Origin of the sequence: Sphingopyxis sp. (genome assembly GCF_035998965.1) — a bacterium.
Taxonomy (GTDB): Bacteria; Pseudomonadota; Alphaproteobacteria; order Sphingomonadales; family Sphingomonadaceae; genus Sphingopyxis.
On record NZ_DASYHE010000054.1, the window covers coordinates 1 to 55,699 of the forward strand.

Sequence of the window (55,699 nt, forward strand, 5' to 3'; positions counted from 1 at the left end):
ACTCGGGTGCAAACGCCGCGCTTTTGCGGGTTTGCGTCCATCGCCGGGACCTTGGACTTCACCTTCTGGGGAGTCCGGCCCTTGCGGACCAGCTGGTTGATCGTGGGCATGAATGCTTCACCTTTAAATGTCCGCCCATCAAAGCGAACGGTTACTGTACCGCGGTGGATGAAGCATCGATCCGAACTCCGCAGAAATCCGCAGAAAACGGGCAACCTTGTAACAGCAAAAGACCCCGGCTGATCGTCTCGATCTTCCGGAGGCTTCATCCGCGCCAGCAATGTTCAGCGCTGTTGTAACCGAAAAAGGCGGTTAAGCGCCGCTTTCGATCGACGCGGCCCCTAGCGGTGATTCCCTTGAGGGTCAAGGGGCGAGCAAGATTGTTGCGCCACGCCCGCCAGGCTATCGGTGGCCGATGCCCGCGATCCGCCACGCCAGCTTTGCACCCCAGGTCGCCCCCGACACCCGGCTGCTGATCCTCGGCAGCCTGCCCGGTGCGCGGTCGCTGGCCGAGCAGCAATATTATGCGCATCCGACGAACCAGTTCTGGCGGCTGGTCGGTGCGGTGATCGTCGAACCGCTCGCTGACCTTGATTATGACGAACGACTGGTCCGGCTGCGCACCGCGAAGATCGGCCTGTGGGACGTGATCCGTACCGCCGAACGGCGATCGAGCAGCGACAGCGAGATTCGCGCGCTTGAAGCGCAGGATCTAGCGTCGCTGGTGGCTACCTTGCCCAAGCTGAGCATGATCGCATTTAACGGTGGGACGGCGGCAGCCATCGGACGGCGGCAATTATCCGCCTTGCACGGCGTCGCACTTGTCGACTTACCGTCGAGCAGTGCGGCGAACACCAGCCGCTTTTCGGCGAAGCAGGAACAATGGCAGCAATTGGGTGAGGCGCTGGTCGACGACTAATCCTTCCTGTCGCGAAGCCATGGGGAGGGGGACCGCCGCCGCAGGCGGTGGTGGAGGGGCGCAACGTCAGCGGCAAAGCCCCTCCGTCAGCGCTTCGTGCTGCCACCTCCCCCTGGCTGCGCCACAGGAAGAATTAAGGCCGGTCAGTCGACCACCTTCCCCCGCGCCATCACGAAATCGACCTTTTTCAGCACCCGCACATCGGCAAGCGGGTCGCTGGCCACGGCAATGATGTCGGCGCTTTTGCCCGGCGCGATGCTGCCGATCTCGTTCGACAGGCCGAGCAGGTCGGCGGCGTTTACTGTCGCCGCTTTCAGCGCCGCGACCGGGGTCATGCCGTGCTGGACCATCAGTTCGAACTCGTCGCCGTTGCGGCCGTGCTTCGATACCCCGGCATCGGTCCCGAAGGCGATCTTGACTCCGCGCGGGACGAGCTGTTCCAGGCTCTTGCCGGTGATTTCGATCCGCCATTTGATCTTGGCCAGCACGTCGGGCTCATAGGCGCCCGGATTGGCGGCGATGCGTTCCTTATAGCCGTTCACCGTCGACAGCGTCGGGACATAATAGGTTTTCGATTTCGCCCACTGGCTGATCGTCGCTTCGTCGAGGATCGTGCCATGTTCGATCGAATCAGCGCCCGCGGTCAGCCCGAGGCGAATGCCGTCGGCGCCATGGGCATGGACCGCGACCTTTTTGCCGAACAGCTGGGCGGTTTCGACGATCGCCTGCGCTTCATCGTCGAACATCTGCTTGCCCAGCCCGGCGCCGATGCGGCTGTTGACCCCGCCGGTCGAGGCAAATTTGATCACATCGGCCCCGCGCCCGACCTGGAGTCGCACTGCGCGGCGGCAATCGTCGGCGCCGTTACAGGTGTTGCCCGCGCCCGCGAAGAAGGGCCGCAGCTCGTCGCGATAGCCAAGCGAGCCGTCCATATGTCCGGCGCTGCCCGAAATGCTGGCCCCCGCATCGACGATGCGCGGCCCCTGTACCTTGCCCGCGAGGATCGCGTCGCGCAGCGCCAGCGTCGCGCCGTCGCCATCGCCGAGGTTGCGCACCGTGGTAAAGCCCGCGCGCAGCGTCTTCATCCCGTTGACCTCGGCATTGAAGGCCTGCGCCGCGGGGCTGAGCGTGACATCCTCCAGCTGCCCCGCGATGCCGCCCGCGTCGCTGGTCAGATGGACGTGGCTGTCGATCAGGCCGGGGAGGACATATTTGTCCTTGAGGTCGATCAGGGTCGCGCCGGGTTCGGCGGGCTGATAGCCGTCGGCGACGCTCACGATCCGGCCGTTCTCGACGATGATCGTCGACGCGCCGCGAACCGGCTTGCCAGGTTCGGCGAGCAATTGTCCGGCGTGAATTGCGGTGCGCGCGGGCGCCTGCGCAGCAAGCGGAGTTACGAGCGCCGCGCCGAGCAGCGCGATCGGAAGGCAATGGATCGGTTTCATGCTGGCATCCCCTGATATGAATATGGGATGCGTTAAAGCCGATCAGAAGCCGAGCGTAAAGCGCAGCGCCGCGCCCTTGTCGTCGGGCATCGCGGCGATATGGCCGGGATCCTGCCGCCACCATGTATTGGCGATCAGATCGCCGCCCAGCAGCGACAGCGCATAGCTCGCCTCGACCACCAGTTCGCGGCCCGTCGGCGCGAGATTATAGGTGCGCTGACCGAAATCAGTGCGGCCGCTGGCATAATCATGCGCGACAGGCAGCAGCAGGTCGATGCCGCCGCGCGCGACGCGGAGTGGCTGGGCGAAACGCAGCGCGGCGCGGTCGCCGGGGCGCAGCAACCCCGCCTTGGCCACGTCGAACGAAAAGGCCGATGCCCACAGCGCCCCGCCCGCAATCAGGCCGCCACGATCGGGGCGGACCCACATCTGGCGCCATGCGCCCGACAGGCGCCATTCGTTCGCCAGATCGACGCCCAGATTGGCATCGCCCACCAGACTGGTCGCACCACCGGCGCCAAAGACGGGACCAAGCCGCGCACCGAGCAGGCTGTCCGATTCGCGCAGCCAGCTGCCGCCCAGCGCAGCGCGGAACGAGCCGAAGCGGGCATCCCACGACGCGCCAAGCCGCTGGTATCGACTGTCGCGGCCCGAGCGATAGCGGAGCAGCGGATCGTCCTGCCAGCGCGAGCCCGCCACCCAGCCATCTTCCATAAGGATGCTGACATAGTGATTGGCCGCGACGTTGTGACGCAGCACCGATCCGATCCCGAGGGTCGCGGCAAAGCCCAGCCCGTCGTGCGCGCCGTCGCCGATCAGCATCGCATGGCCGCTCTCGCCGCGCTCGCCCGCGAGCAGGCCACTGGTTGCGCGGCCAGCGGCAAAGCCGATCCGCGTCCGGGCATCGAGTCGCGTCATCACCGACGCCGCAAGGGTGCGCGCCATGCGTGCATCGTGGAACGACAACCCGGCCAGCGCATCACCCCCGCTTGCCGCCGGCGCGGTGACGAGCGACAGCGCGGTTACATGATTGGCGGCGCTTTGCTGGCGTACGAGGCCGCCGAACGCGCCTGACAATTTGAAGTCGGGACGGCGCGGCGCCAGCGACTGCGCGAAATCGACGCTGAACGCACGGCCAAAACCATCGGTAACCAGCCCGATCGTGGATAAGGCGCGCCCCGCACCTGCGTCGCCCATCGGTCCGCCCAGGACGCCAAGCGCGCTGCCCAGATTGACCGCGGTCGCAGTCCCCGCGAGCGTCGTCGCCCCCATCGGCCGAAACGCACGCGCGATGTCGAGCACGCCCTGCCCGTACACCGCATCGTCGCCGACCGCCCCGGCGTCGCGCGCCGATTGATAGAGCAATTGCACGATCTGCTGACTCGACAGGTTCGGAAATGCCTGGGCCAGCAATGCGACCGCACCGGCGACTTGCGGGGCGGCAAAGCTGGTGCCGCTGATCACGAACACAAAATTGCCGCTGGTTTCGATCACGCCGTCTTTGTACGCGCAGCATACCCCCTCGCCGAGTGCCGCGAGATAGGATCCGGCATAGGTGCCGGCGCGGTTACTGAAATCCGAACGCACGCCGTTTTCGTCCACCGAACCGACAATGATGACGAGCCCGCCCCCGGCATCGCGAAGCCCTTGCGCAAACAAACCGGGGTTGTTCGGGTCGTTGCCCCCCGCCGTCGTGTCGCCTTCGTTGCCTGCCGACAGGATCACGATGATCCCGGCGGCGGTTGCGCGTTGCACTGCGGCCCGCAACGTCGCGCCGGGGCCGTCGTCGCCGCCCAGCGAGATATTGACGACGCGGGCGCCCGCCGTCACCGCGCGGTCGAGCCCCGCGGCAATCGCGCTTTCGGGAAACAGGCACCCGCTTTCATCATTGGTCGGATCCTCGGTCGCGCAGCTCCCCGGCCGGTCGGCGCGTAGCACGAGCAGATTGGCGTTATAGGCGATGCCCATCGTGCCCGCGTCATTCTTTGCTCCGAGCAATATCTGCGCGACATTGGTGCCATGGCTGCCCTCACCGTTGATCCCGCGCGACCCGGCGAGGTCCGTCGAAAGGGGCGAGATACGCCCGGCGAATTCGGGGCTGTCTTCGTCGATGCCGTCGTCGATCACCCCTGCCAAAATTCCGTGCCCCGTCGCGCCCGCCTGATAAGCAGTGATCGCGCCATGGAAATTGACCCCGTCGGATCGCCGCGTTTCGGCGGTGTTGAAATTTCCGGCCGGTGGCGGGGTGGGCGTCGGGGTTGGTGCGGGGGTCGGAGTCGGGGTCGGCGCGGGTGCCGACGGCGGGGCCGGGGTCGGCGCAGGCCGCGCCCCGCCTCCACCACCGCAACCGGCGAGCGACAGCGCGGCGATGCTGAGGAGTATGGGCGAAGGGCGCCCAGCCAACCGGCGGATGCTGTTGCGTCGATTTGGATACGCCATCGCCGTTCCCCTTGCCTTGATCGAAGCTATCCTAGCCGACCGAATAGCGAAGGGGTAGCAAAGAGCGGTTAATTGGGCGTTCCAATCCTCCCCATCGCTGCACAACAAGGGAGGATCCTATTGCCGGCCTTGCCGCCACTTCTCCCGGCCTTTATGCGCCGCCGCACCATGTCCGTTCCCCTCAATCATATCGACTGCTGGATCTTCGATCTCGACAACACGCTCTATCCGCCGTCGGCGAAGCTTTTCGACCTGATCGATGAACGCATGGGCGCCTTCATGATGTGCCTGCTCGACTGCGATGCGGTCGAGGCTCGGCGGGTGCAGAAGCTGTATTTCCACGATCATGGTACGACGATGGCCGGGCTGATGCGCCATCACGGGGTCGACCCCGAAGATTTTCTGGTCGACGTCCATGATATCGCGCTCGACCGGATCGCGCCCGACGCACGGCTACGCGCGGGGCTTGAGCGCCTGCCCGGCCGCAAGCTGGTGTTCACCAACGCCGATGCCGATTATGCCGCGCGCGTGCTCGACGCGCGCGGCATCGCCGACCTGTTTGGCGGCATCTGCGACATTCGCGCCACCGGCTATACGCCCAAGCCCGACCCCGCGGCTTATGCGACGATGATTGCGCATCTGGGCATCGACCCGGCGCGCAGCCTGTTCGTCGAGGATATGGCGCGCAACCTGACCCCGGCCAAGGCGCTGGGGATGACCACCGTCTGGCTGGACAATGGCAGCGAAAGCGGCCATCGCGACCACCTGCCGGACCAGGTCGATTTTCATGTGAGCGACCTTGCCGACTGGCTCGATGGCTTGCCTGCTCCCTGGGGGATTTCATGACGACCGACCTGCAAACGACAATCGACGCCGCATGGGAAGCGCGCGACACTTTGGGGCTGACGACGCAGGGCACGGTGCGCGATGCGGTCGAAACCGCGCTCGCCGGGCTCGACAACGGCAGCTTGCGCGTCGCCGAGCGTGACGCGGGGGGGACATGGCAGGTCAATCAATGGCTGAAAAAGGCCGTTCTCCTGTCGTTCCGCCTCAACGACATGGAACTCATCGATGGCGGCCCCGGTGGCGCGCGCTGGTGGGACAAGGTGCCGTCGAAATTCGTGGGTTGGGGCGAGAACCGTTTCCGCGACGCAGGTTTCCGCGCCGTCCCCGGTGCGATCGTCCGCCGCGGCGCCTTTATCAGCAAGGGCGCGGTGCTGATGCCCAGCTTCGTCAATATCGGCGCCTATGTCGGTGAGGGCTCGATGGTCGACGCTTGGGCGACGGTCGGCAGCTGCGCGCAGATTGGCGCCAACGTCCATCTGTCGGGCGGCGCCGGAATCGGCGGCGTGCTCGAACCGCTGCAGGCCGGACCGGTGGTGATCGAGGACGGCGCTTTCATCGGTGCGCGCGCCGAGGTCGCCGAAGGCGTGATCGTGCGCGAAGGCGCGGTGCTGTCGATGGGGGTGTACCTCGGCGCCTCGACCAAGATTGTCGACCGCGCGACCGGCGAGATTTTCATCGGCGAAGTGCCGCCTTACGCGGTGGTTGTCCCCGGCGCGCTGCCCGGCAAGCCGCTGCCCGACGGCTCGCCCGGCCCGTCGCTCTACTGCGCGGTGATCGTCAAGCGCGTCGATGCCAAGACGCGCGCCAAAACGGGCATCAATGAGTTGCTGCGCGACTGAAGCCCCCTCGCCGCTCGTCGAACGCTGCCTCGGGTTGGTAGAAGTTTGACATCGTTTTACGATCGCCCTGCCCAAAGCGGCGCACGGAACGCCCGACGCCGGCGTGTCCGGTTGGGGGAGGAAACCATGCGTCGCTTTTCAGCTGTTTCGTCGCTGGCCATGGCTATGGCCTGCCCGCCGTCGTTAGCGATGGCGCAGGAAGCAGCGCTTGACCCTGCCCCCGCTGTCGAAACGCCTGCCAACGGCGCGCAACGCTACAGCCCCAGCGATTTCGCCAGCTTTTCGCCGCGCACCGCGCTCGATATGGTCGAGAAGGTCCCGGGCTTCCTGATCGTCACCGGCACCAACGGCGGTGAGCGCGGACTGGGAGCCGCTACGCAGAATGTGCTGATCAACGGCGAGCGTATCGCCAACAAATCGACCGATGCGCGCAGTGCGCTGCAACGCATTGCCGCAACGCAAGTCGCCTATGTCGACATCGTCGATGGCGCGAGCCTGAACGTCCCCGGCCTGACCGGGCAGGTCGCCAATGTCGTGCTGGTCGCGGGCGCGGCGCAGGCTGGCTTTACGACGACGATCCGCTGGCAACCCGAATGGCGCCCGCGGATTGCCGACAATTGGCTGGCGGGCGAGGTTTCGACCACCGGTCGGCTTGGCGGCACCAATGTCACGCTCAGTCTTAAAAATGACGCCAATCGGCAGGGGCATTGGGGACCGGAAGACCGCTTTGACGGCAACGGCGTGCTGCAGTTCACCCGCGACGAGTTTGCCCGTTATTATGGCGACCGGCCACGCCTGGCGCTGGCCTTGGCGCGCACGACGACCGGCGGCAACAAATGGAATTTCAACCTGGGCGGCCAGTTGCAGAAAATCCACGACCGGGTCAGCAGCGTGTCGGCGCGGCCAACGAACGGCATCGTGCGCGAGACGTTCGAATCGATCGAAGATGAGCATAATTTCGACATCGGCGGCGATTATGAGCTGGGACTGGGTAAGGGGCGGCTCAAACTGATCGGGCTCTACCGTTTCGAACATAGTCCCACCGTCGACACCTTCATCGTCGATCAAGCGATCGGCGGGCGCAGCGGAGAGCGGTTCAAGCAGACCGCCGACGAAGGCGAATCGATCCTGCGCGGCGAATATGGCTGGCGCACCGCGGGCGGCACCGACTGGCAGGTTGCGCTGGAAGGCGCCTATAACACGCTCGACGTCGACGCCGAATTTGCCACGTTACAACCCGACGGCAGTTTCCTGCCGATCATCTTCGGCGGCGAGACGACCAAGGTTGAGGAAAAACGCGGCGAAGCGTCACTGACCTGGGGGCGTGCACTCGCGTCAAACCTGACCGCGCAGATCAACCTTGGCGCCGAATATAGCGAGTTGTCGTCATCCGGCCCGGGCGGGCTGACCCGCCGCTTTATTCGTCCCAAGGGCAAGCTCGCGCTGGCGTGGAAGCTGGGCGCCAAGACGACCGTCAACTGGTTCGTGCAGCGCCGCGTCGATCAGCTCAATTTCTTTGATTTCGCCAGTTCGGTCGATGTCGCCAATGGGCAGGGCAATGGCGGCAACGGGTTGCTGGTGCCCCCTGTTCTGAACCGAACCGAGCTGGAGTTCGTTCAGGACATGGGTGCGTGGGGCAATGCCTCGGTCGCCTTCGCTTATGCCTATGCGCAGGATCTGGTCGATCAGATCCCGCTGTCGCCGACCACCGAAGGCCGCGGCAACCTGCCGGGTGCGCATCTTTATCGCATCAGTTCAAAGGCGACGTTGTTGCTCGACCGGCTGGGCTGGAAAGGCGCGCGCATCAACAGCGACCTGACCTGGCGACGCAACCGGGTGCGCGACCCGCTGACCGGCGGATGGCGCGATCAGAGCCAAGGCCAGGAGTATCTGGTGGATGTCAGCCTGCGTCACGACATCCCGGGATCGAAGCTGGCGTGGGGGGCGGGCTATTTCGCTGAGCGATACAGCCCCAATCTGCGGCTCGGCGCGATCGAGAATGACTATACCGACGGCGCGTTCGTCACCGCCTTTGTCGAGCATAAGGATGTCGCGGGGTTTACGGTGAAGCTGTCGTATCGCAATCTGGCCGGGATGATCGACGCATTCGACCGCACCGTGTTCGTCGATCGCCGCGACGGGCCGATCGCACTCAGCGAAAGTCGGCGGCGCAAGTTCGGGCAATATGTCCAGCTGACCGTGACGGGGACGATTTGAGCACCGTCATCCCGGCGACGGCCGGGAGGACGAGGCACGGGCGCCGCGCCGCCTTTTACCGCTCGCTCAGATAATAACGCTCGCGCGCGGTCAGGTCGTTGTTCAATTCGTAAACGATCGGCTGGCCGGTCGGGATTTCGAGGCTGGTGATGTCGGCGTCCGAAATGCCCGACAGATGCTTGACCAGCGCGCGCAGGCTGTTGCCATGGGCAGAGATCAGCACGGTCTTGCTCGCGGCAAGCTCTGGCACGATCGCGCTTTCATAATAGGGCAGGACGCGCTCGATCGTGTCCTTCAAGCTTTCGGCCGCGGGAATATCGATGCCCGCATAGCGTGGGTCGCCGGCGAGATCCCATGGCGAGCCGGCTTCGAGCGGCGGGGGAGGAATATCGAAGCTGCGGCGCCAGATCTTGACCTGATCGTCGCCATGCTTCGCCGCGGTCTCGGCCTTGTCGAGCCCGGTCAGTCCGCCATAATGACGCTCGTTGAGCCGCCAGTCCTTGGTCACCGGCAGCCACAAGCGTCCCATCGCCTCGAGCGCCAGATTCAGCGTCTTGATCGCGCGCGACTGGACCGAAGTGAAGCAGGTATCGGGCGCGATCCCCTTCGCTTTCATCAACTCGCCCGCCGCCCACGCCTCGGCCACGCCCTTTTCGGTGACGTCGACGTCCCACCAGCCGGTGAAGCGGTTTTCGAGATTCCACTGCGACTGACCATGGCGGATGAGGATGAGCTGCGGCATTTCGGATCCTTCGGATGGAGGGTTTTGCTGCCCCTTAGCGTGGCTTTCGCGTGAACGCCAATCGCCCTCTTGAAATGGTTTTCAGCGCACCCAGATTTGCAGCATCCGGTCGCCGAAACGGGGCCGGGTGGCGATCGCGGCGCGCCGCCGCGGTCCCTGACTTCGCTTTTAGGAAAGGAAGAAAGACCATGCGTAACAGTTTTGACTGGACCCCCTATCGCCGTTCGACCGTCGGTTTCGACCGGCTGTTCGATTTCCTTGAAACCAGTGGTTCGGGGGCGGAAAATTATCCGCCGTTCGACATCGAAAAGGTCGCCGACGATCATTTCCGCATCACCGTGGCGGTCGCCGGTTTCAAGAGCGACGAAATCGACATTGTTGCGCAGCAGAATATGCTGACCGTCAGCGGCCGCAAGGCGCCCGCCGCCGAAGGCGAAGAGCGGCAGCTGTTGTATAGCGGCATTGCGACGCGTGCGTTTGAACGCCGCTTCCAGCTCGCCGATTTCGTGCGCGTGAGCGCCGCCGACCTGGCCGACGGGCTGTTGATCATCGACCTGGTGCGCGAAGTGCCCGAGGCGATGAAGCCGCACAAGATCGCGATCGGCGGCCATGTGACCCCGACTCTGGTCGAGGACAAGCAGGCAGCATAAACGCCTGCGAACCCATGCCCCGCAGGGCATCACGAACGGGGTCCGGAGTCCCTTCCGGACCCCGTTTTCGTTCCTAGAGCGCGCGGGTCATGAAGCGGCTGAACGGGTCGGGCTTGTAGTCACCGAACGGTGGGCAATCATCGAAGCCATAGCGGCGATAGAGCGCGATCGCGGGTGCGAACGCCGCCCCTGAACCGGTTTCCAGACTGAGCCGCTTGAGCCCGCGGCCATGCGCCTCGGCGATAATATGGTCGAGCATGCGCGCGGCAACGCCGCGGCGCAGGAAGGCGTCGGCTGTGCGCGTCGACTTGATCTCGCCATGTTCGGCATCGAGCGTCTTGAGCGCGCCGCACCCCGCCAATGCCTCACCATCATGGATCGACCAGAAGGTCACATCGTCGGCATTAAGCCCGTCAAAATCGAGAAAATGACAGCTGCCCGCGGGCGAGTTCGCCAGCATCCCCGCGAAATGCTGTTCCAGCAACGCGCGGATCGCGGCGCCCGACAGATCGTCTTCGACGATCCGCCAGTCGCCCATCACAGCATCTGGTCGAGCGTCGCCAGACACGCGTGCGCCAGCAGCTTCGAGCGTTCGGGCGACCAGCCCGCGACCGGGTCGGGAAGGTCGTCATTGTCCTTGAACGGCATTTCGATCGTCATCGACACCGCGCCAAAGCGTTCGGCAAGCTGGGTCGTCGACATCGACAGATTGGCCTTGCCCGGCGCCGATTCGCTGTAGCCGAGTTCGACCTGGAAATCAGGGGTGTTGGCGGCGAGCGCGGTCTGGAATGCCTTATATTTTTGCAGTTGCTCGGGCTTCAGCGACGGAATGCCTTCGAAGCCCGCGATGAACACCGCCGGGATCGCTTCGTCGCCATGGACGTCCATCGCCCAATCAACCCCGGTCTCGTCCATCGCGTTGCGCACGCACAACACTTCGGGGCTGCGCGCGGCGGTCGGATTGTCCCATTCGCGGTTGAGGTTCACCCCCGCAAAATTGGTGCGCAGATGGCCGCGGCACGACCCGTCGGGATTCATGTTCGGGACGATATGGAAACGGCATTTTTTGAGCAGCGAACGCGCGTGCGGATCGGCGGGGTCGGTGAGCTTTTCGAGCGCGCCTTCGATCCACCATTCGGCCATGCTCTCGCCGGGATGCTGGCGGGCATAGAGCCAGACCTGGGTGTCGCCGTTGCCCATTTCGAGGCAGTCGATCGGCTGCCCTTCGAGGCTGGTGCCGAGGCAGCGATAGGTGACGCCTTCGCACTCGGCGATCGAGGCGACGAGGTCGTGATGGCGCTCCATCGAGAAGGGCGCGAAATAGGCAATATACAACACTGGGCTTTCGGCGGTGTGGCGGATGGTCAGCGTGCCCGCATCATAGCTGGTGTCGAGGCGGAACCAACAATCGCGGTCATAGCTTGCGCGGGCTGCATAGCGCGGCCAGCCGTCGGGATAGGCCGAAGCATCGAGCCCGGTGATCGCCAGTTCGAGAGCATCGCCGACCGCGCATGACACGCGGAAATGAAACCACTGGAAGAAATCGGAGTCGCGGTCCTTGCGGATCGACAGGCGGGCGGACGTGCCGTCGATGGCGTCCACGACGATGTTGCCGCTGTCGAAAGCGGCGTTGATGGTGATGGTCATTTGACGCTGATAGTGCGTCCCGATTCGCCGGGGAAGTCCTTGAATAAGGCTTCAGCCAATTTTGCTGCGGCAAGCGACGGTTGCGCCGCGGGCGCCTTTACCGGGATTGCCGCAAGCGCGCGGCCTTCCCACAATGCCTGCCCGGTTGCCGCATCGTCGATGCGCACCGACAGCTGCATATCGGCCATCCGCTTGGGACCGCCGCCAAGGTTGATGCCGATACCGAGTCCAACCCCTGAACCATAGCTGCCGGTCGAACCGCCAACCCCGACCGATACGGGCGAGCGGCGCCCCTCTAGCGGTTGTTCGCTGCGTTCAAAGGCGATTCGGACCAGCAATGGGGCGCGTTCGTTGGTCCCGGCGGCGACCAGCCCCTGGCGCTGCAACTGCTCGTCGACAGCGGCGCGATAGCTGTTCCATTCGAGCGACGGCATGCCTGCGCCCGGCCCATCGAGCGGCGCGGTGGCGATGGCGTAGCGCGTCCCCGGCGCCCAGCTGGGCATGGCATTGTGAAAGCGAGTGACCTCGACCGGCGGCACTGCAGTGGCACAGCCGCCGAACGAAAGCGCCGCTGCACAGAGCAGGGCGACAGAGATTTGACGCGTCATCCGGGCATCATGCGCCACCAAATATGGCTTGGCAATGAATGGGATGATGCCGCGTCGCGGCGTCTTGCGCCTCAGCGATAGAAGATGTGGTTGTCGATCTGCGCAATGCGCGTCTTGCGCCAGCCCGGCGATACATAGCGGGCGTGAAAGAACAGCGCGCCCGGGGCATGATTTTTCCAGCTGTCGTCGCGGGCGATCTGCGCGATCGCGATCGCATTGTTCCACTGCGCACCTTCGCGGATCGCCGGCATCTTGCCGCCGCGCACAAAGCTGAACTGGCTGCGCTGATGGACGACGCCGCACAGGCTTTTGGGGAAACGGCCCGACTGGGCGCGGTTGATCACGACATGCGCGACCGCAAGCTGGCCAACGAGCGATTCGCCGCGCGATTCGAAATACACGGCGCCGGCCAAGCAGCGCAGCTCGGGATCCAAGTCGGCGGGGCGGGGCGTCGCGGCGACCAGCGCGGCGAGCGATTCGGCGGTGACCGGGGCCGGTTTCGATTCCGGGGCCGGTGCTTCGCCGGTATTTTCGTTGATGCCGCCGATCGGCGCATCGGCCTTGATCGACATATCCGCCTGTTCAGCAACAACCGGCGTCTCGACGCCAGGTGCGATCAGGGCGGGAAGATTGGCGTCGGCGGCAAGATCGCTTGCAAAGCCCGGTTCCGCCAAAAGCAGCATGGTGGCGGCAGTCATGCCGACGGCAGCCACGCTGGCTACGTTCAAAATACGACTCATAGTGTCCGTCAAAAGTGCGGCCGATGAACCGAACCTCTCAAAACAGGCGGGGGACTATGGTCCAATACTGCCTGCGGTCATCGTCCGACTGCGTGTCCAACCCGTTTTGCCGGGGCATCGCCAAGACGATGCAACCCACGGAACGACCTACGCGTTATCGAATGCGCGCCACCTATGTTGCACCGCAACAGAGTCAAGTTAACGCGGCCCATTCCGCGACGAGCCGTGGCGCATCTGCGATGTCCAGTTCGACGATCCACAGATCGGGATCGGCCTTTTGCCGCCGGTTCTGGTAGTTGGCGCGCGATTCACCATCATTGGGGTCATCGGGGCCGACAGGCTCCCAGATATAGTGGCCGCTCGCCGAAAAACGCCGTTCGAGTAGCGGCCCAGGCTGGCCGCGTTCGGTGCATTGGACCAGAATGACGCCCGAATGCTCGTCGCCTTTGGCGAGCACCGTCGCAAAGCCACCCGCCGATTCGGTGCGGCGGAGCAGCAGGTCGACGAGAAAGCGGCTGGTCAGCCGCGTCATGCGAAAGTTCGCGCCGCGGCGCTACGCCGCGTCACGCGTTTCAGTGTCGGCGAGCAGCGCGTAGAGCGCTTCGTCGTTCTTCGCGCCGCGCAGCCGCTCGGCGATCGCTTCATTGCGCAGCATCCGCGACACGCCCGCGAGCGCTTTTAAATGATCGGCCCCGGCATCGAGCGGCGACAGCAGCACGAACAGCAGGTCGACCGGCAAGCCATCGACCGCGTTGAAGTCGATCGGGCGCGACAATTGCAGGAACAGCCCGCGCACCCCGGTGAGGTCGGCCATTTTGGTATGCGGCAGTGCAATCCCGCGCCCGAAGCCTGTCGAACCGAGCCGCTCGCGTTCGAGCAAGGCTTCGCTGACTTCGCCCGCATCGAGGCCTAGCGAACGGCTGGCAAGATCGCCGACAAAGGGAAACAGTGCCTTTTTCGAATCGAGTTGCACATGCGCGCGCACGGTCGCGGGATAAAGAAGGGAAGAAAGATTCATGGGTCTGATCAAATCTGTGTAGCCGCCGGGCAAAGCGTGCCGGCCGTTCCTGGGCAATCGGTTGCGGATCGGTCGTACCGGCGCCCCGCCATACCGGCATAGGACGTTGTTGGGCGCGGCCCTTATGCCGGTTGGCGGAGAAAATCCAGCCTTATCGTGGTTCGACCCAGCCGATCGTCCCGTCGTCGCGGCGATACACCATGTTGTGCGCGCCGGTCTTGCTGTTGACGAACAGCAGCGCGTTGGTGTTGCGCAGGTCGAGCATCATCACCGCGTCCGACACGCTGCTGCTGGGAATATCGACGCGCGTTTCGGCGATGATCGCGGGCGCGTCGCCGGCGTCTTCGTCATCGCCGGGGTCAAACACAGTGTAGCCCGCGTTTTCCTCGATCTCGTCGACCGTCGGCGATGGCACTGCCACGCCATTGTTGTGATCCTTCAGGCGTCGCATGTAACGTCGCAGCTGCTTTTCGATGCGCTCGGCGGCGCCCTCGAACGCGACATGCGCGTCCTGTGCCTGGCCATGTCCCTTGAGCACCAGCCCCTGCATCACATGCGCAACGATGTCGCACTGGAAACTGTCGTGCGGGCCTTTGCCAAAGGTGGCGTGCGCGCCGATCGCCCGGGAGAAATATTTGTCGGCAATCGCGTTCATCCGGTCCGACACATGCGCTTGCAGCGCTTCGCCGGTTTCGATCTGGTGGCCAGAGACGCGGATTTCCATTTTTCTTCTCCTGCTATGTCCGATGCGATGACATCAAGGGAGCGTCATCACACCGTATCGAGCCACAGCGGCTGGTTCAGCCCTGCGACAAATTCGGCATGGCGCGCCAGATCGGCGGCCGATGCCATATGGGGTCGGGGTTCTCGAAACGGACGGTCATGGCCGCGCGCCGCTTGCGGGATGGTCGGCGCCAAGGCTTCGGTACCGGGTGCCGACGATGCCAGCCCCAAACCGATCTGTCGTCCACCGGTCATTTCGATATAGAGATGCGCCAGCAATTCGGCGTCGAGCAGAGCCCCATGCTTGACGCGGTGGCTGCGGTCGATGCCGTAGCGGGTGCACAGCGCGTCGAGGCTGTGTTTGGCGCCCGGATGGAGCTTGCGGGCCATCTGCACCGTGCAGCACATCCGGCTCATGTCGAGCGCGGCGCGTCCTGCGCGCTCCAGTTCTGCGTTGACGAAACCAAAGTCGAAAGCGGCATTGTGCGCGATCAGCGGCGCGTCGCCGAGAAATTCCATCAGGTCGTCGATGCGCTCAGCAAACAAAGGCTTGTCCGACAGAAACTGGATCGACAGGCCGTGGACCGCTTCGGCAGCGGCGGGCATATCGCGCTCGGGATTGAAATAAGCGTGAAAGGTCTGGCCGGTCTCACGGCGATCCACCAGTTCGATGCACCCGATTTCGACCAGCCTGTCCCCGGTCTTGGGATCGAATCCCGTGGTTTCCGTATCGAAGATGATCTCTCGCATTGAACGATTAATCTGGACCCTATCGAGCGCGGAAACAAGAGGCGATGGCGCGAATCTGGCGATGCGTCTCGCTTTTGGGTCCGCCCGTGTCGATGACGAAATCGGCGCGCGCGCGCTTCATGCGATCGGGGACCTGAAGCCGCCGGATCGCTTTCAACCGCGCATAAGTCATACCCGGGCGGCGCATGACCCGCTTGGTCTGCATCCACGTCGGCGCCGACACCACCGCAATCGCCCCCACGCGCCGCCAGCCGCCCTTTTCGAAGAGCAGCGGGATGTCGAGCACCACGACATCCCGGGCGCGGTGGCGGGCGAGGAATTTTTTTTGTGCCCGAAACACCGCGGGATGGACGATCGCTTCGAGCGCGGCGAGTTCGTGGCGGTTGCCGAGCACCAGCCCGCCAAGCTTCTGGCGATCGACGCCGCCGGGCCCGGTCGTGCCCGGGAAACGCGCTTCGATCGCCGCGACCAGCGCGCCGCCCGGGCCTTGCAACCGGTGGACTTCGGCATCGGCATCGAATACCGGCACGCCTTCGCGTTCGAACATCGCCGCTGCAGTCGATTTGCCCATGCCAATCGAGCCGGTGAGGCCGAGGATGAAAGGCCGCCGCAACCGCGAACCGGGGCGGGGGTGGTGGGTCATGCAATGAGCAGCGCGCGCAGTTCGTCGTCGCGACCCTCGGGCGGCGGCGCGCCGAAAAACAGCTCGAAGGCGAGCGCGGCCTGGCCGATCAGCATGTCGAGCCCGTCAATGGTGTCGAGCCCGCGCGCGGCGGCAGCCTTGAGCAAGCCGGTCTGGAGCGGCGCATAGACGAGGTCATAGACAATCGCGTCTTCGGGAAGCGGCGACAGGTCAAGATCGAGCGGCGGCTGCCCGGTCATGCCAAGGCTGCTCGAATTGACGAGCAGCGCGACCGGCGGGAGCGCGGCGTCTAGCTGGACGACATCGCCCTTCAGTCCGAAGGTCGCGAGCAGGCCCATCGCTTTCAATGGGCTGCGATTGAGGATGGTGACATGGCCGACGTTCGCGCGTGCCAGCGCGAACAACACCGCCCGCGCCGCGCCGCCCGCGCCGACAACCGCGACCGGCGCGCCGTCCAGATCGAGCTCGGCAAGCGGCGCATAAAAGCCCGCCGCGTCGGTGTTGGTGCCGATCACCGACCCGTCGGGCTGACGCACGATCGTATTCATGGCCCCGATCGTACAGCGAATATTGCCAGGGTCGTCGACCAGGTCCATCACCGCGACCTTGTGCGGGATGGTGACGTTGCAGCCGCGCCAGTGGGGATCGTCACGGCGCTCGGTGAGGTAGGCGGCGAGATCCTGAGGCTTGATATGGGCGCGCCGATAATCCCCCGCGATGCCGAGCGCTTCGAGCCAAAATTTGTGGATCAGCGGCGATTTCGACTGCGCGATCGGATCGCCGATTACTTCGGCATAAGGGGTGCCGCTCATGATGCCGCCAATCCGGTCGTGCGCAGCCACGCGAGCAATGGCAGCATCGGCATCCCGATGATCGTCCAGGGATCGCCCTCAACCTTTTCGAACAATTGCACGCCCGCTCCCTCGATCTCGTAACAGCCGACTGTCCAGCGAATGCTGTCCCAATGCTGCGCGACATAGGCGGCGATGAAGGCGTCGGACAAGGGACGCATCCACAGCTTCGCCTCGCCGATCGCGCGCCACACCGGCTCACCGTCGCGCGCGGCCACTGCAGCGCTGAACAGGCGATGACGCGCGCCCGCCATGCGGCGGAGGTGATCGGCGGCGGCGTCGGGTGTCTCGGGTTTCGACAGCATTGACCCGTCATCAAGCGCGAGCGTCGAGTCGGCGCCGATGACGGTCACACCGGGAAGCCGCGACGAGATTTTGACGGCTTTGGCTTCGGCGAGTGCGTCGGCGATATTGCGCGGGGTCTGGCCGGTTGCGAGCAGCGATGCGGTCAGCGCCTCCTCGTCGACATGCGCGGCGGTCGTCTCGAATTTGAGTCCGGCGGCCCGCAGCATCGCGGCGCGGCCGCTGCTTTGCGAAGCGAGCAGCAAGGTCATGCGCTCGCCCGATCCTCGACCAGCTTGATCACCGCCGCGGCGGTTTCCTCGATCGAACGCCGCGTCACATCGATCACCGGCCAGCCGTTATCGGCGAACATCCGCCGCGCATAGGCCAGCTCGGCCTTGACCCGCTCGTCATCGACATAGCTCGTCTCCGGCGCCTGGTTGAGCGAGAGCAGCCGGTTGCGCCGCACCTGCACCAGGCGGTCGAGCCCGGTGGTCAGCCCGACGACCATCGGGCGCTTCAGCCGGAACAAGGCATCGGGCGGCGGCGATTCAGGAACGATCGGAATGTTCGCGGTCTTGAATCCGCGATTGGCCAGATAGATGCTGGTCGGGGTTTTCGAGGTGCGCGACACCCCGGCCAGAACGATGTCGGCCTGTTCCCAATTCTCCCAGCCGATGCCGTCGTCATGCGCAACGGTGAACTGAATCGCCTCGACCCGCGCGAAGTACGCGGCGTCGAGCTGGTGCTGGCGTCCCGGCCGCGCCTTCGCCTCCTGACCCAGCATCCGCGACAGCGCATCGGTCACCGCGTCGAGCGCGGGCACAAGCGGCAGATTGAGCGCCCCGGCGCGGCGTTCGAGACTGACGCGTAGGTCGCCGTTGACGAGCGTGAACAGGATCATCCCCGGACTGGCCTGCACTTCGGCCATGATCCGGTCGAGATGCGATTCCGAGCGTACCATCGGCCAGAAATGGCGCACCACTTCGACATCGTCGAACTGTGCGATCGCCGCCTTGGCGATATTTTCGAGTGTCTCCCCGGTGGAGTCAGATATGAGATGAAGGTGAAGCCGGCCCATCGCGGCACCATGGCGGGAAGCTGCAGAAAAAGGCAATCCCAGATCAGGTCTGCACGGCCAAAAAGCCACCTGTGGATAAGTTTTGGACAAGCGCGGGGAGCAAATGGGGACGGGAGATTTGTCCCCGACACTGCCGATTCCCCTCGATCACTTGTCCACAAGGGACGGAATCTATCCACAGGCTGTGAATTAGGGGCACAGCCGGCCGCGACTCTGCGCGCAGCGACGGCCCGAGGAGAGTCAAGCTGTTGGCAAAATCGGCGCCTCCGCCTAAAGCCGCACTGTCCGCCGACCAACAAACCACCACAATAATATCCAATCTATATATTGAAGAGAGAAAGAGGGGCCGTGTGAAGGCGTCACCGAAGAGCTTGCTGGCCGTGCTGCGCGGAGTGCGGCAGGAACGCCCGCCACTGTGGCTGATGCGTCAGGCAGGACGCTATCTCCCCGAATATCGCGCGCTGCGGGAGACCAAGGGCGGTTTCCTCGAGCTATGCTATGATCCAGAAGCGGCGGCGGAAGTTACCCTGCAGCCGATCCGGCGCTTCGGCTTCGACGGATCCATTCTGTTTTCCGACATCTTGATCGTCCCCCACGCGCTGGGACAGAAATTATGGTTCGAAGCTGGCGAGGGGCCGCGGCTTGCCCCGCCGCTCGTCGACAGCGCGCTCGCTGCGCTCGAAGCGGCGCCGGAGCGGCTGGACCCCATTTATGCGACCGTCGCGCGCGTTGCCGCCTCGCTGCCCGCCGAGACGACCTTCCTGGGCTTTGCCGGCAGTCCCTGGACCGTCGCCACCTATATGGTGGCCGGGCAGGGGTCGAAGGATCAGGCCGCAGCGCGGCGGTTGGCGTTTGGGGATCCGGCGGCGTTTCAGGCGATCATCGATGCGATCGTTGATGTTACCGTAACCTATCTGTCAGGGCAGATCGAACATGGCGTCGAGGCGGTGCAGTTGTTCGACAGCTGGGCCGGCAGCCTGAGCCCGGCGCAATTCGAACGCTGGGTGATCGCGCCCAACGCGGAAATTGTCCGCCGTTTAAAGACGATGCACCCCGACACACCGGTGATCGGCTTTCCGAAGGGCGCAGGCGGCAAGCTGCGCGCCTATGCCGATGAAACGGGGGTCAATGCAATCGGGCTCGACGAGACGGTTGATCCCGACTGGGCCGACCGTGTGCTGCCGCAACATCTGCCGGTGCAAGGCAATCTTGATCCGCTGGCGCTCGTAGCGGGGGGGCCCGCATTGGACGCCGCGATCGACCGCATCCTTGCAGCCTTCCCGGCGCGACCCCATATCTTCAACCTCGGCCATGGCATCGTCCCCGATACGCCGATCGCCCATGTCGAGCATCTGATCAGACGGGTTCGCGGCGGGTAATATGGCAGACTGGGCGGGATTTTTGGGGGCGACGATGCTTTGGGTCAAAGCGGCGCACATCATTTTTGTGATCTTCCTGATGGCCGGCCTGTTCATGATGCCGCGCTTCTTTGTCTATCACCACCAATGTGCTGTTGGATCGGTCGAGGACAAAAAGTGGATCGAGCGCGAAGACCGTTTGCGGCGCATCATCCTGAATCCGTCGCTGACGATCGTCTGGCTTCTCGGGCTGCTGCTCGCCTTCAACGGCAATTATTGGGGTGAGACCTGGTTCATTGCCAAATTCATGCTGGTGTTTGCGCTGTCGGGTTACCACGGCTGGATGATCGGCTATTTCAAGAAGCTGCAACAGGGCCAGCGGCCGCTCACCGAAAAGCAGCTGCGGCTGCTCAACGAAGTCCCCGGTGTCGCCGCCGCGGTCATCGTCATTCTGGCGGTCGTTCGGCCCTGATATCCGGTGGTCCGGCGCAGGTCCGATTGACTTGCCCCCGCGGCGGTTATAGGGGCCGTGTCAATCCCGCCAGTCGGGCGGCGCTTCCCAAGCGCCGAAGCTATCGCAAACGGTCGTCCCACGGCCGGATAGGCACCCCAGCGGTGCAATGAAAATCGACTGTCATTTTTCCTGAAATTCACCTGGAATCCATCCATGCATCTTAAAGAACTCAAAACGAAATCGCCCGCCCAGCTGGTCGAAATGGCCGAGGAACTGGGGGTCGAAGGCGCTTCGACGCTGCGCAAACAGGATCTGATGTTCTCGATCCTCAAAGAAGTCGCCGAGGATGAAGAGATCATCGGCTCGGGCACGATCGAAGTGCTGCCGGACTCGTTCGGCTTTCTGCGTTCGTCCGAAGCCAATTATCTCGCCGGTCCCGACGACATCTATGTGTCGCCGAACCAGGTCCGCAAGCATGGCCTGCGCACCGGCGATACCGTTGAAGGCGAGATCCGCGCGCCGCGCGACGGCGAGCGCTATTTTGCGCTGACCAAGCTGATCAGCGTCAATTTCGACGATCCCGATGTCGTCCGTCACCGGGTCAATTTCGATAACCTGACCCCGCTTTATCCGAACCAGAAGCTGTCGCTCGACACCGTCGATCCGACGGTCAAGGACAAGTCGGCGCGGGTGATCGACCTGATCAGCCCGCAGGGCAAGGGCCAGCGCGCGCTGATCGTCGCGCCGCCGCGCACCGGTAAAACGGTGCTGTTGCAAAATATCGCCAAGGCGATCACCGACAATCACCCCGAGGTGTATCTGATCGTCCTGCTCGTCGACGAGCGCCCCGAGGAAGTCACCGACATGCAGCGCAGCGTGAAGGGCGAGGTCGTGTCCTCGACCTTCGACGAACCCGCGACGCGCCACGTCCAGGTCGCCGAAATGGTGATCGAAAAGGCCAAGCGTCTGGTCGAGCACAAGAAGGATGTTGTTATCCTGCTCGATTCGATCACGCGCTTGGGGCGCGCCTACAACACCGTGGTGCCGTCATCGGGCAAGGTGCTGACCGGCGGTGTCGATGCCAATGCGCTGCAGCGCCCGAAGCGCTTCTTCGGCGCTGCGCGTAATATCGAGGAAGGCGGGTCGCTGTCGATCATTGCCACCGCGCTGATCGATACCGGCAGCCGCATGGACGAAGTGATCTTCGAAGAATTCAAGGGCACCGGTAACTCCGAAATCGTCCTCGACCGCAAGGTCGCCGACAAGCGCATCTTCCCCGCCCTCGACGTCGGCAAGTCGGGAACGCGCAAGGAAGAACTGCTCATGGAAAAGGACAAGCTCAGCAAAATGTGGGTGCTGCGCCGCATTCTCATGCAGATGGGCACCATCGATGCGATGGAATTCCTGCTCGACAAGATCAAGGATTCGAAGACCAACGAGGATTTTTTCGATTCGATGAACCAATAGGTCGGATGCGCGCAGCATGATCGTCGAGCACGCACTGTTGCAGGTTCGTGCCGGCGAAGGTGCCGCGTTCGAACGCGCTTTGGCTCAAGCGCGCCCGCTGATCGCCGCCTCGCCCGGATTTTTGGGGATGGAGGTGCGGCGCGGGTGCGAAGCGGTGGAAACTTACTTGCTGATCGTGCATTGGGACCGCATGGAAGACCATCGTGATGGTTTCCGTCGCTCGGATCGATACAACGAGTGGCGGACGCTGTTACATCCTTTTTATGACCCCATGCCTGTCGTGCAATATTTCGGAGAGCCTGTGTGATTGACCTTTTGTTGACCGCTGCCACCACGGCTGCGCAAGGTTTTGGCGGCCCCAGCGAAATATGGGGCCATATCGTCAATGATTTTTCGAACATCACCGAACCCGCCGCGATGGCGGCGTTTTTGCAGGTGTTGCTGATCGACCTTGTGCTCGCGGGCGACAATGCGATCGTCGTCGGCGCGCTGGCCGCAGGGCTGCCCCCCGAACAGCGTCGCAAGGTGATCCTGATCGGCGTCCTCGCGGCGCTTGTCTTGCGTATCGCCTTTGCCTTGGTCGTGACCCAGCTCTTGCAGATCGTCGGGCTGATCTTCATCGGCGGCCTGCTGCTCGCTTGGGTGGCGTGGAAGATGTGGCGCGAGCTGCGCGATGGTGCGCATTCGGCCGGTTCGCCGGAAATTGCTGGCGACGAACATTCGGGGCTGAAGCCCGCCAAGAGCTTTGCCGGTGCCGCCTGGGCGGTCGCCATCGCCGACGTCAGCATGAGCCTCGACAATGTTCTCGCGGTGGCAGGCGCAGCGCGTGACCACCCCGGGATCATGATTGTCGGCCTGATCGTTGCCGTCGCGCTTATGGGTCTGGCCGCGAACATCATTGCCAAATATATCGAGCGTTATCGCTGGATCGCCTACATCGGCCTTGCGGTCATCGTCTATGTCGCGGTCAAGATGATCTACGACGGCTGGGTCGACCCGACGGTCGGGCTGGGGACATTGCTGGGCTAGACCGCTTCGATATCCCGACGCCGACGGCTTAGTTACCCGTTGGCGTCGGGACGATCGCGGCGTATCGGCTTGGTTTTCGCCGTCGCCGCACCATTTAAGCTCGATGCCCCCACTCCATCTCACCAAGGTCGCGGTCGGTTGCGCGCATGTCGAGACCTTCGCGCGCCGGGTGGCGACGCGCGTGCGCGATGGCGAGGTGCGCTATGCGACGCGGATGCGGCCGAAGCGGATGGACGAGCTGATCGGTGGCTATCTGCACTGGATCATCAAGCACCGCATCGTCGCGCGGCAGCAGATTTTGCGCTTTGATGATCGCAAGGATGGCCGGGTCGACATCGTATGTTCGGAGGATGTGGAGATATTGCCGCCGCTATCGAAGCGCGCGCATCAGGGCTGGCGCTATCTGGCCGATGAGGATGCGCCGAAAGGCATGACCGAGCATGACGGCGTGGCCGATCTGCCGCCGCACCTTTACCGCGAGTTGGCCGCGTTGATGCTGATCTAGCGCAGCGCGAACGCTAGCCCTGCGCGGCCAGCATCTCGCCCATTTTCTCCCAGACTTTGTTGATCGCCTTGAGCGGGCGGACCATCACCTTGAAATCCATAATCTTTCCGTCGTCATTCCAGCGGATGATATCGACGCCGTTGATGTGGATGCCGTCGAGGGTGGTGGCGAATTCCAGCATCGCCTGGTCGCCGTCAATAATCTCGCGCTCGTAGCGGAAATCGTCGCCGCCGAGGACATGGCTGGCGGCATGAAGATAAGCGAACACCTTGTCGCGGCCCGCCTGCGGTGAATGGACGACGGGCGAGTGAAACACGGCATCCTCGGCGAGCATGTCGCGGAGTGCCTGCGGATCGCCGCCGCCCTCCATATAGGCATGCCAGGCCGCGATACCCCTATGGGCAAGATCGGCGGCGTTCATGCCAGATGCTCGGCGAAAAAGGCCTTGGTGCGGCCATCGGCGAGCTGCGCGCCCGCCTCGTCGCGGCGATTGCCACTGGTGGCGGCAAAGCCGTGGTCGAGCCCTTCATAGTCGTGGAGGGTGACCTTGGGATGCGAATCCAGCCCCTCGTGCATCTTCGCCTGCGCCTCGGGACCGACGAGATGGTCGGCGGTCGGGATATGCAGCATCAACGGATGCGCGATGGCATGGCTTTCACCCAGCATCTGGTCGATCATCACCCCATAATAGCCGACCGATGCGTTCACGTCGGTGCGCGCCGCGGCCATATAGGCCAGCCGTCCGCCAAGGCAGAAGCCGACGCAGCCGACCTTGGTCGCGCCCTGCGCGTGGAGCCAGCGGATCGCCGCCTCGATGTCCTTGACCCCGTCGTCGGCGTCATATTGGCCGAAATAGCCGAAGGCTTCGTTCAGTTCTGCCTCGACATCGGGATCAAGTTCGACGCCCGGCGCAAAGCGCCAGAACAGGTCGGGCGCAATCGCCAAATAGCCTTGCGCCGCCCAATCGTCGCATTTTTCCCGAATCCCGCTATTCACCCCGAAAATTTCGGGAATGACGATGATCGCGCGCGACGAATCGGCATCGGGGCGCGCGACATAGGCGGGGATGGCATTCGTCCAGTCGAGCGCGGGGATCGTGATGTTCGTCGCGGACATGTGGGGGGTTCCTGACTCTTGCTAAATGGCGTTGAAAGCGCGAAGCTAGCGGGGCTGCGGGCGTGGCTCAAGCGGCTTACCGGTTTATCGGGGCGGAGACAGGCGATGAAGTTCAATATCGAGATCGATTGCACCCCGCAGGAAGCACGGCAGCTGTTCGGCCTGCCCGATCTGGAGCCGCTGCACGATGTCTATCTCGACCGCGTCAAGGACTTGATGGCGAAGGGGATTACCCCCGACATGGTGCAGGCGATGGTGAAGACCTGGGTGCCGATGGGCGAGAGCGGGCTGGGGTTGGTCCAGTCGCTGCTCGGCCAATTCGGCGGCGGGCTGATGGGCGGCGCGAGCAAATCGGCCGAGACGGACGACGACAAGCCGGCGCGAGGGCGCAAGAGCTGAATCAAGAAAGCCTCAACGACACGATTTTTGCCCTGTCGAGCGGGATGCCGCCGGCGGCGATTGCGGTCGTGCGGATCAGCGGGGCGCAGGCGGGTGCGGCGTTGCAGGCGCTGGCCGGGCATTTGCCTGCGGCGCGGCGGGCGACGCTGGTGGATCTCACGACCATCGACGGAGAACCCCTCGATCGCGCGCTGATCCTGTGGTTTCCCGGTCCCGCGACAGCGACGGGCGAAGATCTCGCCGAGCTGCACCTTCACGGCGGTCGTGCAGTGGTGGCGGCGGTCGAAGCGGCGCTGGGTGAGCTGCCGGGATTACGGCGTGCCGAAGCGGGAGAATTTACCCGGCGCGCGTTCCTCAATGGGCGGGTCGACCTGGCGGAGGCGGAAGGACTGGCCGACCTGCTCGCGGCAGAGACCGAGAGCCAGCGGGTGCAGGCGCTCGGTATGGCAAGCGGGCATGTGTCGCGGGCGGTTGCGGTTTGGCAGGACCGGCTGCTGACGCTGATGGCGGAGGCCGAGGCGGAGCTGAATTTTGCCGATGAGGATGATGTGGAAGTTGGCGAAGTTGTCACTCTAAAGTTGATCGTTGGAATGACGGCTTTGGCGGACGAGTTGGGGCAGTGGTTGGCGCGGCCCGCGGCGGAGGTGATTTCGGAGGGGTTGTCGGTGGTGATCGCGGGGCCACCGAATGCCGGAAAATCCACACTTATCAATGCTTTAGTGCAAAGGGAGCTAGCGATCGTATCACCGGTGGCGGGGACGACGCGCGATGTGATCGAGACGCCATTGGCGCTCGACGGGATTGCGATGCGCTTTTCGGATACGGCAGGGCTGCGCGGAGAAAGTGCCGATGCGATCGAAATGATCGGTATCGATCGCGCGAAGGCGGCGGTCGAGGGGGCGGATATTCTGCTCTGGTTGGGGGCGCCAAAGGATGTCCCGAACCACCCGCGCGCGATCCTGATTGCGGCGCAGGCCGACCGATGGCGCGGCGATGCGGCGGCCGAGGCCGAGGCGGCGCGGTGCGATCTGACGCTGTCGGCGGCGACGGGCGAGGGGATGGCGGCGCTGCATCGCATGATTGTCGAGATGGCGCGGACGTTGTTGCCACGCGAGGGCGAAGCGGCGTTGCGCCAGCGCCAGCGCGCCGCGCTCGGCGAGGCGCGCGATTGGCTGCTGATTGCACCGGGCTCACGCGAGGCGTCCGACCTGATCCTGCTTGCCGAGCGACTGCGGCTCGCGAGCGGGGCGCTGGATCGGATCACCGGGCGAGCGGGGGTAGAAGATATGCTCGACACCTTGTTCGGACGTTTCTGCATCGGGAAATGATGTTCCACGTGGAACAGCGATTTTGAGCCAATTCGGTGCAACCCCAATTTCTCACACAAAGACACAAAGATGGCGCGTTCGCTAGCAGGCTGACGCGCCATCTTTGTGTCTTTGTGTGAGATTACGACAGCGCTTCGCGCTGTGGATTTCATAGCCGCTTTCGGCTATGCGCCGACCCAATCATGCACAGCAGCACAATATATGATGTCATCGTCGTCGGCGGTGGCCACGCCGGGACCGAGGCCGCGGCGGCCGCGGCGCGGCTTGGCGCGCGGGTGGCACTGGTCAGTTTTGATCCGGCGCTGATCGGGACGATGTCGTGCAACCCGGCGATCGGGGGGCTCGGCAAGGGGCATCTGATGCGCGAAGTCGACGCGCTCGACGGGTGGATGGCGCGCGCGGCGGATAGCGCAGCGATCCATTACCGGATGCTCAATGCGTCAAAAGGCGCGGCGGTGCAGGGGCCACGGATCCAGGCCGATCGGACGCGCTATCGCGATGCGATCCAGCAGCTGCTCGCCGCCGAGGATGGCATTACGGTGATTGCAGGTGAAGCGGCGGCGCTGCGGCTATCCGATAATAGCGCGGTGGTTGAAGGGCTTGAGCTGGGAGACGGTACGGCGCTGACCGCGCCCGCCGTCGTGCTGGCGACCGGCACCTTCCTGGGCGGACGGATGTTTCGCGGCGAGGAGCGGATGGTCGGCGGGCGCATTGGTGAGGACGGCGCGCATCGGCTCGCCGAGCAGCTGCGCGCGGCCGATCTGCCGATGGCAAGGCTCAAGACCGGGACGCCGCCGCGGCTGGACGGACGGACGATCGACTGGTCGAGGCTGGAAGAACAGCCTTCGGATGGCGGTGCTTGGACCTGTTCCACGTGGAACAGTGCGCGGACGGTGCCGCAGATATTCTGTGCGATCACGCGCACCAACGCCCGTTCGCACGCCATCATCGCCGATAATCTGCATCGTTCGCCGCTTTTCACCGGCGCGATCGGCGCAGCAGGACCGCGTTATTGCCCGTCGATCGAGGACAAGATCCACCGCTTTGCCGATCGCGACGGGCATCAAGTGTTTCTGGAGCCCGAGGGGCTCGACACGCACCTTGTCTATCCAAACGGAATTTCCACCTCGTTGCCCGCCGACGTCCAGCTGAGCATGCTGCGGACGATGGAGGGGTTGGAGGCGGTCGAGATGGTCGTGCCGGGCTATGCGGTCGAATATGACCATATCGACCCGCGCGCGCTCGACCGGACATTGCAGGTGCGTGTGATGCCCGGGCTCTATTGCGCGGGGCAGATCAACGGCACGACGGGGTATGAAGAGGCGGCGGCCCAGGGGTTGATCGCCGGGGCCAATGCGGCGCTGGCGGTGCAGGGGCGCCCGCCGCTGATCCTTGATCGATCCGAATCCTATATCGGGGTGATGGTCGACGACCTGGTGCTACAGGGGGTGACCGAGCCGTACCGGATGCTGACCGCGCGCGCCGAATATCGGCTGCGGCTGCGCGCCGACAATGCGGCGACCCGGTTGACGCCGAAGGGGATTGCGCTGGGGCTGGTGCGTCCGGCGACGGCGACGCGATTCGCGGCGCGGCAGGCGGCGCGCGCCGAAGCCGAGGCCTTGCTCGCGGTGCCGGTCACCAGCGCGGATTATGGCGGAATCGGCATGAGCATTCCGGGCGACGGCATCGCGCGGACGCGGGTCGAGTTGCTACGCTTTCCTGATGTGACGGTGGCAACTTTGGCGAAGCTGGCGCCCGAGCTGGGTGCGATAGATCCGACGATCTTGGCCGAGCTGGTCGAGGATGCGCATTATGCGCCTTATATTGCCCGGCAGGATGCCGAACTGCGGTCGCTGGCGGCGAATGAGGCGATCAGCCTTGATCCGGCGCTGGATTATGCTGCGATCGGCGGGCTGTCGCGCGAGATGGTCGAGCGGCTGGGCAAGGCGCGGCCGGAGACATTGGGGCAAGCGGCGCGCATCGATGGGGTGACGCCGGCGGCACTGACCGCGATCATGGTGCATAGTCGGCGGCGGGCGGCTTGAGGCCGCAACGGCGGGATCTTGAAATCTCACACGAAGGCACAAAGAGGGCGGTTTTGGCCTGGGCAATAGGATGCGGGTTTCGCGCGAAGCGCCATACCGATCGGTGTCTCGACTTCGCTCGACACGAACGGAAATTGAGGTGAGTGACCATGCCTGTGAAGCACGTGGGGTTGTGCCTGACGCGACATCATAGTGTCTTTGTGTGAGGAATTTTTTGGCTCACGCAAAGGCGCAAAGGCGCGAAGAAGGTAGGCGGGATTCTTGCTTTCGCGGGAATGCCGAATGGAAAGAAAAAGATGGATAGTGCCGACGCGATACTGGGCAGCGAACAGGCTGCGCGCGATTGGATGGCGGCGACCTTTGCTCCGTCGGCAGATCAATGGATGCGGCTGGAGCAGTTTGCGAAAATGCTTCTCGCCGAGAGTGCGCAGCAGAATCTGATCGCCGCATCGACGATTCCGATCTTGTGGGTGCGGCATATTGCCGACAGCGCGCAGTTGCTGGCGCTCGATCGCGATCGCAATGGTCTGTGGCTCGATCTGGGGAGTGGGCCGGGGTTGCCGGGGCTCGTCGTCGCGCTGCTGAGCGAGCGGCCGATCATGCTGGTCGAATCGCGCAAGCGGCGGTGCGATTTCCTGCGCGCGGTGGTTGGTGAGCTAGCATTGGCGCATGTCGAAGTCGTCGAAGCGCCGCTCGAACGTATCGAAACGCGCCCTGCGGCGACGATCAGCGCGCGCGCCTTTGCACCGCTCGACAAGCTTATCGACTTATCCGCCCGTTTTTCCACCGAATCGACGCGGTGGCTGCTGCCAAAGGGGCGAAATGCGGTTAAGGAACTGGCGTTGTTGCCGCAGCCGTGGCAGAATCTGTTTCACGTGGAACAAAGCCTAACCGACGCTGACAGCCAGATCTTGGTCGGTACCGGTCAAATCACGGACAAGAAACGAGGAAAAGCATGATCCGCATTTGCGTGGCGAACCAGAAGGGCGGGGTTGGCAAGACGACGACCGCGATCAACCTGGCGACCGCACTTGCGGCGACCGGCTGGCGGACGCTGATCATCGACCTCGATCCGCAGGGCAATGCTTCGACCGGGCTGGGGATCAAGCAGGCCCAGCGCGAGTATTCGAGCTACGAGCTGCTGCGCGGTGATGCGACGCTGCGCGAATGCGCGATCCCGACCGCGGTGCCGCGGCTCGACATCGTCCCGGCTACGGTCGACCTGTCGGGCGCCGAGATCGAACTGATCGAATTTCAGGATCGGCTGCACCGGATGCAGCAGGCGCTGTCAGGTCCGGACGCGGCGCAATGGGATATCTGCCTGATTGATTGCCCGCCGTCGCTGGGAATGCTGACGCTGAACGCGCTGATCGCGGCCGAATCGCTGATCGTGCCGCTGCAATGCGAGTTTTTTGCGCTGGAAGGATTGAGCCAGCTGCTCACGACGGTCGAGCGAGTGCGCGAGCGGTTCAACCAGAAATTGTCGATCCTGGGCGTCGCACTGACGATGTTCGACCGCCGCAACCGGTTGACCGACCAGGTGTCGGACGATGTGCGCGAGGTGCTGGGGCCGGTGGTGTTCGAAACGGTGATCCCGCGCAACGTTCGTTTGTCCGAGGCGCCGAGCCATGGCCTGCCGGCGCTGATCTATGATCATCGCTGCGCCGGGTCGGCGGCCTACATCGCATTGGCGCGCGAACTGATCGATCGCCTGCCCAATGTCCGCAAGGCTGCATAAATGACTGATAAAAAAGACGAAACTGGAGCATCGTCGGCACGCAAGCGGCCGTCGGGGCTGGGGCGCGGGCTGAACGCGCTGTTCGGCGACGTAGCCGCCGAAGCGCCGGTGCTCGCGACGACGGGAAGTGCGGCAAAGGCGGCGCCGACGGTGTCGGGCGACGCGGTGCAGCATGTGCCGCTGGGTGCGATTCGTCCGTTGCCCGGCCAGCCGCGGCGCCATTTCGACGATAATGCAATTTCCGAACTCGCCGATTCGATCGGGCTGCGCGGGCTGTTGCAGCCGATCATCGTCCGCCGCGCGCCCGATGGCGACGGCTATCAGCTGGTGGCGGGCGAACGGCGCTGGCGCGCGGCGCAGCGCGCCGGGCTGCACCAGATTCCGGCGCTGGTCCGCGAACTCGACGATGCCGCGACCTATGAAATCGCGCTGGTCGAGAATATCCAGCGGCAAGACCTGAATGCGATCGAAGAGGCGGGCGCCTATCGCCGCCTGATCGACGATTTTGGGCATAATCAGGAAGCATTGGCCAAGCTGGTCGGCAAATCGCGCAGCCATGTCGCGAATCTGATGCGGCTGCTCGACCTGCCCGACGCGGTGCAGGCGCTCGTCGGCGACGGATCGCTGGCGATGGGGCATGCGCGCGCGCTGATCGGCGCCGCCGATGCCGAAGCGATCGCGCGGCGGGTGATCAAGGAAGGCCTGTCGGTGCGCACGGTCGAGGCGCTGGTCCGCGACGGCAAGGGCGGCGGGCGCAAGGCGCCGCTGGAATATAAGAGCATGGACGGCGTCGGACGCGATCCCGACATCGTCGCGGTCGAGCGCCATCTGTCGGAATTGCTCGGCATCGGGGTGGCGATTCAATATGCGGGCGGCGGCAAGGGCAATCTGACGCTGAAGTTCGCGTCGCTCGACCAGCTTGATATGATCTGCCAGCGATTGAGCGGCGAGGCGATTTGAAGCTTGCCCGTCATCCGGGCCGTCGCCCGCATGACGATTGGGCCGTGCGAATCGATCCGGCGCCGTTTTCTGCCTTCTATGCGATGCTGTCCGCCGCGCGCTTAATTTGTGCCAGTCCGGGCCGTTAAAGAAAGACGGGCGGTCCCCACGACCCTCTCAACATCAGGCTAAAATCCTGATTTCGCTCGCTTACCATGGGTAAGGCGGGCCAATTCCTACTGCGCTGTTAACCAAGCTTGCTGGCAAAGGCTGAACCTGTCGCCCGCTAAACAGGTCGGCGAATGGGGTGGGATATCCATTCGCGTTTCGACAATCAGTTTTCGAATTCAAGGGACCAAACATATGCGCAAATTTGGAATGAAGCGCGCCATCGTCGGCGCCGCGATTGCTGCCCTCGCCATGAACGCTTCGGCGGCCCATGCGGCTTCGGCAACGGGTACGGCCACGGCCAAGATCCTGCGTCAGATCACGCTGACCAACACCAGCGCCCTGCAATATGCCACGATCATCAGCGGCGCGACTGCTTCGACGGTGGCGGTGACGACGGCTGGTGCGCGCACCTGCGGCGCAGGCCTGACCTGCACCGGCACCACGACGGCGGCAAACTTCGACGTCCAGGGCACCAGCGGGGCGGTCGTTCTCGTCGGCGGCGATTCGAGCGTCACGCTCAACGGTTCGCTGGGCGGCACGATGGCATCGACGCTGACCTATTCGGCGGCGAACATCACGCTCGGCACCACCGGCGGCAGCTTCCAGGTCGGCGGCACGCTCAGCGTCGGCGCCAACCAGACCGCGGGCGACTATACCGGCACGTTCAACGTGACCGCCAACTACCAATAAGGTGGGGGATATGGCGGGCGGAAGCGCCCGTCAGCCAATCAGGGGTCGCCGGGCGCAGGTCTGGCGGCCCCTTTTCCATGCGCGGGGTCCAAGCCGCGGGCATGGTTAGCGAAATATCAACCATGTTGGCGCAGGCAGGATGCGACCATCGGAAGGGTGTGGGCCTTTCCGGACAAACGATTGTGGGGATCGTATCCATGTTGCGCTTTTTCAAAGGCTTCGGCCTGCTTTCTGTCGTTTTGCTCGGCGCTGTGACGGTGCCGGTTCAGGCGGCGGGTGACCTGCTCGTCGCGCCGACGCGTGTCGTTCTCGACGGATCGCGCGGCACCGAGGTGGTGCTGAACAATATCGGGTCAGAACCGGCGACCTATCGCATCAGCCTGGAGATCAAGCGGATGACCGCAGCGGGCGGGCTCGACGAGATCGCCGAGGCCGATGTCACGCCCGCCGAGCGCACGGCGCTCGACATGATCGCCTTCAGCCCGCGCCGCGTCACCCTGCCGCCCAACCAGCCGCAGGTGATCCGCGTCGGGGTGCGTATTCCCGAAGGTACGCCGCCGGGCGAATATCGCGCGCATATGCTGTTCCGCGCCGTGCCCGATGCAGCGCCCGCCGTGGCGGCTGACCCGGCGAAACCGGCCGCGACCGGCGTGTCGATCGCGCTGATCCCGATTTACGGCATCACCATCCCGGTGATCGTCCGTGTCGGCGATCTGGGCGCCGAAGCGGTGATCGGCGAGGCGTGGGTCGGCGACACGCCCGATGGCCCGGCGTTCAATTTCGGGCTGACGCGGACAGGCAATCGCTCGGTCTACGGCGATATCGAAGTGACGCGGCCGGGGGTGAGCGAACCCTTGCTCGTGGCGCGCGGCATCGCGGTCTATCCCGAGGTCGGCGCGCGCGAGGTTTCGCTCCGCGTGCCGCCCGAACTCGCCGCAAAGCTCAAAGGGCCGGTGCGCATCCGCTATAGCGAGGACCGCGAAATCGGCGGCGGGACGATCGACGAGGCCGAACGGGTGGTGAAGTGACGGGTTAAGGACGGGGCGAAAGCCTAAGCCGTGATCCGCGCGGCGCTGACCCGATGGAAACCGGCGGTCCTCGCCGGACTGGCGCTGGTGGGGCTCGTTCCCGCTGGCGCGCAGGCCGTTGATAAAGCGCCAGTTTCGCTGGCGACGGACGGCTGGGCGCCGAACGAGGACGACAGCTGGCTGTTCGACATGCGGTCGGGGCAATATCGGCTGGGCGACGGAGTGCGCGGGTACCAGACGCCGCAGGGGGTGTGCGTCGACCTCGCCGATGTCGTGCTCGCGCTCGACCTGGCGGTGCGCATCGACAAGAAGTTGCGCCGCGCAACCGGCTGGGTGTTCGACGAACGTCGCAGCCTGACGATCGACCGCGACGCGGGCGAAGTGCGCGCGGGGAGCCAGAGTTTCCGGCTCTCCGCCACGATGATCCGCGATACGCCCGCGGGCTGGTGCGTCGATCTGGACAGTTTGAACGCCTGGCTGGGGGTGCCGATCGTTGCCGACCTGTCGAACGCGGTGCTGCGGATCGACACCAAAGACAAGCTCCCGTTCCAGCTCGCCGCCGAACGGCGCGCCCGCGCGGCGGGGATCCGGCCGGCGGCGCAGTTCGACCTCGCGAGCCTGCCGCAGGCTTCGCGGCCGTATCAGGCGTGGGCGACCCCCTCGGTCGATGTCGTCGCCTCGGCGGGGTTCGTGTCCGACCGGCGCGGTGGTTCCTATGTTCAGGGGCGGTACGAGATTTTTGCGGCGGGCGAGGTGCTGGGGCAGAGTTTCGATGCGCGGCTGTCGTCGGATAATGAGGGCGTGCCCGACAGCCTGCGGATGCGGCTGTATCGTACCGATCCCGAAGGACGTCTGCTCGGGCCGCTGAAGGCGACGCATTATGCGGTGGGCGATGTCAGCCTGCTGTCGACTGGCGCAGTCGCGTCGTCGGCGCCCGGGCGCGGCGCGGTGGTCACCAACCGCCCGATCGAGCGTCCCGACAGTTTCGACAAAACGACCTTCCGCGGCGATCTGCCCGCCGGATGGGATGCCGAACTTTATCGCAATGGCCAATTGTTGGCGTTTACCAACCCGAATGGCGATGGCCGCTATGAATTTCTCGACGTGCCGCTGCAATATGGATCGAACCGCTTTGAAATCGTGCTGTACGGGCCGCAGGGGCAAATAAGGCGCGAGATTAAGCAGGTGCAGGTGGGGATGGGCTCGATCCCGCCCCAGCAGACCTGGTATTGGGCGGGGTTCGCGCAGGAAAATGCCGACCTGATCGAGTTCGGCGGGCGGCGGCGCGGGCCGTTCCGGCGCGGCTGGCGCGGGACGCTCGGTCTAGAGCGCGGACTCGACACGCGCACATCAATCGCGGCCTATGCCCACAGCCTGATGATCGAGGATGTCCGGCGCAACTATGCTGAGGTGGCGCTGCGCCGGTCTATCGGGCCGACCCTGTTGGAGGTCGGCGGCAGCTACGCCGACGATGGCGGCGGCGCGGTGCGCGCGAGCTGGCTCGCGGCGTTCGGCGAAACCTATATCCGCGCCGATGCAATGCGCGGCTGGAACGGCTTTGTGTCCGATCGTTTTATCAGCAATATCAATGGCCTCTATTCGATCTCGGTCGATCAGTCGGTCAAGCTGGGGCAGACCGTGCTGCCGCTGCATTTCGATGTGCGCCACATCGAACGGCGATCGGGCATCGACAGCATCGAGGCCAGTGCGCGCGCGTCGGCGAGTTTCCGCGCGCTGACCTTTACCGGGCAACTCGACTGGAGCCGCACCAAGGCGCCGATCGGTCCCGATCCGCCCGACAATCTGACCGCCAGCCTGCTCGCCAATGCCAGGATCGGGCGCGTCCGCCTGCGTGGTGAGGCGCGCTTTGCGCTGTCAGGCGACAGCAGCGATACGCGCGTGGCGCTGGTCGGCGAATGGGCGGGGAAGGGCGAGGCCGAATGGCGCGCCGAACTTGGCTATGACCGCGGGCTCGAACGCGCGCGCGTCGGTGCCGGATATACGCGCCGTTTCAATCGGTTACAGCTGAGCGGTTTCGGCGAAGTGGCGAGCGATGGATCGCTCGCGGCGTCGCTTTCGCTCGCCTTCAGCCTGGGGCCGAAACCTAACGGCGGCTGGCGGGTGTCGAGCGAAAAGCTGGCGAGCCGCGGCCAGGTGATCGCCGATGTGTGGATGGACGACAATGGCGACGGCATCCGCCAGCCGGGCGAAGCCGCGCTGGCGGGCGTGCCGCTGACCGCGGGCAACGCCTATGTTGAAGCCGCGACCGACAAGGACGGCCGCGGGACGATTGACGGGCTGGAGCCGTTCCGGCCGGTGCTGATCGGCATCGACGCCGGCAGCCTGCCCGATCCCTATGTCCAGCCCGCGCTGCCCGGCGTGGTCGTGTCGCCGCGCCCCGGCGTTGCGACGCGCGTGTCGCTGCCGATGGCGGCGGCGGGGGAGATCGAGGGTGTGGTGCGGCGCGACGGCGGCAACCCGGTCGAGGGGCTGGCACTCGAACTGGTCGATGCCGAAGGCCGGGTGCGGGCGACGACGCTGACCGAGTTCGATGGCTATTTCCTGTTCGAAAGCGTGGCTTATGGGCGCTATACGGTGCGGCTGGGCAAGGCGTCGGCGGCGGCGCTCCGGCTCGATGGCGGTTTTGGAGTCGCCGCGGTTCCGGGCAAGGCAATGCCGCGGGTGCGGCTGGGCACGCTGGCGCTGAAGCCGTTGCGGCGCGATGTGGCGGTGCAGGAGGAAGCGGTGACGGGCGAAGGCAACGGTGCACGCGGGCCGCCGGGGGCACCGCCCGATGGCGAAGCAGCCTTGGTAGATTCGACCATATTGCCCGGCGTCATCTGACGCGAACAAGACATAAAGAAATCTTTATATCCTTGTTGACATGGCTACCGGTCGCGCTAGGTTGGCGATCGTCGAGGTTCTTTACGTCGCCGCGCGGCGTAAAGCTAAGACGGGAAGCCGGTGAAAAACCGGCGCTGCCCCCGCAACTGTAAGCGGTGAGCGGCGGTCGATACGTGTCACTGGTTCGCAAGGAGCCGGGAAGGCCAGACCGCCGTGCTGATCCGTGAGCCAGGAGACCTGCCTCGTCAGATACGTCCTCCGGCGGGGTGTCCGGTCAGGTCGCATGCATGGCTGCGCCCGACCCTTGCTTCGCGGGCGCAGAGCACCGTGTTCGTGCGTCTGTCTGTCGCCCTTGCCCTTTTGCAAGGTGCCAAACATGACTGTCAGCGTCGCCACTCTCGGTTTTCCCCGCATCGGTCTGCGCCGTGAGCTCAAATTCGCGCTTGAAAGCTATTGGTCCGGCAAGTCGTCTCTTGCCATGCTTCAGACCGCAGCGTCGGGTCTCCGCGTGGCGGGCTGGGCGCGGCAGAAGGCGCTCGGAGCCGATATCCTGCCCTCGAACGACTTTTCGCTCTACGACCATGTTCTCGACACCAGCGCGCTGATTGGAGCGATTCCGGCGCGCTACGACTGGTCCGGCGATACCGTCGGGGCCGACACCTATTTCGCGATGGCACGCGGCGCGCAGGGGCCATCGGCTTGCGGTCACAACCACGACACCACCGCGCAGGAAATGACCAAATGGTTCGACACCAATTATCATTTCATGGTCCCCGAACTCGCCGCGGGCCAGACGTTCAAGGTCGCCTCGACCAAGATTTTCGACGAATTTGAGGAAGCAAAGGCGCTTGGTTATCAGACGCGTCCCGTCCTCCTTGGCCCGGTCAGCTATCTGATGCTCGCCAAGGGCAAGGCGGTCGAGCCGCTTGCGTTGCTGCCGCAGTTGCTCGACGTTTACGCCGAAATCCTGTCGCGCCTTGCAAAAGCGGGCGCCGAGTGGGTTCAGATTGACGAGCCGTGCCTCGTGCTCGACCTGTCCGACGAACAACGCACCGCATTCGAGCGCGCCTACGCCCGCCTTGCGACGCGCGGACCAAAGCTGATGCTCACGACATATTTCGGCGGCCTTGGCGACAATCTTGACCTGGTTGCCGACCTGCCGGTCCACGGCCTGCACCTCGATCTTGTCCGTGCCCCCGGTCAGCTCGAACCCGCGCTGGCAAAGCTTCAGCCGCACGTGCTGCTCTCGCTCGGCATCATCGACGGGCGCAATGTCTGGCGCGCCAACCTTCCCGATCTCTACTGGCGCTTCAAGGAGCTCGCCGGAAAACGCGACCTGATCCTCGCACCGAGTTGCTCGCTGCTTCACCTCCCCGTCGATCTCGCGCTCGAAACGGCGCTCGATCCCGAGATCGCCCAATGGCTGGCTTTCGCGATCCAAAAGATTGAAGAACTTGCCGCGCTCGCCAAGGCGCTGAACGAGGGCGAGGATGCCAGTTTTGCCGCCTTCTCGGCATCGCGCATCGCTGCCGTCGCACGGCAGACTTCGCCCAGGATCCACGATCCCGCCGTCGCCGCCCGCCTCGCCGCGCTCGATGACGCCGCGACGCACCGCGCCTCGCCCTTCGCTGCGCGTCGCGACGCCCAGCAGTCGCGGCTTGCCCTCCCCGCCTATCCGACCACGACGATCGGTTCGTTCCCGCAAACCCCCGAGGTCCGCAAGGCGCGAGCCGCCTATATCAAGGGCGAGATCGACGCCGCCGCTTATGATCAATATCTGCGCGTTGAAACGCGCGCCGCGGTCAAGTGGCAAGAGGACATCGGCCTCGACGTCCTTGTCCACGGCGAGTTCGAGCGCAACGACATGGTACAATATTTCGGCGAGCAGCTGTCTGGCTTTGCCTTCACCCGCGCCGGTTGGGTGCAAAGCTATGGCTCGCGCTGCGTCCGCCCCCCGATCCTTTATGGCGACGTCGCGCGCCCCGCACCGATGACGGTTGCGTGGTGGCGCTACGCGCAGGATCAGACCGACTTGCCCGTTAAGGGCATGCTCACCGGCCCCGTGACCATCCTCAACTGGTCATTCGTCCGCGACGACCAGCCGCGCGCGGCGAGCTGCCGCCAGATTGCGCTGGCGATCCGCGACGAAGTACGGGATCTGGAGGCCGCCGGAGCCGCGATCATCCAGATCGATGAGGCGGCACTGCGCGAAGGCCTGCCGCTGCGCCGCGCCGAATGGCAGCAATATCTGGACTGGGCGGTCGAAAGCTTTCGCATTGCATCGTCGGGCGTGCGCGACGAGACGCAGATTCACACGCATATGTGCTATTCGGAGTTCAACGACATCATCCGCGCGATCGGCGCGATGGACGCCGACGTCATCTCGATCGAGACTGCGCGTTCGCAGATGGACTTGCTCGATGCGTTTGCCTCTTATGCTTATCCGAACGAAGTCGGCCCCGGCGTCTATGATATCCACAGTCCGCGCATCCCCGCGACAAGCGAGATGACCGACCTGCTGACGCTGGCGGGCAAACATTTGCCGCCGCAGCAAATCTGGGTGAACCCCGATTGTGGGCTCAAAACGCGCAAATGGGACGAGGTGCGCCCGGCGTTGGTGGCGATGGTCGCGGCGGCCAAATCCATGCGTAACAGCGCCCGCATCAAGGAAGCGTATGATGCAAACTGAACCCAGGATTCCCGACGGCCAGCCGGCGGTGCGCGTCACGGCGATGCCCGCCAATGCCAATGTCTATGGCGACATTTTCGGCGGCTGGCTGATGGCGCAGATGGATCTGGCGGCGTCGTCGGTAGCGTCGCGCCACGCACGCGGCCGTGCGGTGACGATTTCGGTGGAAGGCATGACCTTCCACCGTCCGGTCTTTGTCGGCGACGAGGTTTCGGTGTTCGCCCGTCTAGCCAAGGTCGGGCGGACGTCGATGCACGTCGAGGTCGAAGCGTGGGCCCGCGACCGCCACGCCGATGTGGATAGCAGGGTCACCCAGGCGGTGTTCATTTTCGTCGCAGTGGGGCCGGACCGGCGACCGCGGCCCGTGACGCCCATCGCCGCCGTTTAGCCAGCGGCATATTCAGACAGCCAAATTAACTACTTTTTATCCATGATTGGCCACAGCGGAAGGGAGCATGAATTTGCCTGTGGGGAAGTCAATCAATGTCCGATCTATCCGGTTCGCCGACAAACCGCCCGACCAGTGTCGATGTTGCCGTCATCGGCGCCGGGCCGGCCGGATTGACCGCGGCCTATCAGCTGACACAATTGGGGTACCGGGTGACGGTGATCGAGAAGGATCCGGTCTATGTCGGCGGGATCAGCAGGACGGTCGAGCATGACGGTTTCCGCTTCGACATCGGCGGGCATCGCTTTTTTTCGAAAAGCCGCGAAGTCGTCGATCTGTGGAACGAGATTTTGCCCGACGATTTCATCGAGCGCCCGCGGATGAGCCGCATCTATTACGAAGGCAAATTCTATTCCTATCCGCTGCGCGCCTTTGAGGCGCTGTGGAACTTGGGCGTCGTCCGCTCGACCCTCTGCATGGTGAGCTATGCCAAGGCAAAGCTGTTGCCGAACAAGAATGTGCGCAGTTTCGAGGACTGGACGATCAACCAGTTCGGGCGGAAGCTCTATTCGATCTTTTTCAAGACCTATACCGAAAAGGTGTGGGGCATGCCGTGCGACGAAATGTCGGCGGACTGGGCGGCGCAGCGCATCAAGGGGCTTTCGCTAGGCGGGGCGGTGATTGACGGGCTGAGGCGCAGCCTGGGGCTCAACAAACGGCCGAATGACGGCATGGCGACCAAGACTCTGCTCGAAACCTTTCGCTATCCGCGGCTTGGCCCGGGCATGATGTGGGACGCGGCGCGCGACAAGGTCGTCGCGGGCGGCAATCATGTGTTGATGGCGCACAGTTTCAAACAGCTGACGCAGGATCAGGTAAGCTGTCGCTGGCGGCTGACCGCGAACGGTCCCGATGGCGACGTCGTGATCGACGCGGCGCATGTCATCAGCTCGGCGCCGATGCGCGAGCTGGCGGCGCGGATCCATCCGTTGCCCGCCTGCGCGCTCAACGCCGCGCCGCAGCTGAAATATCGTGACTTTTTGACCGTCGCGCTCAAGATCCGGTCGGAGGATCTGTTCCCCGACAATTGGATCTATATCCACGACAGCAAGGTGCAGGTCGGCCGGGTGCAGAATTTCCGCAGCTGGTCGCCCGAAATGGTTCCCGACCCCGAACTCGCGTGCGTTGGCCTGGAGTATTTCTGCTTCGAGGGCGACGGGCTGTGGGCATCGAGCGACGACGAGCTGATTGCGCTGGCCACCAAGGAAATGGCGATCCTGGGGCTGTGCGATCCCGAGGATGTTGTGGGCGGCGCGGTGGTGCGGCAGGAAAAGGCCTATCCGGTCTATGACGACGACTATGCCGCGCATGTCGAGACAATGCGCAGCGAGCTGGAGGCGCGCTATCCGACGCTGCATATGGTCGGGCGCAACGGCATGCACCGCTACAACAACCAGGATCATGCAATGATGACCGCGATGCTGACGGTGCGCAATATCGTCGCGGGCGAGCGGGTGTACGACATCTGGGGCGTCAACGAGGATGCCGAATATCACGAAAGCGGCACCGAGGGCGAACAGGCGGCGCTGGCATCGGTGCGCGACGTTCCCGCGCGCGTGCCGAAAGCTGCCTGAGGCGTTGGCCAAAGGCGCTTTTGCCATGCTGCCCATTTCCAAATTGATCGGATCGATCCGCCGCGGCGAAATTCGCTGGCTGAACTATTTGCTCGCCAGCGTGCTCGCGCTGGGGAGCGATGCGGCGCTGTTCCTGCTGCTGCTCGATTCGGGGTTGGCGCCGGTCGCGGCGTCGGCGGTCGGCTATTGCGCCGGGATATTGGTTCACTGGCTGGTGTCGAGCCGCCTCGTCTTTGCCGACGGCGCCGCGGCGCGCGGCACGGGTGAACGGCACCGCCAGAAGATGTTGTTTGTCGGATCGGCGCTGGTCGGGCTTGCCGTCACGACGGCCATCGTCGGCACCGGCAGCGCGTTGGGGCTCGATCCCCGCCTCGCCAAGCTCGCGGCGATCGTGGTCAGTTTCCAGACTACCTATTTGCTGCGCCGCCATATCGTTTTCCGGGCCGCCGCGGCGTGACCGACGTCGCCGTACCAGCGGCGTGTGGGGCACTGGGCGACCAGCCCGCGCCGGATGCGGACGGCAGGACGATGCCGCGCTGGCTGACCCCCATACGCATCGCGCTGCTGATCTGGGGCGCGATGAGCCTGATCGCGATCATCGCCAACTGGCCGGCGATTGTCGCGCTCGATCTGGGCGATACCGATGACGCGATGCGGATGGCCCAGGTGCGCGACCTGCTGGCCGGACAAAGCTGGTGGGATTTGTCGCAATATCGCGTCAATCCCGCGGGCGGCGGGGTGCTGATGCACTGGTCGCGGATCGTCGATGCGCCGCTGGCGGCGGGCATCCTGATCCTGAAGCCGCTGTTCGGGCAAGCGATGGCCGAACATATCGTGATGACCTTGTGGCCACCGTTGCTGGGCGCCGTGCTGAGCTTGGCCTGTGCGCTGGGCTATCGCAGCCTGTCGGATCGGCGGATCGCCTATATCGTGCCGCTGTTCCTGATCATGTCGGGCTTTATCGTGATGCAGTTTCGCCCGCTGCGGGTCGATCATCATGGCTGGCAGATCCTGCTGGCGATGCTGATCATGGGGCAGGCGCTGCGGCCCGCCAGCTGGCGGGCGGGATTGTGGGGCGGGCTGTTCGCGGCGGCGTTGCTGGCGGTGTCGATCGAAGGATTGCCGATCGTGGCGCTGTTCGCTGGACTGGCGGCGCTTCGCTGGGCGCTATATGCGCGCGATGCCGATCGCGATCGGTTGTGCGGCTATCTCGGCGCGCTTGCCGGGGGAGCGATCCTGTTGCAATTTGTCACGCGTGGTCCGCTCGGGCTGCTTGGCACCTGGTGTGATTCGCTGTCGGCGCCTTATATGGCCGCCTTTGTTGTGGCGTCGGCGGCGACCTTTGCCGTGGTGCGCGCCAACCCGGCGGCCTTGTGGGTCCGCCTGGCGTTGCTGGGCGGCGCCGGACTGGCCGCGTCGGCGGCGCTGGTGGGAACCGAGCCGCAATGTGCGAAGGGGCCTTTTGCGGCGCTCGATCCGGTCGTTGTCGATTTCTGGTATAAGAATGTCCTTGAGGGGCAGCCGTTGTGGGCATCGCGCGGTTATGACTCCATTTTTGTGCTGGTGCCGTCGCTTGTCGGTTTGATCGGATCGGTCTTGGCGTGGCGCGGCTGTGCCGGGGCTGATGACCGTAAGGCGTGGACGACGGTGATTGTGGCACTGGTGGGCGCAACGGTCATTTCGTTGCTGGTGCTGCGGAGCGTATCGACCGCCCACCTCTTTGCCTTGCCAGGCGGCGCTTGGCTTGGCCTGCGCGCCTGGGACTGGGCGCGGACGATTCAAGCGACGATTCCGCGCGTGTTGGCGTCAGCCATGGCGTCGCTGACCCTGCCGCTGCTTGGAAGTATCGCGGTTTCCGCCGCGCTTGGTGTCCTGTTCACCGATTTGCGGCCCGATCCGGGCGATGATGCAGCGGCTGCGCCATTTGCAGGAACCTGTATGGATTCAGCCGCGGTTGCGGCGCTCAATGGCTTGCCACCGACGACGATCCTGACCCCGATCGACCTGGGCGCGCCGGTGATCTTCTGGACGCGGCACCGCTTGGTGGCGACGCCGCATCACCGCAACAAGGACGCGATGGCGGACACGATCCGGGTCTTTGCAGGCGACCCCAGCCGGGCCGAGGCGCTGATCCGCAAAAATGGTGCGACGCTAGTCGTCTTTTGCCGGACGGCCAATGATTTTACGCAATATCGGCGTGCGCGGAAGGATGCGCTGGCCGCGCAGCTTTACGCCGGGAAAGCGCCGATCTGGCTGGAACCCGTGCCGATCGCATCGCGTGCCGGGCTGTCGATTTGGCGGGTGAAGCCCGCGACCATGTGACGTCTCGGCGTCAATGGATTCGGCCTCAGGCGGGGCGGAAGGTCATTGCGGTACCGTTCATGCAATAACGCTTGCCGGTGGGCTTCGGGCCGTCGTTAAAGACATGGCCAAGATGGCCGCCGCAGCGTTTGCAATGCACTTCGGTACGCGCATAGCCCAGGTCATAGTCGGTCGATGTCGCGATCCCGCCCTTGAGCGGCGCCCAGAAGCTGGGCCAGCCGGTCTTGCTGTCATATTTGGTCTTGCTGGAATAGAGCGGCAGCGCGCAGCCCGTGCAGACGAAGGTGCCGGCGCGCTTTTCCTTGTCGAGCGGATGGCTGAACGGCCGTTCGGTGCCGGCCTCGCGCAACACATAAAATTGCTGCGCGGTCAGCCGCTTTTTCCATTCGGCTTCGGACAGTCGCCAGCCGGGGGCGGCCTGCGGACGCGCCGATTTGGCCATCAGCATCGGGGCGGCGATGATGCCGCCGCCGAGGGCGAGGCCAGCGAGGACATAACGGCGGTCGATCATTACGAACTCCTGACCCGTCGATCGGGCCTTGCTGTCAGATACGTGGCTTTATCGCGCCAGGTTTCACCACGCTTCAATATTTCTCCAGTTCGACCTGCATATGGCGATAGCCATGAACGAAACTGGCGTGGACACGCTCGGGCTCGGCGAGCACATTGACGCGCAGGCGGCGCTTTTGCATTTCGGAAATCAGCGTGGTGAGCTGCAATTCGGCAACGCGCGCGCCGACGCAGCGGTGGATGCCGTAACCGAACGCAAGGTGGCGGCGCGCATTTTCGCGGTCGACGATAATCCGGTCGCCGTCGGGAAAGACGCTCTCGTCGCGGTTGGCCGAGGCGTACCAGAGCGCGATCTTGTCGCGCTTCTTGATCTGGTGGCCGAACAGTTCGGTGTCCTCCATCGCGGTGCGGCGCATATGCGCGAGCGGGGTCTGCCAGCGGATGATTTCGTGCATCGCGTTGACCGCGAGTTCGGGATCGTGGTTCGCCTCAAGCTTGGCGCGTTCTTCGGGGAAGCAATGCAAGCCATAAGCATAGGCCGACATCGAATTGCGCGTCGTGTCGTTGCCGCCGACAATGAGCAAGATGAGATTGCCCATGAATTCATGCTCGCTCATATGCTTCATCGCATCGGATTGCAGCATGATCGAGATGAGGTCGTGCTCGCCGGGGTTGAGCGCCTTGCGGTCCCACAATTCCTTGAAAGCGGCGCCCATTTCAAACGCCTTGGCGGTGCGTGCCTGACGCTGTTCGGTGGTGTCGAACGATTCAATATCGCCGAGCGCGTCGGACCAGGCGGTCAGCCGGTGGCGTTCTTCCCACGGAAAATCGAACAGGATGGCAAGCATGTCGGTGGTGAGTTCGATCGACAGTTTTTCTACCCAGTCGAACGGCTCCCCAATCGGCAGCGTGTCGATCAGCGCTGCGGTGCGCGCGACAGTGTCGGCGCGCATGCGTTCGATTTCGGACGGCCCGAACGCCGGAGCGACGGTGCGGCGCTGCGCGGTGTGCTGCGGCGGATCCATCGCGATGAACATCGGCAGCGGGATCTCGCCCTCTTTGAGATGTTCGACGCCGTCACCGGCGACGGTGATACCGCCATATTCCCACGACGAGGAGAAAATCTTGGGCAGCGCTTCGATATGCTGGATCGGCTTGTAGGTGGTCACCGACCAATAGGGGCCGAATTTCGAATCCTCACAGCGATAGATCGGCGATTCGGCGCGCAGCTGGCGCATCGGTTCCTGCCAGCGGTCTTCGCTCCACAATTCAGCGCGGCTGACGTCAAGCGGGTTGGCGATTTCGGGGGCGGTGCGAATTTGGGTGGCCATGGGGCAGCTCCTCTGAAGGGCCGTCTCGTGCGGCCTGATCAGTTGCAGAATGCCACTATTTACAGCTTTGTCAATGAGGGGTTGGTAGCGGACGTAGCCGATCCTCCCCGGAACGGGGAGGGGGACCAGCGAAGCTGGTGGAGGGGCACAAGCGGTTTGCCTTGCCGGTGAGGAAGTAGGCCTCCAGCCGGTTCCCGGAAAAGGTAGGCCCTGTCGGCTCAGCGCCGCGTCAACTTCCTGTGCCCCTCCACCACCCTTCGGGTGGTCCCCCTCCCCCGTTGGGGGAGGATCGGCTTGCGTCCACACTTGGTCGCCAACCTCAGGCCCGCGTCTTCTTCCGCCAGAATTTCCAACTGCTGCCGCCGCTGAGCACCCCGGCGCGGAAGAGGCGCACCGAGAGGAAGATCACGAGCGCGACCCAGATCGCCTGCCAGCCGAGCGCGAGCAAGTGGACCGCCTTGCTGTCGTCGGTCGCGGCGCGCGCCGCCATGGCGAGCGGGGACGAGAAGGGGAAGATTTGCGCGACCGTTGACAATGTGCTGCCCGGGGCACTCGCCGCGGCGGTGGACAGGCTGAACATGCCGACCTGGAAGATGGTGATCGGCAGACTGAGCATCTGGATTTCGCGCACCGTCGCGGCCTGCGCCCCGACACCCAGGAACACTGCGCCGAGGAGCAGGAAAGACAGAATGAAATAGACAAAACCGATACCGAGGAAAAAGGGCCAGCCGGTCGCGGGCGCCGCGGCGAGGGCGGCCGTGGCCTTGCTGGCGCTTTGCACCGACGCGAGCGCCGCCGGATCGATCTGCAGTGCGGCGATCATGCCGCCGACAAGCGCCATCACCAGCCAGAAGGCGATGAACAGCACCGCGACGCCTAGAAAACCGAGCAGCTTGCCGAGGAAGACGCTTTCGAGCGGGACCGCAGCGGCGAGGATTTCGATGACCTTGTTGCCCTTTTCCTCGGCGAGCGAGCTGACCGTTTGCCCGGCGAGGAGGAGGGTGAGCAAGAAGATGATGAAAACCGCGCCGAAGCCCAGGGATTGTTGAAGCGCGATGCTGGTACCACCGCTCGACAAGGCTTCGAATTTGGGTGCGACCGCGGGTAGCGGCCCTGCGGCCTTCGATCGCAGCACATCGTCGGCGAGCAGTGCAAGATAATGGCCGGCGTTGCTGTCCGCCTCGCGCTCGACGATGCGCGGGGTCGCGAGCGGGCCGCTGAGCACGGCATAGGTGTCGCTGCCCTTTTCGCGCGCGATGGCGACCGGGTCGGCGGTGGCGGGGCTGGCGATGCGGACCTCAAGCACTGGCACGCGGCGCGCGACGCTCGCGCGAAGCCGCGCATCGGCGGCGCGCAGCGCTTCGACGTCACCGGCGCCGACCACCGCGACGATGCGCCCGGCGCCGCGCGCGCTGTCGGCGAGCTGCGAGGCGCCCATGCCGCCCGCGAGTCCCATACCGACCATGAACAGCGGCGCGAGCAGGAACAACAGGAAGGTCGGCGTCGCGACGATCGCCAGAAAGTCGCGGCGCGCGATGACGAGCATGTTTCTGAGGAAAGGGGTCATGCCAGCGCCTCCTCGACCGCGTCGGTTCTCGCATCGGCGTCGAAACTCGCATCGACCTGGCGGACGATATGGACAAAGGCGTCGTGGAGCGCGGGGCGGGTGATCGACAGCCCGGCGACGCCGAGACCGCTGCCCGTGATCCGCGCCAGCAGCGGTTCGACGTCGGCATCCTCGATCGGGAAGAACCAGCTGTCGCCGCGCGGCTCAGCACCGGCGGGGAGCAGCGCCGCGATTGCTGTTGCATCGGCGTCAGCGCGCGGGGTGTAACGCACCTGCATCGGCAGCAGCCCGCGCGCGTCGTCGACCGTGCCTTCGAAGCGGCGCTGCGAGCGCGCGATGATCGCGAGCCGGTCGCAGAGGCGCTCGGCGTGCGCCATGACATGGGTCGAAAACAGGATCGTCGCGCCGCGGTCGCGTTCGCGGCGGACGAGCATTTCGAGCCGCTCCTGATTGACCGGGTCGAGGCCCGAAAAAGGCTCGTCGAGGACGATGAGATCGGGGGCGTGGACGATCGAACCGATCAGCTGGATCATCTGCGCCATGCCCTTTGACATCTTGCGGATCTTTTCGTCGATCACGCGTTCGAGGCCAAGTTCGGTCATGAAGGTCGCGGCGCGGCGACGGCCTTCGGACCAGTCGAGTCCGCGTAGTGCACCCATGAACGCGATCGCCTCGCGCGCCTTCATTCCGGGATAGAGCCCGCGTTCCTCGGGGAGGTAGCCGATGCGATGGCGCACCGCCTGCGGGCGTTCGCCAAAGACGCGGCTGGTGCCCTCATCAGGGTCGATGATCCCCAGCGTCATGCGCAGGCTGGTGGTCTTGCCCGCGCCGTTGGGGCCGAGCACGCCATAGATGCTGCCCGTCGGCACCGTCAGGCTGACGTTATCGACCGCCTTGAAATCGCCGAAATATTTGGTGAGGCCGATCGCCTCGACGCTGAAATCGTTCAAACTGCGGTCCCTGATCTGATCATCCGCAAGCTATGGCACGGACAGGCAGCTCGCGTATAGAGCGGCAATGGTTGCCGAAGCCTTGCCTGCATTAGAAGACCGCCTCGAGGCGGTGGCGCGCGCGCATGATTTTGTTGCGTTCGGGATCGCCGATGCCGATGCGGCGCCGCAAACTGCCGAAAGATTGAACCAGTGGCTCGCCGAAGGGCGCCACGGCGATATGATCTGGATGGAAAGCCGCGCGGCACAGCGAGGATCGCCCAAAGGTCTGTGGCCCGAGGTGCGGTCAGTAATCGCGCTGGGGATGAGCTATGCCCCGGCGCAGGACCCGCTGGCGCTTGCTGAGCACCCCGACCGCGGGCGGATTTCGGTCTATGCGCAGGGCGGTGACTATCATGACGTCGTCAAACGGGCGCTGAAGGCGGTCGCGCGCTGGCTGGTTGCGGAGGCGCCGGGGGCCGAGGTCAAGGTATTCGTCGATACCGCGCCGGTGATGGAAAAGCCCTTGTCGGCGGCGGCGGGGCTCGGCTGGCAGGGCAAGCACAGCAATCTGGTCAGCCGCGAGTATGGCAGCTGGTTGTTTTTGGGGGCGATCTATACGACACTGGAGCTGGCCCCGAGCAATCCGGGCCGTGACCGTTGCGGCAGTTGTATGGCCTGTCAGGACGCGTGTCCGACGCAAGCGTTTCCGAAGCCATATCAGGTCGATGCGCGGCGCTGCATCTCCTACCTGACGATCGAGCATGACGGGCCGATCCCGCTCGACCTGCGGCGCGGGATCGGCAACCGTGTTTATGGCTGTGACGATTGTCTGGCGGTCTGCCCGTGGAACAAGTTTGCCGAAACCGCGCACGCGCACCGCGCTTTCCTGCCGCGCGCCGAATTGGTCGCGCCGTCGCTGGGCGACTTGCTCGCGCTCGACGACGCCGGGTTCCGGCAGGTCTTCGCAGGGTCGCCGATCAAGCGTATCGGGCGCGGACGAATGGTGCGTAATGCCGCGATTGCGGCAGGAAACAGCGGTGATGCACGGTTTCGGCCGATGCTGGAGCGACTGGCGGAGGACGACACGCCCATGGTGGCGGAAGCGGCCAGATGGGCGCTGAATGAATTGACGTCGTGACGCCAACGATAATCCTCCCTGTCGCGCAGCGATGGGGAGGTGGCAGTTCGCAGGGCTGACGGAGGGGCTTTGGAGCTACCGCTGTGGTCCCTCCACCACTCGCTTCGCGAGCGGTCCCCCTCCCCATGGCTTCGCCATAGGGAGGATGACTATCACCGCCGCAGCGCTTCGATACAGCTCGGCACATTGGCATCGCGGCCGTCGGGGGTGCGCGCATCGACATGGGTCGCGAGCGGATCGGCGCCTTGTTTGGGCGGATAATAATAGATGTCGAGGATACAGGCGGCGCCAGCAAACTGCAGCTTTCGCGCGGCGCCTTCGGCGACGTCGAGCCGCGGCTTGCCGAACAGGCCGAGTGCCGAATTGGCCGAGCGGCCGATCAGGCTGTTGTTCTGCGTGGGGCGCGGCGCCGGGATTGCGGCGACAGGCGCGCCGCCCGGGGGCGGGGTGGCGCGCGGAATCGCGTTGCCGGCACAGCCGCCGAGCAATAGGACAAGGCTGGCGATCGCGGCCAGACGGCGATTTTGGCTCATATGGTCCGGTCCCCGCTCCGCAGATGGAGCATGTGCACGGCCATAGCGGCGCTGAGGATCGGCGCCAATAGATTGGCGATGGGCACCACAAAGCTTGCGGCAGACAGCAGCCCGAGCGACCAGCGCGCGGGCCGATCGAGCCGCGGACGGTCGGGGTGGCGCGCCAGCACCATCGCCTCCAGATCGCGGCCAAGCAGCAGGCCGTTGACGAACAAAGCAAAGATCGGCGTGCCGATGCCGGTGACGAGCAGCAGGATGTAGATTGGCAGCGCGAGCAGGTTGCCGCCGATCAGCCGCACCACCGACGCAAGCGCGAGGCGGATATTCTGCCGCCAGCCGACATCGACCGCACGCGCCGCGGCGGCGGGATAATGGCGTCCTTCGACATCGGCGACGATCGCATCGGCGAACAGTCCGACGACGACGATCGCAACGGCGCGGAACAGCAGCCAGCTGCCCGCGATGATCGCCAGGACGACGAGTAGCCCTGCCATGTCGCGCTCGGTCGCGCCGAGCCACTGCCAGTGATTGAGCGCCCAGCGGGTGGCGAAATAGATCGCGGCGCCCGCGAAGAGTAGGAGGAGGAGGGTGAGCGCGAGGCTTTGCAGCAGGATGCGCAGCACGCGCGGCTGCGGCACATCGCGGAGCGCGAGCAGAAAGGCGTGGACGGCGCGGGTCATGTGTGCCGGGATGCGAGGGGGCGGCGCGCGCGTCAAGCGCCGCGCTTGCCTTGAACGGCCCGCATCCCTAAAGCGCGGCAACTTTTCCCCGCGCATCACAGGATATTTTATGGCTGCCACCGCCCGTTTCGACGTCGTCGCCATCGGCAATGCCATCGTCGACGTTCTCGCCCGCGCCGACGACGCGCTGATCGATGCCGAAAAGCTGGTCAAGGGGTCAATGCGGCTGATCGACGCCGACGAGGCCGAGCGGCTGTATGCCGCAATGGGACCAGCGATCGAAATGTCGGGCGGCAGCGCGGCGAACACGCTCGCGGGCATGGCGGCGCTGGGGCGGCGCTGCGGCTTTATCGGTCAGGTCGCCGACGATCAGCTGGGGCAGGTGTTCACGCATGACCTGACGGCTCTGGGCGTCGCGTTCGACACCCCCGCCCAGTCTGGTGGCGCGCCGACCGCGCGCTGCCTGATCCTGGTCACCCCCGACGGCCAGCGCACGATGAACACCTTCCTGGGTGCGTCGCAGAATCTGGGGCGTGAATCGCTCGACGCAGCGCTGATCGCCGATGCCGACATCCTGTATCTTGAGGGCTATTTGTGGAACGCCGACGCCTCACGCGCGGCGATGGCCGAGGCGATCGGGCTGGCCAAGGCGGCTGGTCGCCGCGTTGCCTTCACTCTGTCCGACACGTTCGTCGTCGCCGGGCATGGCGAGGATTTCCGGCGCATGACCGCGGCGCGCGAGATCGACATTCTGTTCGCCAATGAGGCGGAACTGCTCGTGCTGGCGCAGGAGGACGATTTCGAAACCGCGCTCGCCAAGGTGGCCGCCGATGTGCCGCTGCTCGTCGCGACGCGCGGCGAACATGGCGCGGTCGCGGTGACGAACGGGGAGCGCAGCGAAGTCGCGGCTGAGCCGATCGACGATGTCGTCGACACGACCGGAGCCGGAGACCTGTTCGCCGCCGGTTTCCTGTCGGGTCTGGCCGAAGGCCGCCCGATCGCCGACTGCCTGACGATGGGCGCGGTGTGCGCGCGCGAAATCATCGCGCAGGTCGGCCCGCGGGCGCAGACCGATCTTCGCGCCAAGGTCGCCGAACGGCTGGGCTAGGAACTTTCGGCCACCCAACGCGTCCTATGCGCCAGATGAATGGTACAGGAGGATGTTATGGCCGACGAAATTCACGAAACACGCGCGCCCGACGGGACAACGCACACGACGACGATCATTGATCGCGAACCGCGCCGCGGCGGTGGATTGGGCATGGGCCTGATCATTTTGGTGGTGCTGGCGGTTGCAGGCTTTTTCGCGTTCCAGTTCCTCGCCAACGACAAGGCCGAAACGGGCGCAATCACCGAAGCGGCGCAAAAGGTGGGCGACGCCGCGCAGGATGTCGGCGATGCCGCACAGGAAGCGGTGAAGTAGTCGCAGTCCGACGCTAAGTGGCGGCGGGCGCGGCGTCTGCCGTCTCAGGATGTTTCTTGAACAGAGCGCGATCGGCGGGGCCGAAACCGCGGGTCCAGATCAGCCATGAGTAGATGCCGAGGATGACCGGCACGCCGATCAGCAGCTCGGCCCATTCGGGCAGTTGCGTCGCGCCCCAGCCCAGAATCGCGGCGCCCGCGGTCGCCCACACCAGCGCCCAGCGCAGACTGTTGACGGGCGCGCCGAGCACATGCGCGAGTAGCCGCGCCTTCACCACCGACGCGAAACCCAAAGCAAGCATCAGCGCAAGCGCGACCGCCGCGGCATAAGTGATCGGCGGCCAGCCCATTGACTGGGCGATCAGGATCAGCGTGACGCTGAGCACCGCTTGCAGTGCCAGCGTCGCCATGCTGATCAAAAGGTTACGATGGCGCGCGACATAAACGAGCGCGGCTTCGCTGACGACCGCGGTCGCGGCGACGACTTCGGCGGCGAGCAGGAAGGCAAGCGCCGCGGTCCCGCTGACGAATTCGGGGCCGACAAGGCCCATCACCGCCTCGCCGGGGATGCCCAGCGCGAGCGCGACCCCGGCCTGCGCCGCGATGATCCAGAAACCGACTTGGCTGACTTGTGCCGCCACGGCGGCAAGCCGCTTTTCGGCAAGGTTGCGGGTGATGACCGGGCCGAGGATCGGTTCGAAGCTGGTTTTCAGCTTTTGCGGCAGCGACGCGACCTGCTGCGCCATATAATAGATGCCGTAGATCGTCGGCGACGTGAACTGGCCGAGGATGAACAGGTCAAGGCGGCGCGTCCCCCATTCGATCGCATCGGCGGCGGCAAGCGGTGCGTTGCGCCGCGCGACCGCGATTAGGTGTGCGGGATGGGGCTGCCAGCCGCGCGGCCCGCCATAATGGCGCAGCATCGGGATCAGCGCGGTCAGAAAAGCGCCGACCATTGCGGCGGCATAGGACAGCATCAGCCCGTCGCGCACCGAAACGAACCAGAAACCCGCAGCCGCGGCGCTGATCACCCATGGTTCGACAATGGCCCGGGCGCGCACCGTCGCGCCGACGTCAAACCGGTAAGCGCAGGCGGCCAGCGCGATGTCGGTTCCGGCAATCGCAAAAACGAGCAGTGCCATCCAGCGATCGGCACCGCCGACATTGCCCGCGGGATACATGAGCTGAGGAAAGGCGAACAGCAGCCCCGACCCCGCCGCCGAGGCGAGGAGGGCAACAAACATCCCGTCCCACACCACGGTGCGGTGGTCTGCGCCGGGCGCGCTGAGCTGTTCGGCGAGGCCGCGTTTGAGCCCGAGCGTCGCGAGCTGCGCAACCAGTTCGATGACGAGCACGGCAAAGGCAAAGCGCCCGACCGCTTCGGGTCCGTACCAGCGCCCCGCGACATAGAGAAAAGGCAGCCGCGCAACGAGGCGCAGGATGAAGCCGAAAAAATTGGTCCGTCCGCCCTTGGCGAGCGCCGCAGTGTCGGCGTCGCCCGAGGGGGCTGTTGCCGATGCGGGCACGGCTGCGCTGTCCGTCTGGCTCAAGCCCGCCGCCCCTGCTGCTGGTCCCCGGCGCGCAGTCTAGCGCGATGGCGGGTGGCAGGCAATTCTCCGCTAAAGCTCACCGACCCTCGGATCGCAGCGGGCGGCTGAGCAGGGCCTGAATGGAATCGGCAACACGCGTTTCCCCCGCGACTAGCCGCGCGACGGTATCGCAGATAGGCATGTCGATGCCGTCGGCGCGCGCCGCGGCGGCGATGACCGGGGCGCTGAACGCCCCTTCGGCGACGGTGCGGCGATCGGCCATCAGCGTGGCGGCATCGTCGCCACGCCCCAGCCCCTGGCCGAGCGCGAAGTTGCGCGAATTGGCGGAGGTGCAGGTGAGAACGAGATCGCCGAGCCCGGCGAGCCCCGCCAGCGTTTCCGCCTGCGCGCCGCGTGCCAGCCCGAAGCGCGTCATTTCGGCAAAGCCGCGGCTGATCAGGGCGGCGCGCGCATTGAGGCCGAGCCCGGCGCCGTCAACGATACCGCAGGCGATGGCGAGGATATTCTTGATGGCGCCGCCAATTTCGGCGCCAATGACGTCGGTCGACACATAGGGGCGGAAATGCGGGCGGGCGATCGCGCCGGCAATCGCGGCTGCGACGTCGGGATCGGCGGCGGCGAGGGTGATCGCGGTCGGCAGTCCCGCGGCGACCTCATGCGCAAAGGTCGGTCCCGACAGCACCGCGTGCGGCCGCTGCGGTGCGAGGTCGCGCGCCATGTCGATCGGGAAGGCAAAGCTGCCCGCCTCCATCCCCTTGCTACAGAAGATCAAAGGTGCGTCGCCCGCGGGCAGATCGACAAGGACGCCGCGCAGGAACGGTACCGGCACGACGACGAGCAGCGCGTCGCAATCGGCCATGTCGGCGAGCGCGCCGGTTGCGGTCAGCGATGCAGACAGCGCGGCGCCGGGCAGAAAGACCGGGTTGCGATGTTTGGCGTTGATCGCGGCGACGACATCCGCTTCGCGCGCCCACAGACGGACGGGCGCGCCATCGGCCGCGAGCATCTGCGCCAGCGCGGTCCCCCACGCGCCGCCGCCGATCACGCCGAAGTTCCGATATGACGTCATGCCTTCACTCCCGCACCGCGCACGGTTTCAGCGTCAGGATCGAGCGGCCAGCGCGGGCGCGCGGCGACCGACAGATCGTCGAATAGGCCCGCAGCGAAGCGCTCGGCACCCGCCCAGGCGATCATCGCGCCATTGTCGGTGCACAACCACAGCGGCGGTGCGACAAAGGGCCGGTCGAAACGCGCGGCGAGGTCGGTCAGCGCGGTGCGGATCGCGCCATTGGCGGCGACCCCGCCCGCGACGACGAACGCGGTCGCGTCGGGGCAGGCGGCGAGCGCGATGCGGCTGCGATCGACGAGACAGTCGACGACCGCTTGCTGGAACGAGGCCGCAAGGTCGGGGACGCTGTGCGCCCCCTTCGCGGCCGCGCGCGCCACGGCGCTTTTGAGCCCCGCAAAGGAGAAATGCGGTTCGGCGCTGCCGACGAGCGGTCGCGGCAACGGCACCACTTGCGGATTGCCGTCCTGCGCGATCCGCTCGACCGCGGGGCCGCCGGGATAGCCGAGTCCGAGCAGCTTTGCGGTCTTGTCAAACGCTTCGCCCGCGGCATCGTCGATCGTTGTGGCGAGGCGGCGATAGTCGCCGACGCCTTTGACGAGCAGCAACTGGCAATGGCCGCCCGAGACGAGCAGCAACAGATAGGGAAAGGCGAGGTCGGGATCGACAAGGCGTGGGCTGAGCGCATGCCCCTCGAGATGGTTGACCGCGATCAGCGGCTTGTTTGCAGCGTGGGCGAGCGCTTTGCCGGTGACGAGCCCGACCATGACGCCGCCAATCAGACCGGGACCAGCAGTTGCGGCAATCGCGTCGACATCGGCGAGCGAGACGCCGGCATCGGCGAGCACCCCGGCGACGATCGGCGCCAGTCGGTCGACATGCGCGCGCGCCGCGATTTCGGGTACGACGCCGCCAAAGGGGCTGTGCTCGGCCTCCTGCCCCGCGACGCGGTGCGCCAATATGCGCCTATCGCTGGTGACAAGCGCCGCTGCGGTCTCGTCGCAGCTCGATTCAAGGCCAAGGATGAGAGTCATAATGTTGCGTGTCCCTTACCCGCGCGGGGCGTGCGGGGGCAAGCGCGGTTGGAAGGAATGAATCGCGCAGAGATGGCAGAGCGCGCAGAGAAGAAGAAAAGAACTTTGTTCACGCGGAGACGCGGAGAAGAAGGCCCGGGTCGAATGACCTCTTTTTCAATCAAGGCTTTACTAGGGCGCAACGCCGGATGAAAAAATGCCGCTTCGCGGCAATCGCACTCTCTGCGCCTCTGCGCCTCCGCGTGAACAAATCTTTGTGCGAATCCCTTGTCTTCCTTTTCCTGTCCGGACGCCTTAGCAGCGGCGCATGGCTTCGATCCCGCACCCTACACCCGAACATCCGCTGCGTATCGGCACCCGCGCCTCGCCGCTGGCAATGGCGCAGGCGCATATGACGGTGGCAGCGCTGATGGCGACGCACGGCATCGCGTCCGAGGCGCTTGAGATCGTACCGATGACCGCGACGGGCGATCGTATCCAGGATCGTGCGCTCTCCGAAGTTGGCGGCAAGGAGCTGTGGACGCGCGAGCTGGATGCTGCCCTCGACGCCGGGGTGATCGATATCGCGGTTCATTCGCTCAAGGACGTCGAGACGTTGCGCGATGCGCGTTTTGCGTTGGGCGCAATGCTCGAACGCGCCGACCCGCGCGACCGGCTGGTGGTGCGCGAGGGCATTGCGGCAACGAGCGTCGCCGATCTGCCGCACGGCGCCCGGCTGGGGACGAGCAGCCCGCGCCGCGCTGCGCAGATCCGGCGAATCCGCCCCGATGTGGAGCCGGTGCTGCTGCGCGGCAATGTCGCGACGCGGCTGGCGAAGCTGGCGGCGGGCGAGGCCGATGCGACCTTGCTCGCGGCGGCGGGACTCGACCGGCTGGGGATGCACGCGGTCGGCACCGTGCAAGACGTGGCGATGCTGCTGCCCGCCGCATCGCAGGGCGCGATCGGGATCGAGTGCCGCGCCGCCGATGGCGAAACGCTCGCGCTGTTGCTGGCGATAGATCATGCGCAGACGCACCGCGCAGTGGCGGCTGAGCGCGCCTTTCTGGCAGCGCTGGGCGGCGACTGCCGCTCGCCGGTCGCGGCGCATGCGCATTGGCGTGATGACGGCATGTTGCAACTCGACGCCGAAATTTTCTCCGAAGACGGCGCCGAGCATGCAATCGGACATGCGCTGATCGACCATGACGATGCGGCGGCGGCGCTGGCGCGGCGGTTGCTCGATGACGCCCCCGAAACGGTGCGGCGGCTGTTCGCTGCATGAGCGGCGCCCTGCCGCTGATCGTCACCCGCCCCGAACCGGGCAATAGCGCCACGATGGCGCGCGCGACCGCACTGGGTTTTGATGCCCGTGC

Annotated in this window: 56 protein-coding genes, 1 pseudogene and 1 riboswitch (1 of these 58 cut by a window edge); of the genes and pseudogenes, 30 read left to right on the forward strand and 27 right to left on the reverse strand. The window is 65.0% G+C overall.

All coding sequences use genetic code 11. The features are described 5' to 3' along the window. Positions 1-110 (reverse strand): annotated as a pseudogene (gene rpsL / locus VGN68_RS09505) (30S ribosomal protein S12); the annotation flags it as partial. Between the two features lie 305 nt (positions 111-415). On the opposite strand from rpsL, the gene VGN68_RS09510 reads away from it, so the two are divergent. Continuing rightward, positions 416-919, forward strand: coding sequence for a DNA-deoxyinosine glycosylase (locus VGN68_RS09510; protein ID WP_327476098.1), 504 nt, complete (start codon positions 416-418; stop codon positions 917-919). A gap of 143 nt (positions 920-1,062) precedes the next feature. On the opposite strand, the gene VGN68_RS09515 is transcribed toward VGN68_RS09510, so the two are convergent. Both VGN68_RS09515 and VGN68_RS09520 read right to left on the reverse strand, forming a co-directional pair. Then, positions 1,063-2,364 carry an amidohydrolase family protein gene (locus VGN68_RS09515; protein WP_327476100.1) on the reverse strand — a complete coding sequence of 434 codons (1,302 nt, stop codon included), beginning with the start codon at positions 2,362-2,364 and terminating at the stop codon, positions 1,063-1,065. 42 nt (positions 2,365-2,406) lie between these two features. Then, positions 2,407-4,803 (reverse strand): S8 family peptidase, encoded by a 2,397-nt coding sequence (locus tag VGN68_RS09520; protein ID WP_327476102.1) that lies wholly within the window; start codon positions 4,801-4,803, stop codon positions 2,407-2,409. Positions 4,804-4,971: 168 nt separating this feature from the next. On the opposite strand from VGN68_RS09520, the gene VGN68_RS09525 reads away from it, so the two are divergent. The 3 genes from VGN68_RS09525 to VGN68_RS09535 all read left to right on the forward strand — a co-directional run bounded on the left by VGN68_RS09525 (position 4,972) and on the right by VGN68_RS09535 (position 8,705). Beyond that, positions 4,972-5,649, forward strand: a complete 678-nt coding sequence (locus tag VGN68_RS09525; protein WP_327476104.1) for a pyrimidine 5'-nucleotidase — start codon at positions 4,972-4,974, stop codon at positions 5,647-5,649. Further along, the gene (gene dapD / locus VGN68_RS09530) at positions 5,646-6,488 is read left to right on the forward strand and encodes a 2,3,4,5-tetrahydropyridine-2,6-dicarboxylate N-succinyltransferase (RefSeq protein ID WP_327476106.1); all 843 of its coding nucleotides are present in this window, start codon (positions 5,646-5,648) and stop codon (positions 6,486-6,488) included. The genes VGN68_RS09525 and dapD overlap by 4 nt, the downstream gene beginning before the upstream one ends. Positions 6,489-6,614: 126 nt before the next feature. After that, complete coding sequence (locus VGN68_RS09535; protein WP_327476108.1) at positions 6,615-8,705, forward strand: TonB-dependent receptor; 2,091 nt, start codon at positions 6,615-6,617, stop codon at positions 8,703-8,705. A gap of 55 nt (positions 8,706-8,760) precedes the next feature. On the opposite strand, the gene gpmA is transcribed toward VGN68_RS09535, so the two are convergent. Next, positions 8,761-9,447, reverse strand: a complete 687-nt coding sequence (gene gpmA, locus VGN68_RS09540; RefSeq protein ID WP_327476110.1) for a 2,3-diphosphoglycerate-dependent phosphoglycerate mutase — start codon at positions 9,445-9,447, stop codon at positions 8,761-8,763. Between the two features lie 188 nt (positions 9,448-9,635). Here gpmA and VGN68_RS09545 point away from each other — a divergent pair, with 188 nt between their 5' ends. Continuing rightward, on the forward strand, positions 9,636-10,097 hold the full coding sequence (locus VGN68_RS09545; protein WP_327476112.1) for an Hsp20 family protein: 462 nt from the start codon (positions 9,636-9,638) through the stop codon (positions 10,095-10,097). 73 nt (positions 10,098-10,170) lie between these two features. Here VGN68_RS09545 and VGN68_RS09550 read toward each other — a convergent pair whose 3' ends face one another. The 12 genes from VGN68_RS09550 to VGN68_RS09605 form a co-directional block, all read right to left on the reverse strand. Continuing rightward, positions 10,171-10,635, reverse strand: a complete 465-nt coding sequence (locus VGN68_RS09550; protein ID WP_327476114.1) for a GNAT family N-acetyltransferase — start codon at positions 10,633-10,635, stop codon at positions 10,171-10,173. Further along, a complete protein-coding gene (locus VGN68_RS09555; RefSeq protein WP_327476116.1) occupies positions 10,635-11,744 on the reverse strand; it encodes a M14 family metallopeptidase in 1,110 nt (369 codons plus the stop codon). The genes VGN68_RS09550 and VGN68_RS09555 overlap by 1 nt, the downstream gene beginning before the upstream one ends. Then, positions 11,741-12,352 carry a DUF4136 domain-containing protein gene (locus tag VGN68_RS09560; RefSeq protein ID WP_327476118.1) on the reverse strand — a complete coding sequence of 204 codons (612 nt, stop codon included), beginning with the start codon at positions 12,350-12,352 and terminating at the stop codon, positions 11,741-11,743. The genes VGN68_RS09555 and VGN68_RS09560 overlap by 4 nt, the downstream gene beginning before the upstream one ends. 71 nt (positions 12,353-12,423) lie before the next feature. Then, positions 12,424-13,092 (reverse strand): cell wall hydrolase, encoded by a 669-nt coding sequence (locus tag VGN68_RS09565; protein WP_327476120.1) that lies wholly within the window; start codon positions 13,090-13,092, stop codon positions 12,424-12,426. 193 nt (positions 13,093-13,285) lie between these two features. Further along, entirely contained in the window at positions 13,286-13,624 is a 339-nt protein-coding gene (locus tag VGN68_RS09570) for a DUF1491 family protein (protein WP_327476122.1), read from the reverse strand. Positions 13,625-13,645: 21 nt separating this feature from the next. After that, the gene (locus VGN68_RS09575) at positions 13,646-14,110 is read right to left on the reverse strand and encodes a PTS sugar transporter subunit IIA (RefSeq protein WP_327476124.1); all 465 of its coding nucleotides are present in this window, start codon (positions 14,108-14,110) and stop codon (positions 13,646-13,648) included. 151 nt (positions 14,111-14,261) lie between these two features. After that, positions 14,262-14,834, reverse strand: coding sequence for a ribosome hibernation-promoting factor, HPF/YfiA family (gene hpf, locus VGN68_RS09580; protein WP_327476126.1), 573 nt, complete (start codon positions 14,832-14,834; stop codon positions 14,262-14,264). Positions 14,835-14,881: 47 nt separating this feature from the next. Then, on the reverse strand, positions 14,882-15,583 hold the full coding sequence (gene dnaQ, locus VGN68_RS09585; RefSeq protein ID WP_327476128.1) for a DNA polymerase III subunit epsilon: 702 nt from the start codon (positions 15,581-15,583) through the stop codon (positions 14,882-14,884). 19 nt (positions 15,584-15,602) lie between these two features. Then, entirely contained in the window at positions 15,603-16,226 is a 624-nt protein-coding gene (gene coaE, locus VGN68_RS09590) for a dephospho-CoA kinase (RefSeq protein ID WP_327476130.1), read from the reverse strand. Then, on the reverse strand, positions 16,223-17,038 hold the full coding sequence (gene aroE, locus VGN68_RS09595) for a shikimate dehydrogenase (RefSeq protein WP_327476132.1): 816 nt from the start codon (positions 17,036-17,038) through the stop codon (positions 16,223-16,225). Before aroE ends, coaE begins: the two co-directional genes overlap by 4 nt. Beyond that, positions 17,035-17,631, reverse strand: coding sequence for a Maf family protein (locus tag VGN68_RS09600; RefSeq protein ID WP_327476134.1), 597 nt, complete (start codon positions 17,629-17,631; stop codon positions 17,035-17,037). Before VGN68_RS09600 ends, aroE begins: the two co-directional genes overlap by 4 nt. Beyond that, positions 17,628-18,440 (reverse strand): pyruvate, water dikinase regulatory protein, encoded by an 813-nt coding sequence (locus VGN68_RS09605; protein WP_194953125.1) that lies wholly within the window; start codon positions 18,438-18,440, stop codon positions 17,628-17,630. Before VGN68_RS09605 ends, VGN68_RS09600 begins: the two co-directional genes overlap by 4 nt. Positions 18,441-18,790: 350 nt before the next feature. Here VGN68_RS09605 and hemE point away from each other — a divergent pair, with 350 nt between their 5' ends. The 6 genes from hemE to VGN68_RS09635 all read left to right on the forward strand — a co-directional run bounded on the left by hemE (position 18,791) and on the right by VGN68_RS09635 (position 23,253). Continuing rightward, entirely contained in the window at positions 18,791-19,819 is a 1,029-nt protein-coding gene (gene hemE, locus VGN68_RS09610; protein ID WP_327476141.1) for a uroporphyrinogen decarboxylase, read from the forward strand. 1 nt (position 19,820) lies between these two features. Next, positions 19,821-20,270, forward strand: coding sequence for a CopD family protein (locus VGN68_RS09615; protein WP_327476143.1), 450 nt, complete (start codon positions 19,821-19,823; stop codon positions 20,268-20,270). Between the two features lie 195 nt (positions 20,271-20,465). Further along, entirely contained in the window at positions 20,466-21,719 is a 1,254-nt protein-coding gene (gene rho / locus VGN68_RS09620) for a transcription termination factor Rho (RefSeq protein WP_088439868.1), read from the forward strand. Positions 21,720-21,735: 16 nt separating this feature from the next. Then, positions 21,736-22,026, forward strand: a complete 291-nt coding sequence (locus VGN68_RS09625) for an antibiotic biosynthesis monooxygenase (RefSeq protein ID WP_327476147.1) — start codon at positions 21,736-21,738, stop codon at positions 22,024-22,026. Then, on the forward strand, positions 22,023-22,748 hold the full coding sequence (locus VGN68_RS09630; protein ID WP_327476149.1) for a TerC family protein: 726 nt from the start codon (positions 22,023-22,025) through the stop codon (positions 22,746-22,748). Before VGN68_RS09625 ends, VGN68_RS09630 begins: the two co-directional genes overlap by 4 nt. 103 nt (positions 22,749-22,851) lie before the next feature. Then, complete coding sequence (locus VGN68_RS09635) at positions 22,852-23,253, forward strand: DUF1489 family protein (RefSeq protein WP_327476151.1); 402 nt, start codon at positions 22,852-22,854, stop codon at positions 23,251-23,253. Between the two features lie 13 nt (positions 23,254-23,266). Here VGN68_RS09635 and VGN68_RS09640 read toward each other — a convergent pair whose 3' ends face one another. Together VGN68_RS09640 and VGN68_RS09645 are read right to left on the reverse strand one after the other, a co-directional pair. After that, positions 23,267-23,674 (reverse strand): nuclear transport factor 2 family protein, encoded by a 408-nt coding sequence (locus tag VGN68_RS09640; RefSeq protein WP_327476153.1) that lies wholly within the window; start codon positions 23,672-23,674, stop codon positions 23,267-23,269. Continuing rightward, the gene (locus VGN68_RS09645) at positions 23,671-24,369 is read right to left on the reverse strand and encodes a dienelactone hydrolase family protein (RefSeq protein WP_327476155.1); all 699 of its coding nucleotides are present in this window, start codon (positions 24,367-24,369) and stop codon (positions 23,671-23,673) included. The genes VGN68_RS09640 and VGN68_RS09645 overlap by 4 nt, the downstream gene beginning before the upstream one ends. Positions 24,370-24,474: 105 nt before the next feature. On the opposite strand from VGN68_RS09645, the gene VGN68_RS09650 reads away from it, so the two are divergent. The 14 genes from VGN68_RS09650 (at position 24,475) to VGN68_RS09715 (ending at position 42,584) form a co-directional block, all read left to right on the forward strand. Beyond that, a complete protein-coding gene (locus VGN68_RS09650; RefSeq protein ID WP_327476157.1) occupies positions 24,475-24,768 on the forward strand; it encodes a DUF6489 family protein in 294 nt (97 codons plus the stop codon). Between the two features lie 23 nt (positions 24,769-24,791). Next, positions 24,792-26,096 carry a tRNA uridine-5-carboxymethylaminomethyl(34) synthesis GTPase MnmE gene (gene mnmE, locus VGN68_RS09655; RefSeq protein ID WP_327476248.1) on the forward strand — a complete coding sequence of 435 codons (1,305 nt, stop codon included), beginning with the start codon at positions 24,792-24,794 and terminating at the stop codon, positions 26,094-26,096. A 182-nt stretch (positions 26,097-26,278) separates the two neighbouring features. Next, a complete protein-coding gene (mnmG, locus tag VGN68_RS09660) occupies positions 26,279-28,141 on the forward strand; it encodes a tRNA uridine-5-carboxymethylaminomethyl(34) synthesis enzyme MnmG (RefSeq protein WP_327476159.1) in 1,863 nt (620 codons plus the stop codon). A gap of 296 nt (positions 28,142-28,437) precedes the next feature. Then, positions 28,438-29,100, forward strand: coding sequence for a 16S rRNA (guanine(527)-N(7))-methyltransferase RsmG (rsmG, locus tag VGN68_RS09665; RefSeq protein ID WP_327476161.1), 663 nt, complete (start codon positions 28,438-28,440; stop codon positions 29,098-29,100). After that, positions 29,097-29,879, forward strand: a complete 783-nt coding sequence (locus tag VGN68_RS09670; protein WP_327476163.1) for an AAA family ATPase — start codon at positions 29,097-29,099, stop codon at positions 29,877-29,879. Before rsmG ends, VGN68_RS09670 begins: the two co-directional genes overlap by 4 nt. Beyond that, positions 29,880-30,839 (forward strand): ParB/RepB/Spo0J family partition protein, encoded by a 960-nt coding sequence (locus tag VGN68_RS09675; protein ID WP_327476165.1) that lies wholly within the window; start codon positions 29,880-29,882, stop codon positions 30,837-30,839. 342 nt (positions 30,840-31,181) lie between these two features. After that, positions 31,182-31,679, forward strand: coding sequence for a DUF4402 domain-containing protein (locus VGN68_RS09680; RefSeq protein WP_293701212.1), 498 nt, complete (start codon positions 31,182-31,184; stop codon positions 31,677-31,679). Positions 31,680-31,876: 197 nt separating this feature from the next. After that, complete coding sequence (locus VGN68_RS09685; protein ID WP_327476168.1) at positions 31,877-32,707, forward strand: molecular chaperone; 831 nt, start codon at positions 31,877-31,879, stop codon at positions 32,705-32,707. Between the two features lie 30 nt (positions 32,708-32,737). Further along, positions 32,738-35,551, forward strand: a complete 2,814-nt coding sequence (locus tag VGN68_RS09690) for a carboxypeptidase regulatory-like domain-containing protein (RefSeq protein ID WP_327476170.1) — start codon at positions 32,738-32,740, stop codon at positions 35,549-35,551. A 57-nt stretch (positions 35,552-35,608) separates the two neighbouring features. Further along, positions 35,609-35,810: riboswitch (cobalamin riboswitch) on the forward strand. A gap of 117 nt (positions 35,811-35,927) precedes the next feature. Next, positions 35,928-38,240 carry a 5-methyltetrahydropteroyltriglutamate--homocysteine S-methyltransferase gene (metE, locus tag VGN68_RS09695; protein ID WP_327476172.1) on the forward strand — a complete coding sequence of 771 codons (2,313 nt, stop codon included), beginning with the start codon at positions 35,928-35,930 and terminating at the stop codon, positions 38,238-38,240. Further along, positions 38,230-38,628, forward strand: a complete 399-nt coding sequence (locus VGN68_RS09700; RefSeq protein ID WP_414713032.1) for an acyl-CoA thioesterase — start codon at positions 38,230-38,232, stop codon at positions 38,626-38,628. Before metE ends, VGN68_RS09700 begins: the two co-directional genes overlap by 11 nt. Before the next feature lie 95 nt (positions 38,629-38,723). Further along, a complete protein-coding gene (locus tag VGN68_RS09705) occupies positions 38,724-40,262 on the forward strand; it encodes an NAD(P)/FAD-dependent oxidoreductase (RefSeq protein WP_327476176.1) in 1,539 nt (512 codons plus the stop codon). Positions 40,263-40,287: 25 nt separating this feature from the next. Continuing rightward, on the forward strand, positions 40,288-40,719 hold the full coding sequence (locus VGN68_RS09710) for a GtrA family protein (RefSeq protein WP_293701207.1): 432 nt from the start codon (positions 40,288-40,290) through the stop codon (positions 40,717-40,719). Then, positions 40,716-42,584 carry a hypothetical protein gene (locus VGN68_RS09715; RefSeq protein ID WP_327476179.1) on the forward strand — a complete coding sequence of 623 codons (1,869 nt, stop codon included), beginning with the start codon at positions 40,716-40,718 and terminating at the stop codon, positions 42,582-42,584. Before VGN68_RS09710 ends, VGN68_RS09715 begins: the two co-directional genes overlap by 4 nt. Before the next feature lie 25 nt (positions 42,585-42,609). Here VGN68_RS09715 and msrB read toward each other — a convergent pair whose 3' ends face one another. From msrB to VGN68_RS09735, 4 genes are all read right to left on the reverse strand, one after another. Further along, positions 42,610-43,095, reverse strand: a complete 486-nt coding sequence (gene msrB / locus VGN68_RS09720; RefSeq protein ID WP_327476181.1) for a peptide-methionine (R)-S-oxide reductase MsrB — start codon at positions 43,093-43,095, stop codon at positions 42,610-42,612. Positions 43,096-43,168: 73 nt separating this feature from the next. After that, positions 43,169-44,425 carry a cytochrome P450 gene (locus VGN68_RS09725; protein ID WP_327476183.1) on the reverse strand — a complete coding sequence of 419 codons (1,257 nt, stop codon included), beginning with the start codon at positions 44,423-44,425 and terminating at the stop codon, positions 43,169-43,171. A gap of 319 nt (positions 44,426-44,744) precedes the next feature. Continuing rightward, positions 44,745-45,992, reverse strand: a complete 1,248-nt coding sequence (locus VGN68_RS09730) for an ABC transporter permease (RefSeq protein ID WP_327476185.1) — start codon at positions 45,990-45,992, stop codon at positions 44,745-44,747. Next, positions 45,989-46,942 carry an ABC transporter ATP-binding protein gene (locus VGN68_RS09735; RefSeq protein ID WP_327476187.1) on the reverse strand — a complete coding sequence of 318 codons (954 nt, stop codon included), beginning with the start codon at positions 46,940-46,942 and terminating at the stop codon, positions 45,989-45,991. The genes VGN68_RS09730 and VGN68_RS09735 overlap by 4 nt, the downstream gene beginning before the upstream one ends. 67 nt (positions 46,943-47,009) lie before the next feature. Here VGN68_RS09735 and queG point away from each other — a divergent pair, with 67 nt between their 5' ends. Beyond that, positions 47,010-48,062, forward strand: coding sequence for a tRNA epoxyqueuosine(34) reductase QueG (queG, locus tag VGN68_RS09740; protein WP_327476189.1), 1,053 nt, complete (start codon positions 47,010-47,012; stop codon positions 48,060-48,062). A 152-nt stretch (positions 48,063-48,214) separates the two neighbouring features. Here queG and VGN68_RS09745 read toward each other — a convergent pair whose 3' ends face one another. Then, positions 48,215-48,595: a hypothetical protein gene (locus VGN68_RS09745; RefSeq protein WP_327476191.1), complete on the reverse strand. Its 381-nt coding sequence runs from the start codon at positions 48,593-48,595 to the stop codon at positions 48,215-48,217. Continuing rightward, positions 48,592-49,275 (reverse strand): EI24 domain-containing protein, encoded by a 684-nt coding sequence (locus VGN68_RS09750; RefSeq protein ID WP_327476193.1) that lies wholly within the window; start codon positions 49,273-49,275, stop codon positions 48,592-48,594. The genes VGN68_RS09745 and VGN68_RS09750 overlap by 4 nt, the downstream gene beginning before the upstream one ends. Positions 49,276-49,384: 109 nt before the next feature. Between VGN68_RS09750 and VGN68_RS09755 the strand changes: the two genes are divergently transcribed. After that, positions 49,385-50,383 carry an adenosine kinase gene (locus tag VGN68_RS09755; RefSeq protein ID WP_327476195.1) on the forward strand — a complete coding sequence of 333 codons (999 nt, stop codon included), beginning with the start codon at positions 49,385-49,387 and terminating at the stop codon, positions 50,381-50,383. Positions 50,384-50,440: 57 nt separating this feature from the next. Beyond that, entirely contained in the window at positions 50,441-50,698 is a 258-nt protein-coding gene (locus tag VGN68_RS09760) for a hypothetical protein (RefSeq protein ID WP_293701197.1), read from the forward strand. Between the two features lie 13 nt (positions 50,699-50,711). Here VGN68_RS09760 and VGN68_RS09765 read toward each other — a convergent pair whose 3' ends face one another. From VGN68_RS09765 to tsaD, 3 genes are all read right to left on the reverse strand, one after another. Continuing rightward, positions 50,712-52,247, reverse strand: a complete 1,536-nt coding sequence (locus VGN68_RS09765) for a lipopolysaccharide biosynthesis protein (protein WP_414713033.1) — start codon at positions 52,245-52,247, stop codon at positions 50,712-50,714. Positions 52,248-52,323: 76 nt separating this feature from the next. Next, positions 52,324-53,316, reverse strand: a complete 993-nt coding sequence (locus VGN68_RS09770; protein WP_327476198.1) for an NAD(P)H-dependent glycerol-3-phosphate dehydrogenase — start codon at positions 53,314-53,316, stop codon at positions 52,324-52,326. After that, positions 53,313-54,347 (reverse strand): tRNA (adenosine(37)-N6)-threonylcarbamoyltransferase complex transferase subunit TsaD, encoded by a 1,035-nt coding sequence (tsaD, locus tag VGN68_RS09775; RefSeq protein ID WP_327476200.1) that lies wholly within the window; start codon positions 54,345-54,347, stop codon positions 53,313-53,315. Before tsaD ends, VGN68_RS09770 begins: the two co-directional genes overlap by 4 nt. A gap of 307 nt (positions 54,348-54,654) precedes the next feature. On the opposite strand from tsaD, the gene hemC reads away from it, so the two are divergent. Next, on the forward strand, positions 54,655-55,608 hold the full coding sequence (hemC, locus tag VGN68_RS09780; RefSeq protein ID WP_327476202.1) for a hydroxymethylbilane synthase: 954 nt from the start codon (positions 54,655-54,657) through the stop codon (positions 55,606-55,608). Then, positions 55,605-55,699, forward strand: the beginning of a protein-coding gene (locus VGN68_RS09785) for a uroporphyrinogen-III synthase (protein ID WP_327476204.1). The gene runs 595 nt beyond the window's last position; only the first 95 of its 690 coding nucleotides appear in the window; the start codon lies at positions 55,605-55,607; its stop codon lies beyond the right edge, outside the window. The genes hemC and VGN68_RS09785 overlap by 4 nt, the downstream gene beginning before the upstream one ends.

Excerpts from the sequence above, each read along its gene's own strand:
- VGN68_RS09510 (WP_327476098.1), top strand. The coding sequence starts at position 416 with ATGCCCGCGATCCGCCACGCCAGCTTTGCACCCCAGGTCGCCCCCGAC.
- VGN68_RS09515 (WP_327476100.1), bottom strand. The coding sequence starts at position 2,364 with ATGAAACCGATCCATTGCCTTCCGATCGCGCTGCTCGGCGCGGCGCTC.
- VGN68_RS09520 (WP_327476102.1), bottom strand. The coding sequence starts at position 4,803 with ATGGCGTATCCAAATCGACGCAACAGCATCCGCCGGTTGGCTGGGCGC.
- VGN68_RS09525 (WP_327476104.1), top strand. The coding sequence starts at position 4,972 with ATGTCCGTTCCCCTCAATCATATCGACTGCTGGATCTTCGATCTCGAC.
- dapD (WP_327476106.1), top strand. The coding sequence starts at position 5,646 with ATGACGACCGACCTGCAAACGACAATCGACGCCGCATGGGAAGCGCGC.
- VGN68_RS09535 (WP_327476108.1), top strand. The coding sequence starts at position 6,615 with ATGCGTCGCTTTTCAGCTGTTTCGTCGCTGGCCATGGCTATGGCCTGC.
- gpmA (WP_327476110.1), bottom strand. The coding sequence starts at position 9,447 with ATGCCGCAGCTCATCCTCATCCGCCATGGTCAGTCGCAGTGGAATCTC.
- VGN68_RS09545 (WP_327476112.1), top strand. The coding sequence starts at position 9,636 with ATGCGTAACAGTTTTGACTGGACCCCCTATCGCCGTTCGACCGTCGGT.
- VGN68_RS09550 (WP_327476114.1), bottom strand. The coding sequence starts at position 10,635 with ATGGGCGACTGGCGGATCGTCGAAGACGATCTGTCGGGCGCCGCGATC.
- VGN68_RS09555 (WP_327476116.1), bottom strand. The coding sequence starts at position 11,744 with ATGACCATCACCATCAACGCCGCTTTCGACAGCGGCAACATCGTCGTG.
- VGN68_RS09560 (WP_327476118.1), bottom strand. The coding sequence starts at position 12,352 with ATGACGCGTCAAATCTCTGTCGCCCTGCTCTGTGCAGCGGCGCTTTCG.
- VGN68_RS09565 (WP_327476120.1), bottom strand. The coding sequence starts at position 13,092 with ATGAGTCGTATTTTGAACGTAGCCAGCGTGGCTGCCGTCGGCATGACT.
- VGN68_RS09570 (WP_327476122.1), bottom strand. The coding sequence starts at position 13,624 with ATGACGCGGCTGACCAGCCGCTTTCTCGTCGACCTGCTGCTCCGCCGC.
- VGN68_RS09575 (WP_327476124.1), bottom strand. The coding sequence starts at position 14,110 with ATGAATCTTTCTTCCCTTCTTTATCCCGCGACCGTGCGCGCGCATGTG.
- hpf (WP_327476126.1), bottom strand. The coding sequence starts at position 14,834 with ATGGAAATCCGCGTCTCTGGCCACCAGATCGAAACCGGCGAAGCGCTG.
- dnaQ (WP_327476128.1), bottom strand. The coding sequence starts at position 15,583 with ATGCGAGAGATCATCTTCGATACGGAAACCACGGGATTCGATCCCAAG.
- coaE (WP_327476130.1), bottom strand. The coding sequence starts at position 16,226 with ATGACCCACCACCCCCGCCCCGGTTCGCGGTTGCGGCGGCCTTTCATC.
- aroE (WP_327476132.1), bottom strand. The coding sequence starts at position 17,038 with ATGAGCGGCACCCCTTATGCCGAAGTAATCGGCGATCCGATCGCGCAG.
- VGN68_RS09600 (WP_327476134.1), bottom strand. The coding sequence starts at position 17,631 with ATGACCTTGCTGCTCGCTTCGCAAAGCAGCGGCCGCGCCGCGATGCTG.
- VGN68_RS09605 (WP_194953125.1), bottom strand. The coding sequence starts at position 18,440 with ATGGGCCGGCTTCACCTTCATCTCATATCTGACTCCACCGGGGAGACA.
- VGN68_RS09615 (WP_327476143.1), top strand. The coding sequence starts at position 19,821 with ATGGCAGACTGGGCGGGATTTTTGGGGGCGACGATGCTTTGGGTCAAA.
- rho (WP_088439868.1), top strand. The coding sequence starts at position 20,466 with ATGCATCTTAAAGAACTCAAAACGAAATCGCCCGCCCAGCTGGTCGAA.
- VGN68_RS09625 (WP_327476147.1), top strand. The coding sequence starts at position 21,736 with ATGATCGTCGAGCACGCACTGTTGCAGGTTCGTGCCGGCGAAGGTGCC.
- VGN68_RS09635 (WP_327476151.1), top strand. The coding sequence starts at position 22,852 with ATGCCCCCACTCCATCTCACCAAGGTCGCGGTCGGTTGCGCGCATGTC.
- VGN68_RS09640 (WP_327476153.1), bottom strand. The coding sequence starts at position 23,674 with ATGAACGCCGCCGATCTTGCCCATAGGGGTATCGCGGCCTGGCATGCC.
- VGN68_RS09645 (WP_327476155.1), bottom strand. The coding sequence starts at position 24,369 with ATGTCCGCGACGAACATCACGATCCCCGCGCTCGACTGGACGAATGCC.
- VGN68_RS09650 (WP_327476157.1), top strand. The coding sequence starts at position 24,475 with ATGAAGTTCAATATCGAGATCGATTGCACCCCGCAGGAAGCACGGCAG.
- mnmG (WP_327476159.1), top strand. The coding sequence starts at position 26,279 with ATGCACAGCAGCACAATATATGATGTCATCGTCGTCGGCGGTGGCCAC.
- rsmG (WP_327476161.1), top strand. The coding sequence starts at position 28,438 with ATGGATAGTGCCGACGCGATACTGGGCAGCGAACAGGCTGCGCGCGAT.
- VGN68_RS09670 (WP_327476163.1), top strand. The coding sequence starts at position 29,097 with ATGATCCGCATTTGCGTGGCGAACCAGAAGGGCGGGGTTGGCAAGACG.
- VGN68_RS09675 (WP_327476165.1), top strand. The coding sequence starts at position 29,880 with ATGACTGATAAAAAAGACGAAACTGGAGCATCGTCGGCACGCAAGCGG.
- VGN68_RS09680 (WP_293701212.1), top strand. The coding sequence starts at position 31,182 with ATGCGCAAATTTGGAATGAAGCGCGCCATCGTCGGCGCCGCGATTGCT.
- VGN68_RS09685 (WP_327476168.1), top strand. The coding sequence starts at position 31,877 with ATGTTGCGCTTTTTCAAAGGCTTCGGCCTGCTTTCTGTCGTTTTGCTC.
- metE (WP_327476172.1), top strand. The coding sequence starts at position 35,928 with ATGACTGTCAGCGTCGCCACTCTCGGTTTTCCCCGCATCGGTCTGCGC.
- VGN68_RS09700 (WP_414713032.1), top strand. The coding sequence starts at position 38,230 with ATGCAAACTGAACCCAGGATTCCCGACGGCCAGCCGGCGGTGCGCGTC.
- VGN68_RS09705 (WP_327476176.1), top strand. The coding sequence starts at position 38,724 with ATGTCCGATCTATCCGGTTCGCCGACAAACCGCCCGACCAGTGTCGAT.
- VGN68_RS09710 (WP_293701207.1), top strand. The coding sequence starts at position 40,288 with ATGCTGCCCATTTCCAAATTGATCGGATCGATCCGCCGCGGCGAAATT.
- msrB (WP_327476181.1), bottom strand. The coding sequence starts at position 43,095 with ATGATCGACCGCCGTTATGTCCTCGCTGGCCTCGCCCTCGGCGGCGGC.
- VGN68_RS09725 (WP_327476183.1), bottom strand. The coding sequence starts at position 44,425 with ATGGCCACCCAAATTCGCACCGCCCCCGAAATCGCCAACCCGCTTGAC.
- VGN68_RS09730 (WP_327476185.1), bottom strand. The coding sequence starts at position 45,992 with ATGACCCCTTTCCTCAGAAACATGCTCGTCATCGCGCGCCGCGACTTT.
- queG (WP_327476189.1), top strand. The coding sequence starts at position 47,010 with ATGGTTGCCGAAGCCTTGCCTGCATTAGAAGACCGCCTCGAGGCGGTG.
- VGN68_RS09745 (WP_327476191.1), bottom strand. The coding sequence starts at position 48,595 with ATGAGCCAAAATCGCCGTCTGGCCGCGATCGCCAGCCTTGTCCTATTG.
- VGN68_RS09750 (WP_327476193.1), bottom strand. The coding sequence starts at position 49,275 with ATGACCCGCGCCGTCCACGCCTTTCTGCTCGCGCTCCGCGATGTGCCG.
- VGN68_RS09755 (WP_327476195.1), top strand. The coding sequence starts at position 49,385 with ATGGCTGCCACCGCCCGTTTCGACGTCGTCGCCATCGGCAATGCCATC.
- VGN68_RS09760 (WP_293701197.1), top strand. The coding sequence starts at position 50,441 with ATGGCCGACGAAATTCACGAAACACGCGCGCCCGACGGGACAACGCAC.
- VGN68_RS09770 (WP_327476198.1), bottom strand. The coding sequence starts at position 53,316 with ATGACGTCATATCGGAACTTCGGCGTGATCGGCGGCGGCGCGTGGGGG.
- tsaD (WP_327476200.1), bottom strand. The coding sequence starts at position 54,347 with ATGACTCTCATCCTTGGCCTTGAATCGAGCTGCGACGAGACCGCAGCG.
- hemC (WP_327476202.1), top strand. The coding sequence starts at position 54,655 with ATGGCTTCGATCCCGCACCCTACACCCGAACATCCGCTGCGTATCGGC.